Source organism: Bradyrhizobium rifense, from assembly GCF_008123425.1.
Lineage (GTDB): Bacteria > Pseudomonadota > Alphaproteobacteria > Rhizobiales > Xanthobacteraceae > Bradyrhizobium > Bradyrhizobium rifense.
The window spans coordinates 1-55,600 of sequence record NZ_VSSS01000046.1 but is presented as its reverse complement, the minus strand read 5'-3'; the positions used below and the strand labels follow the sequence as shown (position 1 = coordinate 55,600).

The following is a 55,600-nucleotide window of genomic DNA, read 5'->3' as shown; positions in this document are numbered from 1 at the left end:
ATCGGCCTTGATGCTGTCTTGAGCCCTGCCCGACCGCCCCCGCGGCGTTTCGCGCATGGCTGGATCATTTCCCGCAATGCTGCCGCAATGATCGGGCCGCTAAAAGGGCTCAATGCGGTTGAGGTGCCGGACCATGCGGATTTTGCTCGTCGAGGATGAGGCGGAGATGGCCACAGCGCTTTCGTCGGCGCTCAGGCGCTACGACATGGTGGTGGATCACGCCCCCACGCTTGCGGACGCGGAGGAAGCGATTTCCGCCGACGTCCATGCCGCCGTCCTGCTCGACCGCCAGCTTCCCGACGGCGACGGCCTCGCCCTGATCCCCAAGCTTCGCGCGCGCGCCGACGGCGTGCCCATCATCGTCCTGACCGCGCGCGGCGAGCTCGCCGACCGCATCGCCGGGCTCGACAGTGGCGCCGACGATTATCTCGCCAAGCCGTTCGCGGTCGAGGAGCTATTGGCGCGACTGCGTGCCGTGCTGCGGCGGCCCGCGGGCCTGTCTCCGGACGTCATCCGCGCCGGACGCCTCGCCTTCGATGTCGGCCATCGCGAGGCCAGCATCGACGGCCAGCCGTTCGAGCTGCCACGCCGCGAGCTGCTGGTGCTCGAAGCCCTGATCCGCCGGATGGGCCGCACGGTGCTGCGCGCGGCACTCGAAGAGGCCGTCTACAATTTCGACGACGAGATCCAATCGAATGCGCTGGACACGCATGTCTCGCGGCTGCGCCGCAAGCTCGCTGATGCCGATGCCGGCGTGGAGATCCACGGCATTCGCGGCGTCGGTTATCTCCTCAAGAAGCTGCCATGAGCAGGCACGACGATCCCTATTGCCTGCGCTCGCGACTGAGCTGGCGCCTGCTCGCGCTCCAGGCCGCGCTGTTGCTGGCGCTGGTTGCCGTTGTCGTCGGTGCGCTCTGCGCCTCAGGCTTCGTGCTCGCGGAGCGCGACGAGGATCGCGTCATCGATGTCGTGCAGCGCGCGCTCGCGCGTAACGCGGACGGCGAGCCTACCCTGCGGTCGACGCCCGATTTGAAACAATTGCGTGCCGAAACACCGGACCTCTGGTTTCTGGTCCGCGACCGGCAAGGACATTCGCTCGCGGAAGGCGCCGTTCCGGCGGAATTCGCAGCGATCGGCGGCGGCCTCGACCAGATCAGCCAGGCACGGCTCGGCTGGCAGATGTTCGAAGACGATCCCCGCAAGCCGGCGGCGCGGCTGAAGCGCGTCGACACCGATGCCGGCAATGTGCAGATCATCACCGCGACACAAGGCCGACTGACCGGCGCCAAGGCACTGCTCATGACCTCGCTGGCGTTTCTCGGCATCGCCCTGCCCGGCTTGCTCGTGATGGGCACCGCGACCTTCATCGCGACGCCGATGATCGTGCAGCGCGCGTTCAGGGGATTAGATGCCACCGCGAATCAGGCCCGGCGCATCGACATCCATCAGCGCGGTGCGCGGCTGTCGGTGGAGAGAATTCCGCTGGAGGTCGTGCCGCTGGTCACCGCGGTCAACGACGCGCTGGCGCGGCTCGACCAGGGCTATGCCCGTCACAAGCGCTTTGTTGCGGATGCCGCGCACGAACTGCGCACGCCGATCGCGATTCTGAACACGCGACTGGAATCGCTCCCCTCCGGTCCGGACAAGACCCGGCTGCTGGAGGATGCCGCGCGGCTGGCGACGCTTGCAGAGCAATTGCTCGACATCCAGCGGCTCGACCGCTGCGATCATCCCTTCTCGCGCGTCGACCTCGTCGCGATCGCGCAAAGCGCGGCCGCCGACCTCGCCCCGCTCGCGATCGCTGCGGGCTACGAGCTGGCGCTCGATGCGCTCGCGACATCGATCGAAACGATCGGCGACGCCGCCGCGCTGGAGCGCGCGCTGACCAATCTCGTGCAAAATGCGATCCAGCACGGCCCTCGTCGCGGCACAATCGGTATTCGCGTGAGCAAGCCTGCAAGCATCGAAGTCACCGACGAAGGCACAGGCATTCCCGCTGATCAACGCGAGCAGATCTTCGAGCCGTTCTACCGGCTCACACCGCTCGATCGCGGCGCCGGCCTCGGCCTCAACATGGTGCGCGAGATCGTGCTTCTGCATGGCGGGCAGGTCTCGGTCACCGACAACGCGGACGGCGGTACCTGCTTCAGAATGACGCTGCGGCCAAGCCCGCAGATTTGATTCAATCCGCGTTTGCAGCTTACTGCGCAATGCTGTCGCAATCTGCTCCCGCGACAGTGCACCCGCCTCACCTCTGATCCCACGAGGTGCCATCGAGATGCCGGAGTGCGCATGCCCAACGATTTCCTGTCCTTCTTCCTGTCCTGGATGTCTTCGCCGCGTCGGGTCGGCGCCATCGCACCATCGGGCGCCGCGCTCGCCGATCTCATCACGCGCGAGATCACCGAGAAGACCGGCCCGATCCTCGAGCTCGGTCCCGGCACCGGTGCGTTCACCTACAAGCTCCTGAAGCGCGGCGTCAGGCCACAAGATCTCACGCTGATCGAATACGGCTCGGACTTCATGAAGCTCTTGCAAATGCGCTTCCCCGGGGCGCGCGTGCTGTGGATGGATGCTGCACGGCTCGCGACGGAGCGGCTCTATGATGGTGCGCCCGTCGGCGCGGTCGTGAGCGGCCTGCCGTTGCTGAACATGTCGACGCGCAAGGTCGTCTCGATCCTCGGTGGCGCGTTCAGCTATGTCCGACCCGGCGGCGCCTTCTACCAGTTCACCTATGGCATGAGCTGCCCGATCCCGCGGCCGGTGCTCGATCGTCTCGGCCTGCGCGCAACGCTGGTGGATCGCGCCTTCCTGAACGTGCCGCCGGCCGCCGTCTACAAACTGACGCGGCGGCCGCAGATGACGCTCATCGCGGGATCGGTTGCGCCTGGCGCGTCAGTGCCGATCGCTCGCGAGGCAATGCATCGCGAACACGACTTCACCGCCTCGTCTTGAGGAATCAGACCAACCGGCTCTGCACCATCGCCGCCTGGATGAACGAGGCGAACAGCGGGTGCGGCTCGAACGGCCGCGACTTCAGCTCGGGGTGGAACTGGACGCCGATGAACCAGGGGTGATCCTCGTACTCGACGATCTCCGGCAACACGCCGTCGGGCGAGAGGCCGGAGAATTTCAGGCCGTGCTGCTCGAGGCGGTCCTTGTAGGCAGTGTTGACCTCGTAGCGATGGCGGTGGCGTTCCGAAATCTCGGTCGCGCCGCCATAGACCTGCGAGACGCGGCTGCCGCGATTGAGCGCAGCGGGATAAGCGCCAAGCCGCATCGTGCCACCGAGATCACCGGCCTGCGAGCGCTTCTCGAGCTCGTTACCGCGCAGCCATTCCGTCATCAAGCCAACCAAGGGTTCCTTGGTCGGACCGAACTCGGTGGAGTTGGCTCCCTCGATGCCGACGAGATTTCGCGCGGCCTCAATGACAGCCATTTGCATGCCGAAGCAGATGCCGAAATACGGCACGTCGCGCTCGCGCGCGAACTGCGCCGCCTTGATCTTGCCTTCCGCGCCGCGCTGACCGAAGCCGCCCGGCACCAGGATGCCGTTGACGTGCTCGAGGAACGGCGCCGGGTCTTCCTTCTCGAAGATCTCGCTCTCGATCCAGTCGAGATTGACCTTCACTTTGTTGGCGATGCCGCCGTGCGAGAGCGCCTCGATCAGCGACTTATACGCATCCTTCATGCCGGTGTATTTGCCGACGATGGCGATGGTGACATCGCCCTCGGGATTACGGATGCGCTCGTTGATCTGGTGCCAGCTCTTGAGCACAGGCGGGATGCGCGATTCGATGCCGAAGGCGGCGAGCACTTCGTCGTCGAGGCCAGCCGCGTGATAGGCTTCGGGCACGGCATAGATGCTGTCGGCGTCGCGCGCCTCGATCACGGCGCTCTCGCGCACGTTACAGAACAGGCCGAGCTTGCGCCGCTCTTCCTTTGGAATCTCGCGATCGGTGCGGCAGAGCAGGATGTCCGGCTGGATGCCGATCGAACGCAGCTCCTTTACCGAGTGCTGCGTCGGCTTCGTCTTCAGCTCTCCCGCGCTCGGGATGTACGGCAGCAGCGTGAGGTGAATGTAGATGGCGTGATCGCGCGGCAGCTCGTTCTTGAGCTGACGGATCGCCTCGAAGAACGGCAGGCCCTCGATGTCGCCGACGGTGCCGCCGATCTCGACCAGCACGAAGTCGTAATCGTCATTGCCGGAGAGGACGAATTCCTTGATCGCGTTGGTGACGTGCGGCACCACCTGGATGGTCGCGCCGAGATAATCGCCGCGGCGTTCCTTCGAGATGATGTCCTGGTAGATGCGCCCCGTCGTGATGTTGTCCTGCTTCGTCGCAGGCCGCCCGGTGAAGCGCTCGTAGTGACCGAGATCGAGATCGGTCTCCGCGCCGTCATCGGTCACGAACACTTCGCCGTGCTGATACGGCGACATCGTTCCGGGATCGAGGTTGAGATAGGGGTCGAGCTTGCGGAGGCGGACCTTGTAGCCCCGGGCCTGCAGCAGGGCACCGAGTGCCGCTGAAGCCAAACCCTTGCCGAGCGAAGAAACCACGCCGCCGGTGATGAATATGTACCGCGCCATGGGACCTAACCTCTAATCCCTCGAATCCGATTCGCCAAAGCGATTCGTATTCCGCCCCAAAAAATCTGCGAGCCTGTGGGTGAGCCAAAACTAAGAGTGGTGACAGAGCCTTGATGGGGATTGTTGATGCAGGAAGGTAGCCTCCGCCCTGCATGGCCCCCCTGCTTTATTGCGAGCGAGGCACCTGCGGGCCGCTCGGCGCTGCCGGGGCCTGCTGCTGCTCGTCCGCCTTCTTCAGCGTATCCAGAATGCCGCCCGAGGTTGGCGGGGTGATCGGCCCACCGCCGGCCGGCTGGGTCTGCGACGCCGGTGCGCCAATGATCGAGGATGGCGCACGATTGTAGCCGGCGTACCAGGACAGGAACAGGCTGGTCAGGAAGAAGCCGGCAGCCAGGATCGCGGTGGTGCGCGACAAAAGATTCGCAGTGCCGCGGCTCGACATGAAGCCCGCGCCGCCGCCCATACCGAGGCCGCCGCCTTCCGACTTCTGGAGCAGCACAGCACCGATCATGACGGCAACGATCATGAGGTGGATGACGATGACAACAGTCTGCATGGTATCCTTCCGTCACAAGCCGACAGCGCCGAGACGGCGGCCGATCGCGCTTCGCGGGTTTTCCTGAAGTTGCGCGGTGTTACACGATCGGAAACGGCATTTCCACCCCCGATCGGCCACGGCCCGCGCTTTACCTTTAGCTAAGGGCAGCCCTTGGCGATCGCAAGGAAATCGGCCGCTTTCAGGCTGGCGCCGCCGATCAGCGCGCCGTTGACGTTTTTGACCGCCATCAGCTCGGCCGCGTTCGACGGCTTGACCGAGCCGCCATAAAGAAGCCGTATCGCCGCCCCATCCGCCTTGAACCGGGAGGTCAGGAGTTCCCGGATAAAGCCATGAATCTGCTCGACATCCTGGGAGGTGGGGGTCAGGCCGGTGCCGATCGCCCAAACCGGCTCATAGGCCACGACCAGATTGGCGGCCGTGGAGCCCTCCGGGAGCGAGCCGTGGAGCTGGCCGCGGAGGATGTCCAGGGTTTGGCCGGCATCGCGCTGGGCCTGCGTCTCGCCGATGCAGACGATCGCGACCGCTCCTGCCCGCCAGGCAGCTTCCGCCTTGTGCCGGATCAGCGCATCGCCCTCGCCGTGGTCGGCGCGGCGCTCGGAATGGCCGACGATGATGGCGGTCGCACCCGCGTCCACCAGCATTTCGGCCGCGACATCGCCGGTATGGGCGCCGGAGGGCTTGGGATGGCAATCCTGTGCGCCCACGCCGACCGCTTTGCCGCGCGCCTTGTCGGAAAAGGCCGCAATCAGGGTCGCCGGCGGGCAGACCAGCAGATCGGCCTTGCCGGCCACCTCTGCCGCGCCATTGAGCATGGCGTCGAATTCGGCGGCCGCGGCCTTGAGGCCGTTCATTTTCCAGTTGCCGGCGATCAGCGGTCGGATGGCGTCGGTCATGTCATTTTCCAGCAAAATGAGGTTTGTGCATGCGCTAGCAGAGGAGCCGCTACAGTTCCAGAGACCAGGGGCCTTTAACCGCAGCTTCGAAGGGCTGCCTGACCTGAGGTTGCGGGGGGAAAGCCGCCACTTTATGATGGCATATCAATTTGGTGACGCGCTTCTGCGGAATCTGCATTAAGACGCGCTCCCGTTCCCCTCCTTTCAGACAAGTTGGACCAAATGCTTCGAGGAATGCGCAAGGCCTCATCAAACTGGGTCGGCAAGACCATTATGGCCGTCGTGATGGGCGTGTTGATCATCAGCTTCGGCGTTTGGGGTATTGCCGACATCTTCCGCGGCTTCGGGCAGTCCACGGTGGCCAAGGTCGGCCACACCGAGATTTCGCTGAACGAGTTCCGCCAGATCTACACCGACCGCCTCCAGCAGATCGGCCGCCAGTTCGGCCGCCCGCTGACGCCGGAACAGGCGCGCGCGTTCGGCCTTGATCGCCAGGTGCTGCAGCAGGCGATCGCGGAAGCCGCCCTCGATGAAAACGCGCGCCGGCTCGGGCTCGGTCAGTCCGACGACCAGATCCGCGAGCTCATCATGAACGACCCGAACTTCAAGGGCGTCGACGGCAAGTTCGATGCGAACCGCTTCCAGAGCCTGATCCGCAATTTCGGCTACACCGAGCAGCGCTACGTCGCCGAGCAGCGCAAAGTGGCGCTGCGTCGGCAGATCACCGGCACGATCGGTGCAGGCCTTGAGCCGCCGAAAGCCATGCTCGACGTCGCGACGCGCTTCCAGAACGAGCAGCGCGCCATCGAGTTCGTCAGGCTCGACACGGCACAGGCAGGCACCATCGAGGCGCCCTCGCCCGAGGCGCTCGCCGCCTATTTCGAGGACCACAAGGTCCAGTTCCGGGCGCCCGAATTTCGCAAGATCGTCTTCGCTGTGATCTCACCTGAAGAGATCGCCAAGTGGAGCGACGTCTCCGATGACGACGCGAAGAAGCTGTTCGATCAGCGCAAGGACCAGCTCTCCACACCGGAGAAGCGCCAGATCCACCAGATCGTGTTCCCGAACGTTGCCGATGCACAGGCCGCGCGCGAGCGCCTTGCCGGCGGGCTCTCCTTCGAGGACCTCGGCAAGGAGCGCGGACTGAGCGCCACCGACGTCGATCTGGGGCTCGTGACCAAATCCGCACTCGAATCCTCCGTTGGCGATGCCGCCTTTGCGCTTCCTGCAGGCGAGATCAGCCAGCCGATCCAGGGCCGTCTCGGCGTCTCGATCGTCAAGGTCGACAAGATCGAGCCGGGCGCCGAGGCCGATTACGCCAAGTTTGCCGGCGACGTGAAGCGCCAGATTGCGACCGAGCGTGCGCGCGTCAAGGTCGGCGAGCTCCGCGACAAGATGGAAGACGAGCGGGGTGCCGGCACCAGCGTCGCCGATGCCGCGCTGAAGCTCGGGCTCACCGCCGTGACCATCGATGCCGTCGACCGCTCGGGCCGCGCGCCGAACGGGCAGACCGTCGCCAACATCCCGCAGGGCCTCGATGTGGTGTCGCAGGCCTTCAACAGCGACGTCGGCGTCGACAACGACCCGATCTCGTTCAAGGGCGGCTATGTCTGGTACGACGTAATCGCCATCACGCCGTCGCGCGACCGCAACCTCGACGAGGTTCGCGACCAGGTCGAGGCGCGCTGGCGCCAGGACCAGATCGCCACCAAGCTGAAGGCCAAGGCGACCGAGATGGTGCAGAAGCTCGAACAGGGCGGCAAGCTCGCTGACGAGGCGGCTGCGATCAACGCCAAGGTCGAGACCGCCAGCGGGTTCAAGCGCGATGATCAGCCAGCCGGCGTGCCCGCGAACATCGTCGCGGCCGCTTTCCGTACCGCCAAGGACGGCGTCGGACAGGCGCCCGTGACCGGCGGCAGCGAAGTCATCGTCTACCGCGTCACCGACATCGTCGATCCCGCGGCCGACGCCGCCTCCGACGCCGTCAAGAAGCTGAAGGACGGCATCGACCGGTCGCTGACCGACGAGCAGGTTGCCTCCTACGTCAACAAGCTTCAAACCGACATCGGGACCAGCATTAATCAGGCCGCCTTCGCGCAGGTGACCGGCGCGAACCAGTGAGTTGAAAGCACGCGATGGACGACCTGAAATCGATCATTGGAAAAGTGGCGACCGGCGCCAGCCTGTCGCGTGACGAGGCCGCTTCCGCCTTCGACGCCGTGATGTCCGGCGAGGCCACGCCCTCGCAGATGGGCGGCTTGTTGATGGCGCTACGCGTGCGCGGCGAGACCGTGGATGAGATCACCGGCGCGGTCACGGCGATGCGCTCGAAGATGCTCACGGTCGACGCGCCTGCGGACGCCGTCGACATCGTCGGCACCGGCGGCGACGGCTCCGGCTCGGTCAACGTCTCGACCTGCGCGTCGTTCATCGTCTCGGGCACTGGCCTGCCGGTCGCCAAGCATGGCAACCGCGCGCTGTCCTCGCGCTCGGGCGCCGCCGACGTGCTGGCCTCGCTCGGCGTGAAGATCGACCTCAAGCCTGAGCAGGTCGGGCGCTGCGTGCGCGAATGCGGCATCGGCTTCATGTTCGCGCCGGCCCATCATCCCGCGATGAAAAACGTCGGTCCGACCCGGGTTGAGCTCGCCACCCGCACGATCTTCAATCTGCTCGGACCGCTGTCCAACCCGGCCGGCGTGAAGCGGCAGATGGTCGGCGTGTTCTCGCGGCAATGGGTGCAGCCGCTGGCGCAGGTGCTGAAGAATCTCGGCTCCGAATCCGCCTGGGTGGTGCACGGCTCCGACGGACTGGACGAGATCACCCTCACCGGCCCGACCTTCGTCTCCGCGCTCCACAATGGCGAGATCCGGAATTTCGAGGTGACGCCCGAAGACGCCGGTCTGCCGCGCTGCGAGCCCGGTGCACTCAGAGGCGGCGATGCCGACGCCAATGCGATCGCGCTGCAAAGCGTGCTCGACGGCAAGCCGAGCGCCTATCGCGATGTCGCGCTGATGAACGCCGCCGCCGCGCTCATCGTCGCCGGCCGCGCCAAGGACCTCAAGGAGGGCGTCGCGATCGGTGCGAAATCACTCGACAGCGGCGCGGCGAGCGCGCGGCTGAAGCATCTGATCGCGGTCTCGAACAGCTGAGCCTGTCATGTCTGATATCCTGACCAAGATCGAAGCCTACAAGCGCGAGGAGATTGCGGCGGCCAAGCGCGCGCAGCCGCTCGCGGCAGTGGAGGCAAAGGCCAAGGCGCAAGGCGCACCCCGCGGCTTCGTGCGCGCGATCAGGGCCAAGCACGCCGATGGCGAGTATGCGCTGATCGCCGAGGTGAAGAAGGCCTCACCGTCCAAGGGGCTGATCCGCGCCGATTTCGATCCGCCTGATCTCGCCAAGGCCTATGAGGCGGGCGGCGCGGCTTGCCTGTCGGTGCTGACCGACACCCCCTCGTTCCAGGGCCATCTCGACTTCATGGTGGCGGCGCGCGCGGCGACCTCGCTGCCGGTGCTGCGCAAGGACTTTCTGTTCGACACCTATCAGGTTGTCGAGGCGCGCGCCCACGGCGCCGACTGCATTCTCATCATCATGGCCGCGCTCGATGACGCCACGGCCAAGGACCTCGAAGACGCAGCAATTGCCTATGGCATGGACGTGCTGATCGAGATCCACGATCGCGCCGAGCTCGACCGGGCGCTGAAGCTTCGCTCGCCGATGATCGGCGTCAACAACCGCAACTTACGCACCTTCGAGACCACGCTTGCGACCAGCGAGACGCTGGCGCCGCTGATTCCCGACGAGCGGCTGATGGTCGGCGAGAGCGGCATCTTCACGCCTGCCGACCTGGCTCGGCTCGAGCGCGTGGGCATGTCGACCTTCCTGGTCGGCGAGAGCCTGATGCGGCAGGCCGACGTCACCGCGGCGACGCGCACGCTGCTCGCGCGCGAGACCAAGGCCCGCGCCGCGGGCACGCGCTGATATGGCGCGCAAGCCGTCCAGGACTAGGCCGAACACTAGGCCGAAGACCAAGCCGTCGAACAAGGCGAGCCCTGCGCTCACCCATATCAGCGCCTCCGGCGAGGCGCGGATGGTCGACGTCTCGGACAAGGCCGCAACGGAGCGGCTCGCCGTCGCCGAAGGTCGCGTCGTCATGGAAAAGGCGACGCTCGACCTGATCGTCTCCGGTAATGCCAAGAAGGGCGACGTGCTCGGCACCGCGCGCATCGCCGGCATCATGGCGGCGAAACGCACCTCGGAGCTGATCCCGCTTTGTCATCCGCTTGCGCTGTCGAAAGTCACGGTCGACATCGAGCCCGATGCGAAACTGCCGGGATGCGTGGTGCGCGCCAGCGTCAAGGTGACCGGCCCCACAGGCGTCGAGATGGAAGCGCTGACGGCTGTTACAGTCGCGTGCCTCACCATCTACGACATGATCAAGGCGGTGGAGCGCGGCGTCCGTATCGAGGGCATCCAGCTCATCGAGAAGCTCGGCGGCAAGTCGGGCCACTACCGCGTCTGACCACGCTGCTACTTCAGCGACGAGCTGATCGAGCCGAATTTTGCGCTGAGCTTGCTGCCCATGCCGTTGACGACGGTGATGATGGCGAGCGCGATGCCCGCGGCGATCAGGCCGTATTCGATCGCGGTCGCGCCGGATTCGTCGGCCCAGAAATTCTGCAAAGCCTCTTTCATGATCGTGTCTCTCTGCGTCGTTGCGCGCGGTTCATCAGTCCGGTTTGCAAATCGCGCGCCAGTGCGGCAGCGAGGACCGTCAACACGTTAGATGGTTAAGCGCGGGTTACGTCGCCGCGACCGGCAAGAACTGACCGGCATCTCGATCGTCGCCGGCAAATCCTGCACGCCGCTCGTCATGCGCATCGATTGCATTTGTGTGTTGCGGTTTATGTCGCGTTAACCGCGCTTCCTAACGCCGCTTCCACATCGATCTCGTAAACCGACGGATGTTACGGGGGTCGTGGATTGACCCTGACGTGTGTACGGCAACGACGACATGATGACGAGATACGGCAGTCGCCTCCTTGACCAGGCCTTTGTCCGCAGCGGGCCGATCCGCTGGCTGGTGGTGGGCGGCACACTCCTGATCGCTGCGATCGCCATCGGTGCGGTGCTGATGGCGCAGAATTTCCGTGAGCGCGCACTACGCAACTCCGGCCGCGAGCTGGAGAACACCGTGCTGCTGCTCGCTCATCATTTCGATCAGCAATTGCAGGATTTCGCGGTCATCCAGAAGGATTTCGTCGGCCATGTGCGCGCGACCGGAATCACGACCGCGGAGGACTATCGCAAGCGCCTCGCCGGCCAGGACGTGCACCAGATGCTGCGTTCGAAGATCGAGGCGCTGCCCTACATGGGCGGCGTCAACATCATCGACGCCGACGGCAATGTGATCAACTCCTCGACCTCATGGCCGGCCCCGAAGGTCAACGTTGCCGACCGCGCCTATTTCCGCTCTTTCCGATACGATCCGCAGGCACCCGACGTGCTGATCGAACCGGTGCACAGCCGCATCTCCGGCGCCTGGACCATCCTGATCGTGCGCAAGGTCATGGGGCCGCACGGCGAGTTCATGGGTGTTGTCGGACGCGGCATCGAGCCGGCCAATTTCGAGAAGTTCTTCGGGTCCGTCGTGCTCGGCGAAGGCGCGACGATCTCGATGCTGCATCGGGACGGCACCTTGCTTGCCCGCTTCCCGCATTCCAGCGAGATGATGGGACACAATTTCAGGAACGGCACGTTCGAGCGGCAAAAGATTTTCGTGCTCGATCATTTCGCCGGACGCTTCGTTAGCCCGGTCGACGGCGAGGACCGGCTGGTCTCGGCGCGCGCCCTGCCCCACTTCCCGATCCTGATGATGGCGACGACCACGCGCGCGGCGGCGCTTGCCGACTGGCGCGAGCAGATCGGCATCCTGATTTCGGTCGCCGGCGCCTCTGCGCTCGCGATCGCCGGCGTGCTGATCGCGATCGTGCGCAAGCTCCTGGAGCAGCATCGCATGTCCCGGGAGCGGCTGACGCTGGAGAAGCAGCGCCTCGACCGCGCCGTCAACAACATGACCCAGGGCCTGCTGCTGTTCGACGCCTCGCAAAAGCTCGTGATCTGCAACCAGCGCTACATCGAGATGTACGGGTTGTCCGCCGAGATCGTGAAACCCGGCTACAGCTTCCGCGACATCATCCTGCACCGCAAGGCCACGGGTTCGTTCCCGGGCGACGTCGACCAGTACGTCGCGCGCGTGCTGCGCGACATCCACGTGCGCAACTCCATGGTCGTCGACACCGGCGACGGCCGCTCGATCCAGATCGTCAACGAGCCGCTCGGCGACGGCGGATGGGTCGCCACCCATGAGGACATCACCGAACGCCGCCGCATCGAGGAACGCATCACCCATCTCGCGCATTACGACGCGCTGACCGACCTGCCGAACCGCGCCATGTTCCACGAACATCTGCGCGGAGAGCTCCTCGCCAACGTCGACGGCGAAGAGCTCGCGGTGCACTACATCGACATCGACGAATTCAAGGGCGTCAACGACGCGCTCGGCCATCTCATCGGCGACGAGCTGTTGAAGTCGGTGGCGGAGAGCCTTCGCGGCTGCGCCGGCGCCACCGACTTCGTGGCGCGGCTCGGCGGCGACGAGTTCGCGATTGTTCAGACCGCAGTGACCTCGCGGGACCAGGTCAACGAGCTCGTCGCGCGGGTCTTCGCGGCGATCCGCACGCCGTTCGACTGCATGGGCCATCATCTCACCACCGACGCCAGCATCGGCATCGCGCTGGCGCCGGGACACGGCACCGCGTTGGACCAGATCCTGAAGAACGCGGACATGGCGATGTATGCCGCCAAGGCCGCCGGGCGCCGCACCTATCGCTTCTTCGAGCCGGAGATGGACGCCAAGGTGCGCGAGCGGCGCCAGCTGGAGATTGATCTGCGCCACGCCATCGCTCATGGCGGCCTCGAGGTCTATTACCAGCCCTGCCTCAGTCTCAAGGACGACCGCATCACCGGCTGCGAAGCGCTGGTGCGCTGGCGCCACCCCGAGCGCGGCATGGTTTCGCCGGCCGAGTTCATCCCGATCGCCGAGGATACCGGGCTGATCAACGAGATCGGCGAATGGGTGCTGGCGACGGCCTGCCGCGACGCCGCTACCTGGCCCGACGACATCCGCCTCGCCGTCAACGTCTCGCCGGTGCAGTTCAAGAGCGGCACTCTGGCGCTGAAGATCATGGCGGCGCTAGCCACCTCCAATCTGCCGGCGAGCCGGCTCGAGCTCGAGATCACCGAGGCTGTGCTGATCCGCGACGACGAGACCGCGCTTGCGATCCTGCACCAGCTCCGCACCATCGGCGTCCGCATCGCGCTCGACGATTTCGGCACCGGCTACTCCTCGCTGAGCTATCTGCATCGCTTCCCGTTCGACAAGATCAAGATCGACCGCTGCTTCGTCAACGACATCGCAGGTCCCGACGGCTCTGCCAGCATCGTGCAGGCCGTGGTCAATCTCGCCAGCGCCCGCCGCATGGCGACCACGGCCGAAGGGGTCGAGACCGAGGAACAGCAGCGTCTGTTGCGCGCACTCGGCTGCACGGAGATGCAGGGCTACCTGTTCAGTGCCGCAAAGCCGGCCGACAAGGTCATGGAGCTGTTCGCGGTCCATCGCAGCCGTCTCGCTCAGCGCGACGGCAACGAAGCCCGCCGCCGCGAGGCAAGCTAGGGTCTGCTAGTGGCCCGAGCCCGAGGCAAAACACAGTCCTCGCGACAACTAGAGGCGCCACTCATGAATTCGCCCGGGAGTGGCCATCCACTCCCGGGCGATCTCTGAAAGTCGCAAGAACGTTGAGAAGTTAGTTCGGCACCGTGGTCTTCGGCGCCGGCTTCGCGGCTGCCGCGTTCACGGTGACACCGTGCAGGAAGTCGTAGGCCGCGTGCAGCGCCTTGTCGTCCTTCTCCTCTGGCGGGACATACGACTGCGATCCGGTCTGCTCAGTACCGTCGGCGGCCTGCAAATGGCCGCGCATCTGGGACTCCGCAATGGTGTCGACGCGGCCCTTCAGCTCGGCCGGCACGTCCTGGAGGATCTCGATATCGGGCGCGATGCCCTGGGCCTGGATCGAACGGCCCGACGGCGTGTAGTAGCGCGCGGTGGTCAGCGCCAGCGCGCCGTTGCCGGCGCCGAGCGGAATGATGGTCTGCACCGAGCCCTTGCCGAACGAACGGGTGCCGATGATCGTCGCACGCTTGTGATCGTGCAGCGCACCGCCAACGATTTCGGACGCCGAGGCCGAGCCGCCGTTGATCAGCACCACAAGCGGCTTGCCCTTGGTGAGATCGCCGCCATGCGCGGTGAAGCGCTGGGTTTCTTCCGGATTGCGGCCGCGGGTCGAGACCACCTCGCCGCGCTGCAGGAACGCGCTCGACACCGACACGGCCTGGTCGAGCAGGCCGCCCGGATTGTTGCGCAAGTCCATCACATAGCCGGCGAGCTTCTCCTGCGGGATGTCCTTGGAGATCGAGGCGATCGCCTTCTTCAGGCCGTCGGTGGTCTGCTCGTTGAACGAGGTGACGCGGATGTAGCCGATGTCGCCTTCGACGTGGAAGCGGACCGGGCGGACATGAATGATCTCGCGCGTGATCGCGACATCCATCGGCGCATCGGCGCCCTTGCGCATGATGGTGAGCTTGGTCTTGGTGTCGACCGGCCCCTTCATCTTGTTGACGGCCTGCTCGAGCGTCATGCCCTGCACGTTCTCGCCATCGATCTTGCTGACGAGGTCGCCGGACATGAGGCCGGCCTTGGCCGCCGGCGTGTCGTCGATGGGCGAGACGACCTTGACCAGGCCCTCCTCCATCGTGACCTCGATGCCGAGCCCTCCGAATTCGCCGGAGGTGGTCTCTTGCATCTCGGTCCAGGCCTTGTCGTTCATGTAGCGGGAATGCGGATCGAGCGAGGTCACCATGCCCGTAATCGCGCCTTCGATCAGCTTGGAATTGTCGGGCTTCTCGACATAGCTCCCCTTCACCCGCTCGAAGACTTCGCCGAATAGATTGAGCTGGGAATAGGCATCATCCGCGCCCGCTGCCGCCCGTGCCGCCCACAGTCCGCCCTGCGGACCGGATACGAGGAGGGTCAGGCACACTCCGGTGAGCGCGCCGAGGGGGAACAGCAGGGTTTTCCGCATGGAATGGTGGCCTTTTCGCTTGGGATGGGACGCCTCGCAAATGGCGATCCAGCCCGGTTCTCACAATACCATTCAGGTTTCTTCAAGGCCGGGCCGCCACGCCCGCGGGTATACCGCAAAAATCCCTTCGCCCCGGCCTAAACTTTTGGCAACGTTCCGAAACCATCACCCGCCAGGCGGGAATCGATCGGCCGAGCCACGCTTCGCAGCTATGCTATTTTAGGATGGTTTTGGAGGGCCGGACGAGATACCCGATGACATAAGGCTTCAAATTCTCGGGAGGATAATAATGAACGAAGCACTCCGGCCGGAACGGAACGTCGAACTCGGCGCCAGCAACGAGCCGTTCCAGAACCTGCACGAATTCATCCGGAAGGCGCGTTCCAACCTCAACCAGAACGCCTGGGACTACATCGTCGGCGCCGCCGAGACCGAGACCACGATGCGTCGCAACCGCATGGCCCTGGACGAGATCGCTTTCCGCCCGCGTGTGCTGCGCGACGTGCGCAAGGTCTCCGGCTCGGTTGAGCAGTTCGGCCGCAAGATGCGCCTGCCCGTGGTGCTCGCCCCCGTCGGCGCGCTGGAAATCTTCGACCCGCACGGAGCCGCCAGCGTCGCGCGCGCGGCCGGCGCCTTCGGGGCCTCGCATATGTTGAGTTCGGTCTCCGAGCCCGGTCTGGAGAAGACCGCAGAGGCCGCCCCCGATGCGCTGCGCATGTACCAGCTCTATGTCCGCGGCGATGACGCATTCGTCGCCGACGTCGTCAGCCGCGCCGAGAAGGCCAACTATGCCGCCTTCTGCCTGACCGTCGACACCGCCCATTACAGCCGTCGTGAGCGTGACATCGCCAAGCGCTACGTTCGCGAAAGCCGCCTGCGCGCCACTGGCGGCGACTACCAGAAGGGGCTGGAGTGGCGGACCGTGAAGATGGTCAAGGACAAGTTCAAGATGCCGCTGATCCTCAAGGGCATCGCCACCGCCGAGGACGCGCAGATCGCGGTCGATCATGGCGTCGAGTGGATCTACGTCTCCAACCACGGCGGCCGCCAGCTTGATCACGGCCGCGGCGCCATGCATGTGCTGCCCGAGATCGTCGACGCCGTGAAGGGGCGCGCCAAGATCATGGTGGATGGCGGCATCTGCCGCGGCACCGACATCGTCAAGACGATCGCTGCGGGCGCCGACCTCGTCGGCATCGGCCGGCTGCAATGCTGGGCCCTGGCGGCTAACGGCGAGGCCGGCGTGACGCGAATGCTCGAGCTGCTCGAGGACGAGGTGCTGCGCTGCCTCGGCCTCCTGGGCGCCACCTCGTTTGCCGAGGTCAACAAATCCTGCCTGCACCAGGCCACCGCAACCAATGCGCCGAGTGTGTTCAGCGCATTCCCGCTGTTCGACCATGAACCCTACCGATACTGAAGGATAGAATGACATCGCTCTCTCCCGGCAGCGCGGATGCGCTTCTGTTCGATCTCGGACGCGTGGTGCTCGACATCGATTTCTCCAAGGCGGTCGCCTGCTGGGCGGGACATGCAGGCCTCAAGCCCGAAGCCATCGTCACGCGCTATGAGCGTAACAGCGAGGCCTACCGGCTGCATGAGGTCGGCAAGATCAGCGACGAGGACTATTTCCAGTCGCTGCGCTCATCGCTCGGCATCGGCATTTCGGATGCGCAGTTCCTGGAGGGATGGAACGCGATCTTCGCAGGCCAGATGCCCGACATCGCGGAATTGCTGCCGCGCGCCGCGAAGCAGATGCCGCTCTATGCCTTCTCCAACACCAACCGCCCGCATGTCGACCATTTCTCGAAAGAGTATGCCGATCTGCTTGGCCACTTCCGCGAGCTGTATCTCTCCTCCAGCATCGGCCTGCGCAAACCTGACGCGGAAGCCTTCGACCACGTCGTCGCCGCGATCGGTGTGCCGGCCAGCCGGATCGTATTCTTCGATGACCTCGCCGAGAACGTCAAAGGCGCCCGCGCCCGCGGGCTGACGGCGGTGCATGTCACTTCGCCCCGCGACGTCGGCAATGCACTGAAGGCGCTGGGGATCTGACCGCCTCCCACCCCGCCAAATCGGCCAAATCCGGACCTATTTCGTTCGGAACTGAGGAACCAAAACACTTTGTGCATTTTTGTACAGAGTTCCGGGAACGATTGCCCGCTTCCGGACTCTAGAGTCCGTTGGGAATTCTACAGACGGATGTATCATCGTGTTGGGCAAAACCTACCTCACCAAGCAGGCCTCTCTGCTGGTCAAATTCGCTGCGACCACCTCAGATTCCGAGCTTTCAGCCAAGCTGATGAGCAAGGCCGCCGACCTGAAGGCCCAGGCCGATCCGATGCCCGACAGGGATCAGGGCCCTCAAGCGCCTGACGTCAGTCCGGCAAAGTAGCCGGCGACCTGACCGATACTGGCCGCAGTTCTCGTCATCCCCGTGCTAGCCATGGCGATCCTCGTGCCGCTCCATCTCGCCATCCGGATCATGCTGCGGCGGGCTTGACGCTCCCACTCGATCGCCGGCGCCGATGACGCAGGATAAATCATCCTGCGCGCCCCCCTGTTTTGCCTCTGCGCCAGCACTCGGCTAGAACTCTCGCCGCTGATTTGCCTAAACAGGCGTAGCTGGAGTTTTCACTCGTGGCCCTGATGCCGGTTTCTGACGCGCTCGCCGCGGTGCTTGCCGGCGCGGAGCCGCTGTCTGAAGAGATGGTCGCCCTCGATGAGGCCTTTCATCGCGTGCTCGCGCGCGACGTCGCGGCGCGGCGAACGCAGCCGCCGCAGGCGATGTCGGCGATGGATGGTTATGCCGTCCGTGCGGCCGATGCGGCCAGGATTGACACACAGCTCACCGTGATCGGCGAAGTCGCGGCGGGCCGGCCGTTTGCGGGAACTGTCGGCGCCGGCGAAGCCGTGCGGATCTTCACCGGTGGCGTCGTTCCCGACGGCGCCGATGCGGTCGTGATTCAGGAGGACATCGTCGCCGATGGCAAGCGCATCGCGATCAAGGAGGCCGCCGTCACCGGACGGCACATCCGCCCGGCCGGCATCGACTTCTCCGAGGGTGACGTGCTCCTGCGCAAGGGCGCCCGGCTGACCGAGCGCGACCTCGCGCTCGCCGCCGGCATGAACCACCCGCAGCTTGGCGTCCGCCGCCGTCCGAAGGTCGCGATTCTCGCCACCGGCGACGAGCTGGTGATGCCGGGCACCACGCCCGGCCACGGCCAGATCGTCTATTCCAACGGCTACGCCCTGCATGCGCTCGCCCGCAGCGAGGGTGCTGACACCATCGACCTCGGGGTTGCCGCCGACACGCTTGCCGCCACCACCGCCGGCATCCGCCGCGCGCGCGAATCCGGCGCCGACATCCTGATCACGACCGGCGGTGCCTCGGTCGGCGACCACGATCTGGTGCAGCGGGCGCTCCGCGACGAAGGCACCTCGATGGCGTTCTGGAAGATCGCGATGCGGCCGGGCAAGCCGATGATGAACGGGCAGCTCGGCGCGATGCGCGTGATCGGCCTGCCCGGCAATCCCGTGTCATCCTACGTTTGCGGTTTCCTGTTCATGGTGCCGCTGATTCGCGCGTTGTCGGGCCGTTCCGTGGTTCATCACCGCCCCGAGCGCGCCGTGCTCGGCCGCGACGTCGGCGCCAATGACCAGCGCGAGGATTATCTGCGCGCGCGCCTCGATGTGCGTGATGACGGCACGCTGATCGCGCTTCCCGTCAATCACCAGGACTCCTCGCTGCTTGCGAATCTCGCTGCGGCACAGGCACTTCTCGTGCGCGCACCGTTCGCGCCGAAGGCCGAAGCCGGCGCTCCTTGCGAGGTGCTGCGACTGCCCGTTTGAGCGCAGCGTTCGCAACCGTTCTGCGAACTTTGTCGCGTTCACGGTAAATTAAGCAGTTGCGGAACATGTATCGAACATATAGTGTCCGTTCATGATTTGTTTCGAACATGGAGCAGCTTATTGCTGAATTCAGCGTCTCGGAATCGAACGACATCAACCGGGGGATTTTGGTCGAGATGTTAACGCGCAAACAATACGAGCTCCTGCGGTTCATCAGCGAGCGCCTGAAGGAAAGCGGCGTGCCGCCCTCCTTCGACGAGATGAAGGACGCGCTCGATCTGCGCTCGAAATCAGGCATCCATCGCCTGATCACTGCGCTTGAGGAGCGCGGCTTCATCCGCCGCCTGCCCAACCGCGCCCGCGCCATCGAGGTGATCAAGCTGCCTGAGCTGCAGGCCGCCGCCGGCAGCCGCCGCGGCTTCACGCCGAGTGTCATCGAGGGCAATCTCGGCAAGGTGCGCACGACCTCCAGCCCGGCCGCCGACGACGGCGAGCGTCCCGTCGCGGTCCCCGTCATGGGCCGGATCGCGGCCGGTACGCCGATCGAGGCGTTGCAGACCCGCAGCCACACCATCAGCGTCCCGCCCGACATGCTCGGCTCGGGCGAGCACTACGCGCTCGAAGTGCGCGGCGACTCCATGGTGGAGGCCGGCATTCTCGATGGCGACATGGCGCTGATCCAGCGCAACGAGAGCGCCGACACCGGGGACATCGTGGTCGCCCTGATCGACGACGAGGAAGCGACACTCAAGCGTTTCCGCCGCCGCGGCGCCTCGATCGCGCTCGAGCCGGCCAACGCGGCCTATGAAGTCCGCATCCTGCCGCCCAACCGGGTCAAGATCCAGGGCAAGCTGATCGGGCTCTACCGCAAGTACTGAGCGCTCGCGCGCCATCAACGATTGGAGCGGACGATTGTCCGCTCCGGCTGGATAGTCTTTCTGGTTTTGCACAGATTATCCGGCCCCCTCTCCAGCGCTACATCCTCGGCACGCCGCAACGAAGCGCGCACCGCTTCGCAGGCCTTTGAGAGACCGAGGAGATCACCATGCGCAAGATCGTTTTGAGCACCGTCACGATGACGCTGATCGCAGCATCAGCGTCGCAGGCCTTCGCCGCACAGCCGCAGCACCATGCCCGCAAGGCGCCGCAGGCAATGAGCGAGCAATTCCGTAATGCCCGCAACGCCGTCGCGCAGCCGACGCAACCGGCCTGGCAATATTCGGGCTGGTCGGCACCTGCTGGCCGCTGACGACGAAGGTCTCAAAATGCATGGAAGCGAGCTTTGTTCCTCGTGCATTTGAAAAAGATAATGTGATCGCGCTCTTCGGATGCGGGCCGTAGATTTGCCTACAAACAAGCATACGATCGCAAGCTTCCACTCTGATAGAGGCCTGCGCCTCAGAAGAGGCGCGGGTGCTCTATCCCGATTGAGGAGCACCCGATGTGTGACTACAGCCTGCATGCCGTCGCGACGCGTCCCGCAGAAGTCGGCGAGACGATCGTCACGACCACGTTCCGTGGCACCTCGACGCGCGGCTTCGCCTCCGAAGCCGACATGTCCGTCGCGGTCTGCCTGCTTCCGGGAACGGAGCTCGCCTTCGCCGACAACGTCCGCTACGACAATCGCTGGATCTGGACGCGCACCGTCAATTCGCGTGTCGGCAAGTTCGGCAAGGTCGATCCGCACATTCCCGATCGCCACCACGACGCGATCGAATTCCCCGACGGCAAGTACGTGCTGGTGACGCAGCTCGTCGAAGGCCAGCGCGCGACCGTGCTGCAACTGCCCGTGACCCAGCCGCTCGGCGAGCACAAGCCGCAGGTCATCGCCGACAGCCGCTCGACGCCCCCGCGCCTGCCGATCAGCTGAAGCGCAGGCCTCACTCCTGGGCCTGAAGATCGGCCTCCGACGGTGTTGCGTCCCGGACGCGCGGAGCTGCCGACCGCGGCATGAGGGTCTGTTCGAAATCTCCCTCGCCGGCCGCCGCCGGCGACCAGGGGCGGTTTGCGCCCCTCGCCTTCACCGCGTCAATCGCAAAACCGTCGCCACGCTGCGTCAGCGCCAGCGCGCCCTGGCGCGCCAGACGCGGCCGATCGACCACCATCGTAGCGCAATCCGGCGGCGCGGGCTTTGCCGTCACCACCAGTGCCGCGCGGCTGCAATCGTCGGCCAGCGCGTCGATACGCAGCGCCAGGGCAATCATCCGGCCGTCAGCGAGTGGCGCGACGCAGCCGGTGTCGTCGCACGATACGCCGTCACTGAGCGAAGCGCCGACGGCATCGCGCGGGTCGGCGTCCGCGGCCAACCACTCCTTCAGCAGGAAATTGTCTTTGTTGGTCCGCATCAGATGCAGCTGCCCGTCCCTGCCTCGCACCGCGACGCTCTGGCCATCGCCGGCGATGAGGATGTCGGGTTGCCGAACCGACAGACCCCAGATCGTTGCGGCCACGAGCACGAACGCGCCCGACCAGCGCAGCAGGCCACATCAGGATCAGGCCGACGCTGGCCGCGATCAGTGGGGCAATACCGAAGGCCGGGAGGCGGCCGACTGCGCCAGGCAGTGCCGCGACCCAGCGTGTGACCGCGATCATCCAGTCGATGCCAATCCCCATCAGCCACCAGAACACGCCGTCGAGCCCGAATGGGGCCGCGAGCAATCCCAGCAGCCCGGCCGGCATCACGAGCGCCGAGACCACCGGCATCGCGCCGAGATTGGCGAGCACGCCGTAAGGCGTCACGCGGTGGAAATGGAAGGCGGCATAGGGCGTGGTCCCAAGCCCTGCGATCATCGAGGCCATGAACAGCATCGCGATCTCGCGGCCGCCCCACAGCGCGATGCGCGCGGTCGTCGAATGATCGGGCGATGCAAACAAGTTCGGCATGCCGATCTGCACCAGCGCGACGAGCCCGAGCGTTGCTGCAAAGGACATCTGGAAGCTCGGATGCACCAGCGCCTCCGGCGCGACCGCGAGCACGATGAGCGCTGCCACCGCGAGCGTGCGGAACGTGATGGCGCGGCGATCGACCATGACAGCGATCAGCACCACGGCGGTCATGAAGAACGACCGTTGGGTCGCAACCTCCGCACCCGAGAGCAGCAGATAGAACGCGGACGCGACCAGCGCCGCGGCGGCCGACCATTTCTTGATAGGAAAGCCGGCCGCCAGCCCGGGGATCAGCGCCAGCAGCGCACGGACCGCGAAGAAGACGACGCCGGCGACGACGGCCATATGGTAGCCGGAGATCGACAGCACATGGCCGAGGCCGGAGATGAACATCGCGTCGTTGACGGGCGTGGTGATCGCATCGCGGCGGCCGGTCAGAAGCGCCGTCGCGATCGCGCGATTGTCGCCGTCGAGCGTGGCGCGGATGCGCGCGTCGATCGCATCGCGCAGCCCCTGCATGACCGCCGCATAACGCAGCCGCAGGCCGCCGGCATTGGGCGGTGCCACGGCCGTGATCGTTCCCATCACGAAACCGGAGGCGCCGATGCCCTGGAAGAACATGTCGCGCGAGAAATCGTAGCTTCCCGGCCGCAACGGCGCGAGCGGCGGCATCAGCCGCTAATAGATGATATATCTAATTGATATAACAGCATAATTTTTGAATATGCCGGAATATTCCACAAACCAACCCACAAATACATGCGGTTTCCCAATCCTCCTGAGGCCGCCACAATGTGCCCTGGGCCATCTGGCACATTCCGACGATGTGTTGCTCCCAGCCCCACCAGGAGGCAGTCATGGATGGCCTTTTCATCGCCGGCTCGCTGCTTAGGCACCTCATCAAGACGTTTGATCAGAGCGCAAGCGTCCCAGAACGCGTGCGGCGGCTTGAAGGAGGAAGTGCTCGGACGGGGGAAGACTTTCTACGCCGGATCAAGGGCGCAGAAACCGGCATTCGCATCGCCCGGGCTGAAGGAAACCAAGAGAAGCTCCGTGAAGAAACCGACGATCTGAATCACAGCTTGGATGGAGCCATGCAGGCTTTCGCGGAAGCTGCCGGCATACTATCGAGGGCCGACCGTTGCTCAGCGCTCTATTATTACGCAGTGTGCGCAGCCAAAGCGGGCCGTTATGCCGCCGCCGCCCGTGAACTATCGGAGATAAAACCTAAACTCATTGAGATCAGGGAGGAGGCAATCAAGAAGGGCGCGCCTGGAAAGCCAGGTATCGGAAGCTTTATTTTTGCGGCCTTGGTTGGCGGTGTGATGCTCCTTCTCACCAACGTGTTCTTTGCTGCTATCGTTGCGGCGATCATCTGGCTCCTGACGGCTTGGGTAGTCACGAGCGTGGATCAGCGAATCGCGAATGAGCTTGTAGACGTCTGCGAGCTAGGAAGATTGGTCGCACCTGATGACGCTGCAGCAGCATGGGCCGTGCCGCCATGGGCTTTGAGAAATGTGAGCACTCAGGAACAGAGAGTTGGAGTCGCATCTGGGTGAGGGAACGCGGGACCAAAAGCCCCGCGCTCGTTGCGGGTGAGAAGACCCCTCAATGGGCCTTCGCAGCACGGACCGCGTGCACCACGAGGTGCCGCGCCCCCGGCGGAGGATCGACATTCATCCAGCACTTGGGATTACGTTCGTCCTGCTCATGGACGTGCAACCACGAGCGCGGGCGGTAATACCACATCAGGCTCCTCCCCTCGTGAACGGCTGTGCCGTGCCACATGCCCGATCCGGCATGCCTCTCGATGCTCGTGATGTTCATGCTGTCTCCGTCGCGTCGCCGCGTCGTGCGCTGGTGAGCGCTCATATCGCGCCTCCCGCGGACCGGTCGGCGGCCAAATCGCCTACACGCGGGGACACCTTCGCGAGACCGCAAATCAAACCGACCGGATTGCCGTTATGGATCCAGTCGAGATTCTGACCATGCGATCCGAAAAATTCTAGCGCTTGCTGGTACGCAGCCGTGTCCTCGCCTTCATTTTTGAAGGCGGGCCCTGCGACATGTCTGCGGAAATAGGCCAAAGCGCGGTCCGCCCCCGCCTCATCTATTTCCCACCCTTCGCAGATATAGCTGGTCCGCAGCGCATCGACGATTTGCTCAACCCGGGCCAAGATGCCCTGGCTGTCGGCCACAGGCTCGTGGGAAGCCGAGTTCATGGCGATGGCTGGCGCGGCCGCCACTGCTGCGGACGAGACGAAAACGTTCATAAGGAGCCTCCTGCTAAACGTTGGTGATCCAGTCCCGCTCAATGAATCCGCGGACCCGGCGTCCGGTTCGGTGCACTCGCCGGCGGGCTGGGATGCGTCGGGATGGCTGGTTGGAATCAGGGTTGCAGGACAGGCTGGCAACGCGCCGAGGGCGCCCGCTGGTCTTTTGCTGTTCATGGTGCTGCTCTGTAGCTTGGGCTTGTCACGGCCCTCGCAGCGGGTCGGCCGCTGCAGCCGGGGGGTGACAACTCGCCAGAGCGACGAGCCGAGCGCTTTTAAGGGTTGCCCCTCTGGACAGCACGCCCGACCCCGGCCAAAATGGCAGGGTTCGGAGCCGCACCGCCAAGTGCGTCCGTCGACTTTCGTCCCAACTTGGGACGAAAATCATTCAGCCGTCACCCCCGACGCCAATCGGGAGCATCCTGACCATGGATGTGCGGCTATAGCTCTGGTCCGGGTTGTCACGCCCACGGACATCCTAAACCGAATCGCTAATTAATTCATCCCCTGCGGGGCTCTCTTTTGGGGGGCCCGCTGCTCGTTAATACGCCGGTAATGTTCCAGCCTCACTTTTAAGGGAGCGCGCGGCATTGTTCGCTCTGGCGCTTTAAGTCCTATCTGGTACGGTTGGAGCATGCCCATGAGCCCGAAAATCATCAGTTCCGACAACTGGGAAAGCCAGGTCGTGAAAGGCGTGTCGAGGGATCTCGATTCGGCAAAGCTTCTGTTTGGTCTTGCGTCAGACAACGACCTTTCCGTTCAGAACGACTTTTTTTCGGAACTCAATCTGAGTGAGTTCGAGATCGTTTCGATCGGGAGGCGCCCTATAATCCCACGATGACAGATGCTCACCCCGGTGCGCATCTGTCGGAACCCGAGGTAGCTAAACTTTTAAAGCTACTCGAAGGTGTCAACGCGGTTCTTGTCGGTGGCCAAGCGTTGGCAATATGGTCGCGATTGTTTTTGAAGGTCCGGCCCGTAATTGCTGGATTCTACTCGATCTCAAGCGAAGATCTCGACGTGTTCGGCAACGTAAATGCTGCCAAGGCTTTCGCTGAAGGGATTGACGAGTCTGTCGTCCACATTCCGAAGTCATTCGATAACAACACACCGAATGCCGCGGTCGTCACGGGCAAGATCGGTGATCGCTTAATCCGTATAGATTTCATGCGGTCCATACTCGGCGTGGAGGACCGCTCAATCCGTGAAAAGTATGTGACATTGCGCCGCCAACTTCCTGACGGGAAGACAATCAACATTATTGTTCTGCATCCGCTAGATTGTTTGAAAAGTCGAATCTCCAACATCAACGACCTAGGGCGGCGTGATCCACATTCGATCAGCTCCGCGCGCGCGGCGATGTACGTTCTCGAGGCGTTCATCGACGAGTTACTGGCGAAAGGTCAAATCAAAGAAGCTCAGGACATACTGCTTGAGCTAGGTTTTGTCGCTCGAGATCGATGTTTCGGTAAGCCGGTACATGCTGAGTTCGGCATTGATCCGCGCGTCATAATGACCCGCTACATTTATCACCCGCATTTCGATAAACGATGGCTCGAAAACCAATTGAGAAAATCATTGGGTCGGCTTGAACGGAGCGCCGTAGTGGCGGCCAAGCGCATAGAGAGCAAAAAGCAACCCACCTCTACCGACTTACCAAGCCGATTGTCGGATTGACCAATCCGTTGCGGCCGACCTAACCCGACACGCAATCCCCAGCGGCTGGCCCATTGCCCGACTCGCTCCTATCCTCTCGGCATGACCAAGGCAGAAAATCGCGCAGCCGCGAAGGCCTGGCACGAAGAATGGAGACGTCAGCGTGATGCAGAAGCGCGGGCTAAGGCGGTCGAGGCCGAACTTGGCGAGCTGGATCGGCTCCGACGCTATCTCATCCGTGAGAGAACGCTGGGCTAACCCATTCAGAATCTCGATCGCCCGGTCGGTCAGCGGCACCCTCAAGTCCGCATCAGCTTTCATACGAGATGCCGGTATCGTCCAGACCTTCTTTTCGCGGTCGACTTCGGACCATGTCGCGGCGAAGGTGTTGTCGGACCTCACGACGGTTAAGACCGTCCATTCCAACGCCGCCGCGGCTGTCGTCGTTTCCTGCCTCAGCTTCAACATCAAGGCCGGAACGTCTTCATAGGGCATCGCTGGCAGATGCTTAACCTTGACCACCTTCGCAGGATCTGGGAGCGCGTTTTTTATATGCCCCTTCCATCGCGCTGGGTTTTCACCATCTCGGTAGCCGTGGGTTTTCGCCCAATTGAGGATCAGCTCGATACGGAGACGAACGTCGACGGCAGTTTTCGTCTTCATTTCCCAGATCGGCTTGAGCGCCTTCAGTACCAGCGCGGTGTCGATCATAACCACCGGCACATTGCCCATGACCGGCTCGACGTACCTTTTCAGGGATCCCCGCCAAAGCTTGACGTGCTTCTCGCCCTTCCACCCCGCCTTGTGGCTTTCGATGTATTCGGCCGCGCATTGAGCGAACGTAACCCCACGGGCCTCTTCAAGCCGCCTGGCGGCCCGCAAGCCCTTCCTGGCTTCGATGGGATCAATTCCGGCTTTGAGGTCTTCCCGGGCTCTATAGGCCCTTTCCCGAGCCTCCTTGGTTGTGATGAGGCCGTCCCGCTTGTGTGTACTGAGCGCCCCTAGTCCCATTTCCCGAGATATCGGCTTTCCGCGCCGACTGACATGTCCTCGCATGAAGCGGAACAACCAACTCTTGGTCACGCCTCCGCCCATCGCGGCAGCTACCTGCAAATACAGCCCTCCTCCGTCGGAGTAGCGACCGGGTCTGTCGACGGTTTCTATGAATTTCGGACTCAGTAAGTTGAGACGCCGCGCCATATATAACCCACAGCAAAACCCACAAATTACTGCCGGATGTTGCCGGAAGTTGGCGGACGGGTCCAGACGTCAATCTCGCAAAAGGACTGGAAAACAAAAGACATCCTGGACGCCGGCGGACGTCAGCGGACACTGCTTAAGCGGAGGCATCAGCCGCGCCTTCAGCTGCACGAAGCTGCCGATGTCGGGCGCCGTCCCCTTGCGCACGGAGAGGCGGACGCGCTCCAGCTTCAAATCGCTACGCTGCGCCTCCATCGCGGTGACGCGCAGCACGAAACGGTCGGTGCGCTCGCGGATGTCGCGGGTCTCGACGAAGCCCGACAGCGACACCGAATAAAGCGGCTTGACGAGCACCGTGTGCGCGATGCGCGCCGTCTTCCACGTTGCCGTGGCAAAGCCGGCCGCGACCGCCGCGATCATGATCGCCGGCGCAAACCACCGGCTCCAACGCAACAACACCGCACCAAGCGTCAGCGCCACCGCCGTCGTGGCAGCGACCCACAGCACCGGTTCATGATCGGCGGCAAAGTAGAGTGCGATGCCGCAGCTGAAGGCGATGGGCACCCAGGGAAATAGTCGCCCGGCACCCGCTTCGGCCTTGGCCCATTCGCGAAGCCGCCCGACGATCGCGGGCCAAACGCCAAAGCCCGCCGGCGCAAAGCCGCCGGCCGACGCGGTCCGGCCTGTGGGCCAAGTCCCTGCAATCGGCGTCCCGGCGATACCTTGCGAGACACGCTCCGGCCGGCCCGGCTCCGCCATTCTCTGCACTCTGCGATACGCGACAGGCGCAGAGGCTACCGGAACGTGCAGGCCGCAGAAAAGCGGTACGGATCAGGAACGAGTGGCCGCGGCCCTACTTTTCCTCTTCCATCGTCACGGCGACATCCGCCTTGGCCGACAGCCGGACCTTGTTGCCCTCGACACCGGCGACGAGGCCCTTGTCGATGAAGTGATGGTGCCCCTTGTGGCTGCCCTCGCCGCTGTCCTTCTTGGTCAGCTTGATCCGATGGCCCTCGACCTTGTCGACGGTGCCGATGTGGACGCCATCGGCGCCGATGACTTCCATATGCTCTGCGATGTCTTGCATGGGGGAATCCTCAATTGGGGACCCACACAACGCGTAGGGAGCGCATTCGTTGCTTCGCCGGAATGACGATGCCGTGTGCCCCGTCAGATCAACGGCGCGCGCGACGAGGCATGGTGGTTGACGATCTTCCAGTCGTCATCCTCGCGCAGGATGACCCAGCTCATCTTGACCGAGAACTCCGGCCGCTCACCGGCAAGGTCGAACGACACGATCGCGGCCATGTTGATCAGGTCCGGGCTTGCTTGCGCCGCGTTCACCTCGGAAAACACCGCACTCGGCTTGCGCCATCGCGGCAGACCGTTGACGTAATCGGCGATGCCGTCCCTGCCCCGATAGAGTTTTGGATTGGAGCCAAGGAAGAACGCGTTTTTCGCATAGAGCGACGACAGCGCGGCAGCATCCAGCGTCGCGAAGCCGGCGCACCATTTCGCGATGATGGCAGAAACGATGGGGTCGGCCTCGTTGCTCATTGTCGTCCCTCAGCCTTTGGCGACTTCCTTCGCGAACGTATCGCGCAGGCCGATGGTGCGTGAAAACACCGGCTTGCCCGGCGTCGAGTCCTTGTCGCGCACGAAATAGCCCTGGCGCTCGAACTGCATCGGCTCGGTCGAATTGGTCTCGGCGACCGACGCTTCGATCCGCGCATCGGCCAAAATCTCCAGCGACTGCGGATTGAGATCGGCCGCGAAATTCGACGCATCCGGGCTCGGGTTGGCGAACAGCTGGTTGTAGATGCGGATCTCCGCAGGCACCGAATTCGCCGCCGGTAGCCAGTGCATGGTCGCCTTGACCTTGCGGCCATCGGGCGCGTTGCCGCCCTTGGTCGCGGGATCGTAGGTGCAGCGCAGCTCCACCACCTCGCCGGCGTCGTTCCTGATCACGCCGGTGCACTTGACGAAATAGGCATAGCGCAGCCGCACCTCGTTGCCGGGCGACAGTCGGAAGAACTTTTTGGGCGGGTTCTCCATGAAGTCGTCCTGCTCGATATAGAGCTCGCGGCCGAACGTGATCTTGCGCGTGCCGGCTGACGGATCGTCCGGATGGTTGATCGCCTCGAGCTCCTCGGTCTTCCCTTCCGGATAGTTCTCGATCACGACCTTGAGCGGCCGCAGCACGCCCATGCGCCGCTGCGACGTGCGGTTCAGCTCCTCGCGGATGCAGAACTCGAGCATGCCGACATCGACCACGCTGTTGGCCTTGGCCACACCGATGCGCTTGACGAATTCGCGCAAGGCCGCCGGCGGCACGCCGCGGCGGCGCATGCCCGCCATGGTCGGCATGCGCGGATCGTCCCAGCCGGCGACATGGCCGTCGCGGACGAGCTGGGTCAGCACGCGCTTGGACAGCAGCGTGTAGGTCAAATTGAGCCGCGCCATTTCGTACTGGTGCGGCTTGGACGGCACCGGCAGCTTTTCGATGAACCAGTCGTAGAGCGGCCGGTGGTCCTCGAACTCCAGCGTGCAGATCGAGTGCGTGATGCCTTCAATGGCGTCCGACTGGCCATGGGCATAATCGTAGCTCGGATAGATGCTCCACTTGGTCCCGGTGCGCGGATGATGCGCATGCAGAATCCGATACAGCACGGGATCGCGCAGATTGATGTTGCCCGAAGACATGTCGATCTTGGCCCGCAGCACGCGCGTGCCGTTCGGGAATTCGCCGGCCTTCATGCGGCGGAACAGGTCGAGATTCTCCTCCACGCTGCGGTCGCGGAACGGCGAGTTCTTGCCGGGCTCGGTCAGCGTGCCGCGCGCGAGCCGAATCTCTTCCTGGGACTGGTCGTCGACATAGGCCAGGCCATCGCGGATCAACTTCTCCGCCCATTCGTACAGGCGGTCGAAATAGTCCGAGGCGTAGAACAGGTTCTTGCCCCAATCGTAGCCGAGCCAATGCACGTCGGCCTGGATGGAATCGATATATTCCTGCTCTTCCTTGACCGGATTGGTGTCGTCGAAGCGCAAATGGCAGCGTCCCGGAAACTCCTGGGCAATGCCGAAATTGAGGGCGATCGACTTGGCGTGGCCGATATGGAGATAGCCGTTCGGCTCCGGCGGGAACCGGGTCACGATCTCCTTGTACTTGGCCTGATCGAGGTCGGCCTGGATGATGTCACGAATGAAATCGCGCCCAACCTCAGTCGCCACCGGTTCTGTCATTACGAAAATCCTGTAGGGAAATCAGCGGCCCTTCTGCCAAATTTGCTTGGCTGAGCCAAGGGCTTAAGCAAGGCCTTAGCGGTCCGCTGCCGGGCTTTAGTTATGCTCCGGTCCTGTTATATACCACCGCCTCCAATGCATAGGCCCTGCCAAGAATGACCGATTCCGTCGTCACCCGCTTCGCTCCCTCCCCGACCGGCTTCCTCCATATCGGGGGCGCCCGCACGGCGCTGTTCAACTGGCTCTATGCGAAGAAGCACGGCGGCAAGATGCTGCTCCGGATCGAGGACACCGACCGCGAGCGCTCCACCGAGGCTGCGATCGGTGCGATTCTGGACGGGCTGAAATGGCTGGAGCTCGGCTGGGATGGCGACGTCATCTACCAGTTCAGCCGCGCCGCCCGTCACCGCGAGGTCGCCGAGCAGCTGCTTGCCGACGGCAAGGCCTACCGCTGCTACGCCACCGCCGAGGAGCTCACCGCGATGCGCGAGAAGGCGCGGGCGGATGGCCGCACCCGCCTCTATGACGGCCTCTGGCGCGACCGCGATCCCGCGACCGCCCCGTCCGACGTCAAGCCAACCATCCGCCTGCGCGCGCCGCAGACCGGCGAGACCGTGATCGAGGACCAGGTCCAGGGCCGCGTGGTCTGGCAGAACGAGAACCTCGACGACCTCGTCCTGCTGCGCGGCGATGGCAACCCGACCTACATGCTCGCGGTGGTCGTAGACGACCACGACATGGGCGTCACCCACGTCATCCGCGGCGACGACCATCTGATCAACGCCGCCCGCCAGAAGCAAATCTACGACGCGATGGGCTGGACGCTGCCGAGCATGTCCCACATCCCCCTGATCCACGGTCCGGACGGCTCAAAGCTGTCCAAGCGGCACGGCGCGCTCGGCGTCGACGCCTACCGCGCCATGGGCTACCTCCCGGCCGCGCTGCGCAACTACCTCGTCCGGCTCGGCTGGAGCCATGGCGACCAGGAGATCTTCTCGACCGAGGAGATGATCGCAGCCTTCGACCTCGCCAATGTCGGCCGCGCCGCCGCCCGCTTCGACTTCGCCAAGCTGGAGAACCTCAACGGTCATTACATCCGCCACGCCGACGATCAATCACTCGTGAAGATGTTCGAGGACGTGCTCGACCACATTGTGCCCGCCCGCGACGAGATCAAAGCCAAGTTAAACGACACCACGCGCGCCCAGCTGCTCAAGGCCATGCCGGCCCTGAAGGAGCGCGCCAAGACGTTGATCGAGCTGATCGACAGCGCCTATTTCATCTTCGCCGACCGCCCGCTGCAGCTTGATCCGAAGGCAGCAGCCCTGCTGACGCCTGAGAACCGCAAGCTGATCGGCCAGCTGCATTCCGCGCTGGAGAATGTCGAGAGCTGGAGCGGCGCTACCACGGAAGCCGCGCTGCGCGCATTTGCCGAGGAAAATAGTCTCAAGCTCGGCGCGGTCGCCCAACCCTTACGGGTCGCGCTGACCGGCCGCACCACGTCGCCTGGTATATTTGAGGTTTTGGACGTGCTGGGACGCCAGGAAAGTCTGGGCCGGCTCAAGGACCAGGCTCCGACGTAAGTCGAGCATGCGCGGCGCCATCTTGCAGCGCACACAGCAATAATATACCCATCTTGGCCGTACCTTCTGGAATATCCGGCCTGCCCCACCATGTCATCGGGGCCTTCCGGGTCCGGCCCGTTTCACCTTACATCGGGGACCTCTGATGGACGCAAAATCAAGCAACAAGACCGCCACGCTGACGGTCGGAAACAAGAACTACGATCTTCCGATTCACAGCGGCAGCGTCGGACCTGATGTCATCGATATCGGCAAGCTGTACGGCCAGTCCGGCCTGTTCACTTACGATCCCGGCTTCACCTCGACCGCGAGCTGCCAGTCCAAGATCACCTATATCGACGGTGACGCGGGCGTGCTGGAATACCGCGGCTACCCGATCGAACAGCTCGCCGAGAACGGCGACTTCCTCGAGACCTGCTATCTCCTGCTGTTCGGGGAGCTGCCAACCGCCGCGCAGAAGAAGGATTTCGACGACCGCGTCATCCATCACACGATGGTGCACGAGCAGATGGCCCGCTTCTTCCAGGGCTTCCGCCGCGACGCGCATCCGATGGCAGTGATGGTGGCCTCCGTCGGCGCGCTCGCCGCGTTCTATCACGACTCTACCGACATCAACGATCCGAAGCAGCGCATGATCGCTTCCATGCGCATGATCGCCAAGATCCCGACGCTCGCCGCGATGGCCTACAAGTACACGGTCGGCCAGCCCTTCGTGTATCCGAAGAACTCGCTGTCGTTCGCCGAGAACTTCCTCCACATGTGCTTCGCCGTGCCGTGCGAGGAGTACAAGATCAACCCGGTGCTCGCTGACGCGCTGGACAAGATCTTCATCCTGCACGCCGATCACGAGCAGAACGCCTCGACCTCGACGGTGCGTATCGCCGGCTCCTCGGGCGCCAACCCGTTCGCCTGCATCGCCGCCGGCATCGCCTGCCTCTGGGGCCCGGCGCATGGCGGCGCCAACGAAGCCGCGCTCGCGATGCTCGCCGAGATCGGCACCGTGGACAAGATCCCCGAGTTCATCGCCAAGGTGAAGGACAAGAACTCGGAAGTCCGCCTGATGGGCTTCGGTCACCGCGTCTACAAGAACTACGATCCGCGCGCCAAGATCATGCAGAAGATGTGTCACGCCGTGCTCAAGGAGACCGGCCATGGCGACGATCCGATGCTTAAGGTGGCGCTCGAGCTCGAGAAGATCGCGCTCAGCGACCAGTACTTCATCGACCGCAAGCTGTACCCGAACGTCGACTTCTATTCCGGCATCACGCTGAAGGCGATGGGCTTCCCGGTCTCGATGTTCACCGTGCTGTTCGCGGTCGCCCGCACCGTCGGCTGGATCAGCCAGTGGAGCGAGATGATCGAGGACCCGCAGCAGAAGATCGGCCGTCCGCGCCAGCTCTACACCGGCGTCACCAAGCGCGACTACGTGGCGATCAAGGATCGCAAGTAAGTCATAGCCATTACGGCTTTCGAAACGGCGCCATCTCACGATGGCGCCGTTTTTGTTTGTGCGATGACCTTGTAGGGTGCACGCTTCGCTTTGCCCACCCGGATACGGAGAACCTAATGCTGAACGGAAGCTGTCTCTGCGGCGGCGTTGCCTACGAGGTCGATGCGTCTCCGAGCATGATCGTCCACTGCCATTGCCAGACTTGCCGCAAAACCCACGGCTCAGCCTTCTCCACCGTCACCAACGTGCCGCGCGACCGCTTTCGCTGGACCAAAGGCGAGGATTTGCTACGCGGCTTCGAATCCTCGCCCGGCAAGACGCGCTATTTCTGCTCGCAATGCGGATCGCACATCGTCGCCTCGCGCGAAGGCAAGAGCACTATGTTGCTGCGAATGGGATGCCTCGACACAGCCATCGCGGAACGTCCCGAGGTCCACATCTGGCGATCCGATGCCGCCAATTGGTACGACCCGAAGGCCAAATTGCCGGAGTGGCCGGAGGGCACCGCACCAAAAGCCTGATCGGATCGTCCTCTCAACTTGCTGCCACGCACAACAACAAGTCGGCGCAACGTGACTGCGGGCGCTTGACAGTTGAAACACTCCGCGCGCAAATTCTTACACTAAGTAAGAATGACGACAGGGATGGAAATGCCGGAGCAGCCGAGAAGTCGGCGGCAGACGCGTGCTGCCATTTTGACTCATTTGCTCCAATCCGGCGGCTCGTTCCGGCCGCCGCTGGCAAAAGCCGTGCGCCTGTCCGAGGCGAGCCTGTCGCGCATCCTGTTCGACCTGAAGGCCGAAGGCCTGATCGAGGAAGTGCGGCGCCCTGCCCCTTATGTCGGTGGTCCGACGGGTCTGGTGTCGCTCGACCGCACGGTGGCGCTCGCGGGCCTCGAGCTGACCGGCCAGTGGCTCGGCCTCGGCGTTGGCGGCCTGTCCGGGGAGCTGCATTACACCGAGCGGATGCCGCTGCCGAAGAAGCCCACCGTCGACTCCGTCGGCCGCGTGTTTGGCGAAGCGCTGGCCCTGCTGCGCGACTGGACGCGCCGGCGCCGCATCAGGCTCGCGCAGGTCGGCGTCGCCGTTCCGGGCCTCGGGCGGCTGAGCGAGTTCGGCAACCCGATCATTCCCTGCGACGTCGGACGTATCGGCGACACGTTCGGCGAATTGTTCGCGGGGGTGCCGGTCAATTTCACCAATTCGGTGGTGGCGCACGCCACCTTTCACCGTTGCCGCACCGAGAACTATCCGTTCAGCGATGCGCATCTGTTCGTCTTCGTCGGCCAGGGCGTCGCCGGCGCCTGGATGGATGATCCGATCGAGGACGACGCGCTCGACCCGGTGGAGCTGGGCCACATGGTGTTCGGCGCTGACGGCCCGCGCTGCCGCTGCGGACATCACGGCTGCGTCGAAGCCTATACGTCGCTGCCGGCGCTGGCCGAGCTTCTGCGCATCACCGAAGCGGAATTGGTCCGGCTCGGCAGTGAATGGGTGACCACGATCCCCCTCACATCGCGGGTGCGCCAGGAACTGCGCCAGCGCCTCTTCAGGCTTGGCCTCGCCATCGGCAACACATTGAACGTGAAGCCATGCCGCGGCGTTGTCGTCAGCGGCTGGCCGTCGCTGCTCACCGAAGACGATCGAAAGGCTGTCATCGACGGGATCGACTCCTGCCTGCTGGGCGGCCGGAAACTGGCGCAGGTGTCGCTCGCCTTCGTGCCGCCCTCGGTGGGCAACGATCCGCAGGCCGCACTTGCCTTCGCCGCGCTCTGCCTGACCAGAGGCGGCGGCATGCCGGCCGCATCGACGGAGGCCGCCTGACATGACTTAAGCCGCGTGCGGCTCGCCCACGCCAAGAACAGCGCAAAACAGCGCAAAGAACATCAAACCGGGAGGAACTTGCCATGCCGATCACAACAACAAGGCGCCGTCTGCTCGCTGGATCTGCCGCCGCGCTCGCGCTGCCGGCCTTTGCCCGGGCGCAAGGCGCAGTCAAACCGCGCCTGACTGCAATCTCGCAATGGTCCGCAGGAAGCGATGGAGCTGCGATCACCGCGCTCGGCAAGAAGTTCGAGGAGAAGGGTGGCGTCTGGCAGCACTCGCCCGTCCCCGGCTTCACCACCGAGATGATGAACAAGCTGCGCGCCCAGATCATCGCCGGCGATCCGCCGGCCTGCTCCCAGCTCAAGGGCCCCGAGATTGCGGCCTGGTCGAAGATTGCGCCGACCGTCGACCTCGACGCCGTTGTCGCTGCCGCCGGCTACGAAAAGGTCGTCGCGCCGGACCTTGCAAAATTGCACAAGCCAGGCGGCAAGTGGATTGCCCTGCCGTTGCAGATCTACAGCACCAACATGCTGTTTCTCTCTAAACGCGCGATGGATAAAGCCAAGGCCGACAAGCCGCCCGTGACCTGGGCCGACTTCAACGACCTTGCCGAGAAGATGAAGGCCGCCGGGGTCACCTTTCCTGTCGCCAACGGTGGCACCCGCGCCGACGATGGGCAAAAATTCGAGGCCTCGCTCGCGGGCATCAGTCCTACCGCATATCGCGCAGCCGCCATGAATCTCGACAAGAAGGCCCTGGAGGGCCCCGAGATGAAGGCTGCCTTCGTACAGATGCGCAAGATCACCAACTGGATGGACCCCAATGTCGGCGCCCAACCCTATGCCATCAATCTGAAGCGCTTCGTCGATGGCGACATGGGCATGTTGATCATGGGCGGCTGGGCGCAGGGCGTGTTGAAGAACGCCGGTTTCAAGCTCGACGACTTCGTCATCGCGCCGGGCCCCAGCGACAATGGCAATCCGGTGTTCCTGCTGAATGCCGATGCCTTCATCTTCTGGCAGCGCAAGGAGCCCGATCTGCAGGCCGGTCAGGCGTTGATGGCTCAGCTCGTCATGGATCCGGCGATCCAGACCATGTATTCGCAAATCACGGGGTCGATCCCCGTTCGCACCGATGTCGATCTGTCCGGTGAAGGCTGGTCGGATGGTCAACGGCGAACTGCAGCCGCACTCAAGGACGCTGTCGCCAACAATCAGGCCGTGCTGAGCCTTGCGCACAACATGGCGCAGGAGAACGGCCTGACCGCTGCGATGATCGACGTGTTCACCGAATACGCGAAGAACAAGACGATCAAGCCGGAGGAGGCGGTCACCCGCCTCGCCGAGGCGGTCGAGGGATCGCGTTGAGCAACGTCGTCTCGACAGCCGCGCGGCCGGCGACATCCGAGATGGTGCGCCGGCTGCCCGAATATCTGATGATCTGGGTGCCGCTGCTGTTGTCCGCAGCGCACCTCATTTCGTTTTCGATCTGGACCATCTGGATTTCGTTCACGCCATCCACCCTTATTCCGGTCTCGGGCTGGGTGGGTTTGCGCAACTACAATGCGGTCCTGGCGTCGCGGAACTGGCAAATCGCCTTCGACAATCTGCTGCTGTTCGGCATCGCCTTCGTGCTGCTCAGCTTGATCACCGGTCTCGCGCTCGCGATCCTGCTCGATCAGCGCATTCGCGGCGAGAACGTGCTGCGGACCATCTTCCTGTACCCCCTGGCGGTGTCGTTCGTCGTCACCGGCACGGTCTGGAGCTGGCTGCTCAATCCCGGTATCGGGATCGAGAAGCTCATCCATGACCTCGGCTGGAGCTCCTTCCACTTCGACTGGCTGGTCAACCGCGACATGGCGATCTGGACCATCGTCATCGCTGCGATCTGGCAATCCTCGGGCTTCGCCATGGCGCTGTTCCTGGCCGGCCTTCGCTCCGTCGACACCGACATCATCAGGGCCGCCCAGATCGACGGCGCGGGACCGATCCGAACCTATGTGCGCGTCATTCTGCCGACGCTTTGGCCGATCACCATCACCGTCGTCGTGGTCCAGCTGCAGTTCGCGATTTCGGCCTTCGATCTCGTCCGCGCGCTCACCAATGGCGGGCCAGGCATCGCGACCCAGCTCCCGGCCCTCGTCGTCTACGATTTGATGTTCCAGCGCAGCCAGCTCGGCCGCGGAGCAGCGGCGGCAGTGCTGATGTTGCTCATCCTTCTCGCCGTGCTGCTGCCCTATGCGGCGTGGCGCTATGTCCAGCGACGGCAGGCCACCCATGCGTGACCGCAGCTTCGCCCCGAGCCGCATTCTGATCTATCTCGTCGTGACATTGTTCGCGGCCGCTTATCTCGCGCCGCTGGTCGTCGTCGTGCTGAACTCGCTCCGGACCAATGAGGAGATCGCGCAGGGCTCGATGATCGGCTGGCCGCAACATTTGGCCTGGGGCAACTACGCCCTGGCCTGGAGCGGCTTTTGCATCGCCGAGACCTGCGCCGGCATCCGGCCCTACATGCTGAACTCCGCGCTCGTCACGATCCCTGCGACGATTTTCTCCACCCTGCTCGGTGCTGTCGCCGGTTACGCCGTGTCGCTCTGGCGTTTTCGCGGCGACAACTGGATCTACGGCATCGTCACCCTCGGTCTCTTCCTGCCCCAGCAGATGCGCCTGCTGCCCTGGACCATCGTGTTGCGGGACATCGGGCTCATCAACACGCTATGGGGCCTCGTGCTGATTCACACGATCCAAGGGCTCTCCTTCACCGTGCTGTTCTGCCGGAACTACTATATCGCCATTCCGCATGAACTGATCAGGGCGGCACGGATCGACGGCGCCGGGTTCTTCCGGATTTTCTGGCGCATCATTCTGCCGCTCTCGGCCCCCATCCTGATCGTCACGGTGATCTGGCAGTTCACCCATATCTGGAACGAGTTTCTCTATGGTGTGACATTCACGACAGGCCAGCAGCAGCCCGTGACGGCCGCGCTCATCGCGCTGTCGGCCGCGGTCGCAGATATCCCGCAACATGGCGTGCAGAGCGCCGCGGTGATCATCGCAGCGTTGCCCACTTTGCTGATCTATCTCTTCGGCGGCAGGTATTTCGTACGCGGCCTCACTGCCGGGGCGGTCAAATGATGGATGTGTCATGGCAGCTCTGAGCATTCGTGCCCTGTCGAAGCGCTACGCCAACCTGGAGGTGCTGAAGGGCATCGACCTCGACATCGAGAGCGGTGAATTCACCGTGCTGGTCGGGCCGTCCGGCTGCGGCAAATCCACGCTGCTCAACATCGTCGCCGGGCTCGATCGGGCCAGCGACGGCAAGATCGAGATCGGCGGACGCGTCGTCAACGACGTCCCCCCCAAGGACCGCGACATCGCCATGGTGTTCCAGTCCTACGCGCTCTATCCGTCGATGACGGTGCGCCAGAACATCACCTTCGGCATGGAATGCCGACACGTCGCCAAGGCGGAGCAGGAGAAGGCACTGGCGAATGTGGCCAAGCTGCTCCAGATCGAGCCCCTGCTCGGCCGCAAGCCGTCGCAACTGTCCGGCGGCCAGCGCCAGCGCGTGGCGATGGGGCGCGCGCTGGTGCGCGATCCCCTGCTCTTCCTGTTCGACGAGCCGCTCTCCAATCTCGACGCCAAGCTGCGGGTCGAGATGCGGATGGAGATCAAGCGGCTGCACCAGCGTATCGGCGCCACCATCATCTACGTCACCCACGATCAGATCGAGGCGATGACGATGGCAACCCGCATCGCCGTGATGCATCGCGGCGTGGTGCAGCAATTCGCCGACCCCGACACGGTGTATCGCTATCCGGCCAATCTGTTCGTCGCCCGCTTCATGGGCTCGCCGCCGATGAACACGATGCCGGCACGGCTCGAGGCCGACGCCGGCGGGCCTGTGGCGGTGATCGGCGCAGGCCGGCCGGACGAGGTGCGTCTCCGCCTCCAGGACTACGACGCAGCTGCGTCCTATGTCGGCCGCGAGGTGGTGCTTGGAATCCGGCCGGAATGCATCGCCGAAGGCGATCGCGTGTTCTCCGGCGCCACAGGTGCGCCGGTCATTGTCACCGCGCCTGTCGAGCTGGTTGAGCCCACCGGCGCGGAAACCATTGTCCTGCTGCGGCTTGGCGGCGAGCCCGCGCAGGCACGCATCTCGCCGGAGATCCGCCCGACGCCGGGCGGGACCGCCTCCTTCGCCCTCGATACCCGCCGCATTTGCCTGTTCGACCCTGAGACGGAGCGACTGATCGCATGACCAAGACGAGCTATGCCCACCTCGCGGACCGCGTGGTGCTGATCACCGGGGGCGCCAGCGGCATCGGCGCCGCCTTCGTGCGCGCTTTCGCCGCCCAGGGCGCTCGTGTCGCCTTCCTCGACATCGATACCCAGGCGGGCGAAGCGTTAGCGCACGAGGTGGCGAAAACATCCAGCCGCGCGCCGCTGTTCGTGCCCTGTGACCTCCTCGACATCGAGGCCTTGCGCGCCGCACTGGCAAAGGTGCACGGTTCGCTCGGCGATGCCGCCGTCCTCGTCAACAACGCCGCCAATGACCAGCGCCAGATGCTGGCCGACGTGACGCCGGCCGAATTCGACTGGATGATCGGCGTCAATCTCAAGCACGTCTTCTTTGCCGCGCAAGCCGTGGTACCGCAGATGCAGGCGCGTGGCGGCGGCTCGATCATCAACATGTCGTCGGTGGCCTGGATGCGCGGCGCACCGGCGCTGCCGGTCTACGCCGCGGCCAAGGCGGCGATCGTCGGCTTCACCAATTCACTGGGCCGCCGGTACGGCGCCGACCGCATCCGCGTCAACGCGATTGCGCCGGGAATGGTGATCACCGAGCGGCAGCGTCGGCTGTGGTTTCCCAATGAGCAGGCCATCACCGAGCTGCGCACGCGCCAGGCCATTCCCGATGCGGTGACGCCCGACGATATCGCCGACATGGCGCTCTACCTCGCCTCCGACGCGAGCCAGCGCATCACGTGCCAGTTGTTCCGGGTCGACGGCGGCCTGGCCTAGCTGCGCCGCCCCTTGCGCATCGTCGCGAGCACGATGTCGGCGGCGAGCACGCTCGGCAATTTGTTGCCGGTGGACATGATGGTGTCGAGCTGCGCGAAGGCTTCGACCTGTTGCTTGCGCATCGGCGTCTCCGTCAGCACCTCGGACAGTGCTGCGGCGAGCTTCTCCGGCGTGCAGTCCTCCTGCAGAAACTCGGGGATCACGTCCTTGCCGATCACGAGATTGGCGAGGATCACCGAAGAGACCTGGATCGCGCGGCGCAGGATGAAGGCCTCCATCGCGCCGACGCGATAGGCCGTCACCATCGGAATGCCCGAGAGCGCCAGCTCCAGCGTCACCGTGCCGGATTTTGCCAGCGCCGCGCGCGCGATCCGGAATGCGGCGCGCCTCTCGGTTTCACCGACCACGATCTGCGGCTTGACCGACCAGGTCGCAATGCCCCTGCGGACGGTGGCCTCGAGATGCGGCATCGTCGGCAGCATCAATTCGAACGCACGGCCCTCGGCCTGCAATCGCCCGAGCGCGGCGCCGAACAGGCCGAGATGGTGCCGGATCTCGCTGCGGCGGCTGCCCGGCAGCACCAGCAGCACCGGCGGCTCGCTGTCGCGCCGCTTTTGCTCGTCAAGGTTCGGGCGCAGCGACGGCAATTGCTCGATCAGGGGATGGCCGACATAGCTGCATGGCGGCCCTTTCAGCTTACGGTACTCCTCCGGCTCGAACGGCAGCAGACCCAGCACGTGATCGACATAGCCGAGCATCGCGCGCGCGCGGCCGGGCCGCCAGGCCCAGACCGAGGGCGAGACGTAGTCGACGACCGGGATCGCCGGATTCTTCGCGCGGACGCGGCGCGCCACGCGATGGGTGAAATCGGGACTGTCGATGATGACCAGCGCGTCGGGCATGGCCTCGATCACCGCATCCGAGGTCTCGCGGATCAGCCGCAGGATCTTCGGCAGTTGCTGCACCACCGCGGCAAAGCCGACGATCGACAGCTCCTCGATCGGAAACAGCGTCTCGAGCCCCTCGCGCGCCATGGTGCGGCCGCCGACGCCCTCGAACTGCACGCCGTCACCGAGGCGCTGGCGCAGCACCTTCATCAGCGCCGAACCGAGCCGGTCGCCGGACTCCTCCGTCGCGATCAGGAAGATCTTCCGTTTGGGATCGCGGGTCTGCATCACGCAGGCAGACCGACGACGAAGAGATATTTGGCGTCGGCGAGCCCGATCATCGCCTGCGGCTCGGCGGCAATGGTGTTGCCGGCGATGACGGCAACACCGGCAAGGCCGGCCTTGGCGACGCCCTCGATCGTGCGCGCGCCGATCGTCGGCAGATCGAAGCGCAAATCCTGGCCGGTCTTCGGCGCCTTCACCAGCACGCCACGCCCCGTCGCGGCACGGATACGGCCCTCCTCGCGCAGCCGCGCCACGCGCGCGAGCAGCGCATCAGTGCCCTCGATGTCCTCGACCGCCACCACATGACCGTCGATCACCACGGCGGCCTGACCGATGTCGAACGGCCCGAGCGCGGTGAGCACCGCGCGCCCGCGTTCGATGTCGCCCTTGGCATTGTCGGCCGGCCAGGCGCGGGTGATGCAGCCCTCGGGCATCAGCAGGTCGGGCGCGACATCCTTGATGCCGACCATGCGAAAGCCGCCTTGCTCGAGAATGCGCCCGACGCCCGACAACAGATGGTCGTCGCCGCCGCGGAAGGCGCGGATGACGTTACCGAGCAGCCGCAACGTCGTGACGTCGAACCGGATCTCTTTGAGCGAGGGCCGCACCAAGGTGCCGATGAAGATCAGGTCGCGGCAGCCTTCCTCGCGGAACAGCCGCATGGCGCGGCCGAGCTGACCGACCGAGATCCAGCGGTGGCGGAATTTCTCCACCTGCACCGGATCGCAGGCGCCCCGCAACGGAAACAGCACCGGCGTAATGCCGCGCGCGGCGAGCGACTCGGCAACAGCGAACGGCATCGCGCCGCCGCCCGCGACCACGCCGACCGGTGATGAAACCCCTGGAGCCGCCGATGTCATGTCCGCGGCCATCCCGGCGTCACTTCTCGATGGCGGGAAGACAGAGCGGACGCTTGCCCTTGCCGATGAAGCCGAGGATTTCGTCGATCGCAGGATCTTCGCTCTCAAGGGGCCGCGCCGCCTCCAGCCGCTCGGCGAAGGTGCCGGGGCCATGGAAGAGTTTTTGGTAGAACGAACGCACGGTTGCGAGGCGCTGCCTGGTGAACTTGCGCCGCTTCATGCCGATGAGATTGAGGCTCTCCAGCACGGCATATTGGCCGTTGGCGAGCCCGTAAGGAATGATGTCGTCGCGCACGCCCGAGAGGCCGCCGACCATCACATAGGGGCCGATGCGCGTGAACTGGTGCACCGCGGACAACCCGCCGATATAGACGGCATCGCCGATCTCGCAATGGCCACCGAGCGTCGCCGAGGTCGCGAAGATCGCGTTGTTGCCGACCATGCAATCATGGCCGACGTGGCTGTTGTTCATGAAGTAGCCGTCGTTGCCGACGCGCGTCTTCCCGCCGCCCTTGACAGTACCAACGTTCATCGTCGCGCCTTCGCGGATGGTGCAGCCGGAACCGATGTCGAGCGTGGTCGGCTCGCCCTTGTAGCTGAGGTCCTGCGGCGCGCCGCCGAGCACCGCGAACGGCGAGATCACGCAATTGTCCCCGACCGAGGTATGGCCGATGATTGTGACCTGTCCGATCAGCTTGCAATTGGCCCCGATCCGGGCGTTGCGGCCAATAATGCAAAAGGGCCCGATCTCGGTGCCCTCGCCGATCACGGCGCCGTCTTCCACCCGTGCGGTGGGGTCGATCTTACTCATCAAGAAGGTCTGACTATGTGTTGAACTTGCTCGGCTTTCCGGTGGTTAGCGCGACTGCGCCCGATCTGTCCAGTGACGTATGATCTCGGCGTATTTCAGAGACCGGCTGAGGATACCGCGCCGCTGCATCAACGACCTCATCCAACACTTGAACGGGTGGCGCGCCTCAATCAGTCGGTCAGCATCGCCCCGACATCGGCTTCGGCGACGACGGTGCCGTTGACCTTGGCGTCGCCGTGAAACCACCACATAGTCTTGCGGCGGCCGAGCGAGCGCATGTGATACTCGATGGTATCGCCGGGCAGCACCGGCTTGCGGAACTTGCACTTGTCGATGGTGAGGAAATAGACCGCCCGCGGCTTCTCCGTGCCCTCGACCGACTTGATGCCGATCACGCCGGCGGTCTGCGCCATCGCCTCGATCATCATCACGCCCGGATAGACCGGACGTTCCGGAAAATGGCCCTGGAAGGCCGGCTCGTTGAAGGTGACGTTCTTGATGCCGATGCCGCTGTAATCGGCCCGGATATTGATCACCCGGTCGATCAGGAGCATCGGAAAGCGGTGCGGCAGCGTCTGGAGGATCGCATTGATATCCACCAGCTCGAATTTCACAGGTGATTCCGCCGTCATTCCCGTCCCTCGTCCTTCGGATCGGCCTTGCTGTCGCGTACCAGGCGCTCCACCGCGATAATTTCCTTGAACCATTGTTTGGTCGGCTTGGCAAAAAATCCGCCCCAGCGACCGTTCGGCGGGATGTCGTCCTTGACCCCGCTCATCGCGGTGACCTGGGCCCCGTCACCGATCTTGAGGTGATTGTTGATGCCGACCTTTGCTCCCAGCGCCACGTTGTCGCCGATCGTCAGGCTGCCCGCGAGCCCGATCTGGGCCGCTAGCAGGCAGTTCCGGCCGATCGTCACATTGTGGCCGATCTGGACCTGATTGTCGATTTTGGTGCCCTCCCCGATCACGGTGTCCCGCAGGGAGCCGCGATCGATGGTGGTGCCGGCGCCGACCTCCACATTGTTCTGGATCAGCACACGGCCGGTCTGGGGCACCTTCAGATGGCCCTCGGGGCCGAAGAAGATGAAGCCGTAGCCGTCCTGGCCGATCGAGCAGCCGGGGTGGATCAGCACGTTGTTGCCGATCAGTGCGCACTGGATGGCCGTGCGGGCGCCGACATTGCAGTCCCGCCCGATCTTGACGCCCGGACCAAGAACCACGCCGGCGCCGATCACGGTGCCGCTGCCGATCTCGACATCCGGACCAATGACGGTCAGCGGCTCGACGATGACGTCGTCCTCCAGCCGCGCTGACGGGTCGATGATGGCCGATGGCGCAATGCCGTCATTGCCGAACCATGACTGTGGACGAAGCGCATCGCCGTGCCATTCCCGGGCGATCCCGACAAAGGCGCGGAACGGCTGCGCCGCCCGCAGCACGGCCACATGCGCGGGTACCTGGGCCTCGAAGCGCGGGCTCACCAGACAGGCGCCAGCCTTGGTCGCCTTGAGCTCATCGGCGTATTTGAGGTTGTCGAAGAACGCCAGATGCATCGGGCCGGCTTCGTCCAGCGAAGCAAGACCCGTGATGACATGATCGCCCCTGACAGGGTCGACCAGTTGCGCCTTGGTCAGCGCGGCGATGTCGGCCAGCGTTGAGGCCGGCGGTTTTCTGAAGAAGGTCGGCTGCGCCATTCCACCCCGTCGCGGTCCGGCTTCGGCATGAAGCGGCAAGGCCGCATCATGCCTTATCTCATGGATTTATCACGATCTTTTTGGCGACCGGCCCCGGGACTTCCTAGGAGGAATTCCCAAGGGGGCCGGATCATGCCCCGCTGATCGAATTAGAACGAGGTGCCGCCGCCGAACCGGAATTCCTGCGTGCGGTCATTCTTGCCCTTGGTGAGCGGCACTGCGTAGTCGAAGCGCAGCGGACCGAACGGCGAAGCCCAGATCAGACCGACACCGACCGACGAGCGGACCACATTGCCATTGTCATACACCAGGCCGGTACAAGTTCCAGCCGTGGCCGGGCTGGTGGTCGATGGCGTACAGTTCGAGTTCTTGGTCGTGGTCATTTCGTTGGTCAACGACCACGTCGTCGGGCCCTGATAGTCGAAGAGACCGCCGGCGTCGGCGTAGACAGCGCCCTTCAGACCCACTTCCTTCGGAAGGAACCAGAACGGCATCTGCAATTCCAACGAAGCGCCCCAATATTTGGTGCCGCCGAGCGCGTCCTGCGTACCAAAGGGATTCAAATCGCGCGGACCGATGCCGTTCGGCGCAAAGCCGCGGACGAGGTTCGGGCCCATCTGGAAATGATCCAGCATGCGCAGATCGGTGCTGCCGACCTTGTTCAGGATGCCGCCCTGGAGATGGACGAGACCGACAAGGTCCGACACCAGCGATTGGTAGTACTTCGCATCGGCCACGGTCTTCAGGTAGGAGACGTCGCCGCCGACGCCGGCGAAGTCCTGCCGGAAGTCGATGAGCAGGCCGTCGGTCGGGTTCTTGTTGTTGTCCAGCGTGTTGTAGGTCAGCGTGTAGCCAAGCGCCGAGGTCAGCGTCTTGCCGTTCGCCAGTTCCTTGCGCACCGGGAGCGACGCTTCACCATCGCCGTAGCAGCCGAGGCCGTTGGTCGAGGTCAGGTCGATCGGCGGAATCTGCGTGGCGGCGAAGGCCGGGCTCGGGTTGAACGCCGACGAACCGAGGACGTTGTTACAGTTCGCCAGATTGGACGGCAGCTCGATTTCCTGCTGGTAGATCGAGTAGCGCAACTGGAGCGACAGGTCCTCACGCAGGGCGAAGCCGAGGCGCGGCGAGAAGCCCAGCGTCTTGGTCCCGTAGGAGATGTAGTTGTTGGACAGCTGGGTGCGCTGATAGAAATCCAGGCCCAGCGCGACGCGGTAATCGAGCAGATAGGGCTCGACGAACGACAGCGAATAGCCGCGGGCGTACTGGCCGTAGGTGACCGACGCCTTGGCGAACAGGCCGCGGCCGAGCAGGTTGCGCTCGGAGACCGAGACTTCGGCCAGCGCACCGTCGGTCGTGGAGTAACCACCGGAGACCGAGAAGTCGCCGGTCGACTTTTCTTCGAGATCGACGATCAGGACCACGCGGTCGCTGGAAGAGCCCGGCTCCGTCGTGATCTTCACGCTCTTGAAGTAGTCGAGGTTCTTCAGGCGGCGCTCGGCGCGATCGACCAGCGCACGATTGTAGGCATCGCCCTCGGAGAGGTCGAACTCGCGACGGATCACGTAGTCACGGGTACGCGTGTTGCCGCGGATATTGATGCGCTCGATATAGGTGCGCGGACCTTCGTCGATGTTGAACACGACGGAGACGGTATGCGCATCGAAATTGCGATCGCCGCCCGGACGCACCACCGCGAAGGCATAGCCGCGGCGCGAGGCCTCGATCTGCATCTCCTCGACCGACTTCTCGACCGATTCGACGTTGTAGAGCGAGCCGACATTGACGCGCGAGAAGCTGCGCAGCGAGCTCGCGTCGAAGTTCGGGATGCTGGTGCGGAAATCGAGGCTGCCGACGCGGTACTGCTGGCCTTCCTCGATCTTGAAGGTGACGTTGAAGCCCTTCTTCTCCGGATCGTATTCGGTGAGCGCGGCGACGACCTGAACGTCGGCAAAGCCGTTCTTCAGGTAGAAGCGGCGAATCAGGTCGCGGTCGGCTTCGACGCGGTCCGGATCGTAGACGTCACCGCTTGCGAGGAAGCTCAGCAGATTCGATTCGTGCGTCTTGATGACGTCCTTGAGGCGGTAGGACGAGTACGCGTTGTTGCCGATGAACTCGATCGACTTGACCGAGGTCTTGGCGCCTTCGTTGACCGTGAAGATGAGATCGACGCGGTTGTTCGGCTGCTCGATGATCTCCGGGGTGACGGTCACGTCATAGCGGCCGGAGCGGCGATAGATTTCGGCGATTCGCAGCGTGTCCGACTGGACCATGGCGCGGGAGAACGTGCCGCGGGCCTTGGACTGGACTTCGGCGGTGAGCTGCTCGTCCTTGATCTTCTTGTTACCCTCGAACGCAATGCGCCCGATCACCGCGTTTTCCACCACGGAGACGACGATCTGGCCGCCGGGGCCGCGGTTGATCTTCACGTCCTGGAACAGGCCGGTTTCGATCAGCGCCTTGAGGCCGTCATCGATGGCGCCCTGATCGAGGTGACCACCGGGGCCGGCCTTGAAATAGGAGCGGATCGTCTCCACCTCGACACGGCGATTCCCTTCGACGGAAATCGACTGCACGGTCTGAGCGTGCGCAGACGAAGATACAAAAACAGCCCCAACCGGGGCAAACACCGGCGCGCCGAACATGATCAGGGTTGCAAGCAAGCCCCCCCGGAGTCGCAGTCCAAACTTCATTGCGCAACGCGCCCTTATCCACGTACCAGACCCAACCCCAAAGCCGGTCTGGGAGATTCCCCAAGTTCAAGCCGCTTGTAGCCAATTTAACCGACGCCGCAAACGGCCGAGCGCGCCGTAATTTCAATTTCATTCCAAGACGTTGCTCATCAGCAACGCCACAAAAAAGCCCCTATCAGGAAGCCGCCATCCGAAGGATGTCGTTGTAGGTCGCGAACACCATCAGCATCAGCACCAGACCGAGCCCGATTCGGAACCCCATTTCCTGGGTCCGCTCGGACAGCGGACGGCCACGGACGACCTCGGCCGCGTAGAACATAAGGTGGCCGCCGTCGAGCAGCGGGATCGGGAACAGGTTCAGAAGCCCGATCGAGACCGACAGCACGGCGCACAGATTGATCACAAACTGGAACCCGGCGCTGGCCGCCTGCCCCGACATCTTGGCGATGCCGAGGACGCCGCTGACCTCGTTCGGATTGCCCTGGCCGATGAACAGAGAGCCCAGGAACTTGAAGGTGCTGGTGATGATGAACCAGACCTGCTCGACCCCGATCTTGAGCGCCTCGCCGACACCGACCGGCGCGGTCGAGGCCTCACCGGCCTGGGACTTGTGCTCGACGCCGAGCACGCCGACGTGGTGGCTGTTGCCGAACGGATCCTTGCGCTCGAGCAGCGCCGGTGTCGCGGTCAGCGACACGATCGCGCCATCCCGCTTCACCTGGAAAGCCAGTGCCGAACCGGCGCTCGTCGCGACGATCCGCTGCATGTCGGCAAAGCTCTCGATCGGCTTGCCGTCGATCTGCACGACGATGTCGCCGATCTTGAAGCCGGCGGTGGCCGCAGCGCCGTCGGCGACGACGCCGTCCACGCGCGCGATCGTGCTCGGCTTGCCGTAATACAGGGCCATGCCTGCGAAAATAAGGGCGCCGAGGATGAAATTGGCAATCGGGCCGGCCGCGACGATCGCGGCGCGCGGGCCGACCTTCTTGTGGTGGAAGCTGCCGGCGCGCTCCTCCGCCGTCATGGCCGCGAGCGTTTCCGCCGACGGGGTCGAAGCTTCGCTCTCGTCGCCGAAGAACTTGACGTAGCCGCCGAGCGGGATCGCCGAGATTTTCCAGCGCGTGCCGTGGCGGTCGTTGAAACCAACCAGCTCAGGTCCGAAACCGAGCGAGAAGGTCAAGACACGAACGCCGGCCCAGCGCGCGACCAGGAAATGGCCGAGCTCGTGGAAGAACACGACGATGGTCAGGACGAACAGGAAAGGAACCGCGTAACCGAGGAGCCCATGGCTCAACATATTGAAACTATGGACGAAAAAGTCGATCATCGAATTCCCTCACCCAGCGCCGCTAGGCCCTGGCCCCGAACTACCTAGGATGCCTTTAAGGCAATTTGAGGCAATAGGGCGGCAGCTTTATTTCGCGAAACATGGTCAACGGATATTGCATCATCCGCTGAGGTCATGGGGCCCTGGTTCCCGCCCCGGATCCAGTCCTCCAGCGTCGCCTCGACCAGGCGGGCAATGGCGCCGAACCGGATCTTGCCGGCGATGAAAGCCGCGACCGCGACCTCGTTGGCGGCGTTGTAGACGGTGGTGGCCCCCTTGCCGTGCCGGAGCGAATCGAACGCCAGGCGAAGCCCGGGGAACCGCTCGAAATCCGGCGCCTCGAAGGTCAGCTGGCCGATCTTGGCCAGATCGAGTCTGGCCGCCGGTCCCTTGATCCGCTCGGGCCAGCCGAGGCAATGGGCGATCGGCGTGCGCATGTCCGGCGAGCCGAGCTGGGCCATCACTGAGCGATCCGAGAACTCGACCATGCCGTGAATGATCGACTGCGGATGCACCAGCACGTCGATCTCATCAGGCTTCAGTGCGAACAGATAGGACGCCTCGATGACCTCGAGCCCCTTGTTCATCATCGAGGCGGAATCGATCGTGATCTTCTGACCCATGCTCCAGTTCGGATGCTTTAGGGCCTGTTCGAGGGTCGCCTGCTCGATGTCGGCCGGCTTCCAGGTGCGGAACGGGCCGCCCGACGCGGTGATGATGACGCGAACCAGCTCGTCGCGATTGCCCGATGCCAGCGCCTGGAACAGCGCGTTGTGCTCGGAATCGGCCGGCAAGATACAGGCGCCCGCTTTCGCCGCGCGCTGCATGAAGAAATCGCCGGCGCAAACCAGGCATTCCTTGTTGGCGAGCGCGACATGCGCGCCGCGATCGACCGCAGCCAGGGCCGGCTTCAGTCCGGCCGCGCCGCTCACCGCCGCCATCACCCAATCGGCCGGACGCGCGCCCGCCTCGATCACCGCGCTTTCGCCGGCGCCGCATTCGGTGCTCGTGCCCGCAAGTGCGGACTTGAGCTCGGCAAGCTTGGAGGCGTCTGCGATCGCGACGAAGCGCGCGGAAAACTCCTTCGCAAGCTTCGCCAGCGCTGCGACATTGCTGTTCGCGGTCAGGGCCTCGACGCGATAGCGTTCGGGCGAAGCGCGCAGCAGATCCATCGTGCTGTCGCCGATCGAGCCGGTGGCACCGAGCACCGTGACGCTGCGGATGGCGGCCGCAGCCGGCTTGTTATTACGCAAAGGGACTGCGCTCATATCCTCACCAAACCATAAGACCGCTTCCGGCGCTATGCACACCATGGCGGAGGAAGCCGATAATCCATGCCACCAGGATGGCGGCGACAAAGCCGTCCAGGCGGTCCAGAAGTCCGCCATGGCCGGGAATTAAGTGACTGGAATCCTTGACGCCGAAGCGTCTTTTCACCGCGGATTCGAACAGATCGCCCGCCTGCGAGACCACCGAAAGGATGGCGCTGACGAGCAGCAGCGGAACCGCTTTTCCGATGCCGAATGCGGCAAACCCGGCGGCAACCGCAAGGCTCGCGGCGAAACCGCCGAACGCGCCGGCCCAGGTCTTCTTCGGGCTGACGCGCGGCCACAGCTTCGGTCCGCCGATGCCGCGGCCGGCGAAATAACCGCCGATATCGGTCGCCCACACCACGAGCAGCACGAACATCAGCGCGGCGAAGCCGTGCGCGAGATCCTTCCGCACCAGGATCGAGGCGAGCAGCGCCGCCGCTGCATAGGCGAATCCGGTCGCGGCCCAGACGAACTTGCCCCGCGCAATCAGCGTCACGATCGCACCGCCGACACAGCCGGTGACGACGGCGGTCTTCAGTGCGCCGAAGGCAACGCAGGCCCCCATCATGGCGATGACGATCGTCCCTGCCCCGGTCAGCGCAGCGGACCCCGCCCCCACCACCATCAGCCATTCCGCGAACAGCCCGATCGACACCAGGGTGACGAGCAGCGCCCACAGCCAGCCACCGGCGTAAGCGACCGCAATGGTCAGCGGCGCCAATACCAGCGCTGCGAGGACTCGCATCAGGAAATTGCTCGGGGCGGGCTTCGCGCCCGCTACGTCGGCGCCGGGTTCGCTCACGAGGCGGTTTTCGCGACCAGGCCGCCGAAACGGCGCTCGCGCCTGGCGAATTCGGCGATCGCGCCTTCGAGCGCCGCCTTGTCGAAATCGGGCCAGTGCAACGGCACGAACACAAGCTCGCTATAGGCGGCCTGCCACATCAGGAAATTGGACAGGCGCTGCTCGCCGCTGGTGCGGATGATGAGATCGGGGTCGGGAATGTCGGGCGCGTCGAGATGGGCGCCGAGAGCATCGGCGTCGATCGAGGCAGGATCGCGCCTGCCGTCCGCGACTTCGCGCGCGAGCTTTTGCGCCGCTTTCGCGATCTCCTGCCGCGAGCCGTAGTTGAAGGCGACGACGAGCGTGAGGCGCGTGTTGTCGCGCGTCAATTCCTCGGCCTCGTTCAGCAGCGCGCAGATGTCGCCCTCGAGCCCGTCGCGCTCGCCGATGATGCGAACCTTGACGCCGTCGCGATGCAGGCTCGCGAGATCGTTGCGGATGAAGCGCTTGAGCAGACCGAAGAGATCGCCGATCTCGCTCGCCGGGCGCGACCAGTTCTCCGAAGAGAACGAGAAGATGGTGAGATAGCGGATGCCGAGCTCGTGCGAGGCACGCACCACGCGGCGCAGTGCCTCGACGCCGCGGCGATGCCCCTCCGCGCGCGGCAGACCGCGCGCGGCCGCCCAACGCCCGTTGCCATCCATGATGATGGCGACATGCGCAGGCGCGTCGGACCGGTCTGGTCCTTCCGTTGCGGGCGCGGCGGCGTTGGACATGGAGGCGGCCTCAAAGCATGATCCGGAAGAATGCGAAGCGGTGTTCCGACGGGATCATGCGCGAACAATACCCCAAAGCGCGATGATGATCGCTCATCGCGCCCTAGACGGTGAGGATTTCTTTTTCCTTGGCGGCCAGCAGCTGGTCGATCTCGGTGATGATGCCGTCGGTCACCTTCTGCACCTCGTCGGCGTGACGCTTCTGATCGTCCTCCGACATCTCGTGATTCTTCTCGAGCTTCTTCAGAACATCGAGACCGTCGCGACGGACGTGGCGCGCCGCCACCTTGGCGGCTTCGGCGTATTTGTGCGCGACCTTGACCAGCTCCTTGCGGCGCTCCTCGTTCAGCTCGGGAATGCGCAGGCGCAGCACCTGGCCTTCGGTCGCCGGCGACAGGCCGAGATTGGAATCGACGATCGCTTTCTCGACCGGCTTCACCATCGACTTGTCCCAGACCTGCACCGAGATCATGCGCGGCTCCGGCACGCTGACGGTGGCGAGCTGATTGAGTGGCATGTGACTGCCATAAGCCTCGACCTGCACCGGATCGAGCATCGAAGCCGACGCGCGGCCGGTACGCAGGCCGCCAAGCTCATGCTTGAGCGACTGGACCGCACCCTGCATGCGGCGCTTCACTTCGTTGAGATCGAAATTACCCGTGGCCATCACGTTTCTCCTTCAATATCCCGGCGACCTCACCGCGCCCTTCCCTCGGGGGCGCCAAATGAGCCGTCAGCCGGCGACGATTGTCCCGTGGCCGGCGCCGCGTAGAATCGCGCCGATCGAACCGGGCTCCGCGATCGAAAATACGATGATAGGCAGCGACGTCTCGCGGGCAAGTGCGAAGGCGGTCGCATCCATCACCTTGTAGCCGCCCTCGATGGCCTGCGAATGCGTCAGCCGGTCGAATCGCGTGGCGGACGGGTCCTTCTTCGGATCGGCCGAGTAGACGCCGTCGACGTTGGTCGCCTTCAGCACCGCCTGGGCGCCGATCTCGGCGGCGCGCAGCACCGCCGTCGTGTCAGTGGTGAAGAACGGATTGCCGGTTCCGCCGCCAAGCAACAGGATCCGGCCCTCGGCGAGATATTTGTGCGCCGCGGTGCGGGTGAACAGCTCGGAAATCTCGGGCATGACGAACGCCGAGAGAGCCCTCGCCGGCGTGCCCTTGCGCTCGATCGTCGCTTCGAGCGCGAGGCAGTTCATCATGGTGGCAAGCATGCCCATGGTGTCGCCGGTCGGGCGCGACACGCCGCGGGAGGACACCTCGACGCCGCGAAAGATATTGCCGCCGCCGATCACGACCGCAACCTCGGTGCCAAGCTGACGGGCGGCGATCAGATCGTCCGCAACCCGGTCCATTGTCGCTTGATCGATGCCAAAGCCTTGCTGTCCCGCGAGGTATTCGCCGGACAGCTTAATCACGACGCGACGATAGACCGGATCAGTCATGAGCACTTTCCTCGTCCGGGCGCCGCTTCCGGCGGCACGCCGGAAGGAACGTTCCGGCGCTTACTTCTTGCCGCTAGCCGCCGCGACCTCAGCCGCGAAGTCCGATTCCTGCTTCTCGATTCCCTCGCCGAGAGCATAGCGCACGAAGCCCGCGATTTTCACGGCGCCGCCGACCTTACCTTCGGCTTCCTTCACCGCCTGCGCCACCGACTTGCCGGTGTCGTGGATGAAAGCCTGCTCGAGCAGGCAGACTTCCTTGTAGTAGGTCTTCAGACCGGACTCGACGATCTTCTCGATCACGTTCTCCGGCTTGCCCTGCTGGCGATATTTGTCGGCGAGGACGTCCTTCTCGCGCTTGACGACGGCCGGATCGAGACCGGACGGCTCGAGCGCGAGCGGGTTGGTGGCGGCGACATGCATCGCGATCTGGCGGCCGAGCGCTGCGAGCTCGTCGGCCTTGCCGGGCGATTCCAGCGCCACGATCACGCCCATCTTGCCGGCGCCGTCGATGACCGCACCGTGGACGTAGCTCGACACCACGCCCTGGCTCACTTCGAGCGAAGCGGCACGACGCAGCGTCATGTTCTCGCCGATGGTGGCGATCGCGTCGTTGATCGCGGCTTCCACCGTGACGTCACCGATCTTGGCGGCCTTGATCTTCTCGACGTCAGCGCCAGCGTCGAAAGCGACCTGGGCGACCATCTTGACCAGGCCCTGGAACTGGCCGTTACGCGCGACGAAGTCGGTCTCGGAATTGACTTCGACCACGACGCCCATGTTGCCCTTCGTGAGCGCGCCGATGAGGCCCTCGGCCGCGACGCGGCCCGACTTCTTGGCGGCCTTGGACAGGCCCTTCTTGCGCAGCCAGTCCTGCGCCGCTTCCATGTTGCCGTCGTTCTCGGTCAGCGCGGCCTTGCAGTCCATCATGCCTGCGCCGGTGGACTCGCGCAGATCCTTGACCATCGCAGCAGTGATCGTTGCCATCGTTGAAAATCCTTCTTGCCTGCCGGTTCGCCGCGGCGCGGCTCCAATCGCCCCGCCGCGGTCCATCTCAGGAATTCGCGTCAACTGAATGAAATGGTGGCCGGATCCTATCCGGCCAACCGATCGCTCTTTTTGACTATTCCGCTTCCGCGGTCAGCGCCTTGGCCTTGGCCACCCAGGCATCCGCCCGGCTCGGCAGACCGACTTCTTCGCCGATCTTGTGCGCGGTGTCGTGGTCGAGCTCGGCGAGCTGCCAGAAGTGGAAGATGCCGAGGTCGTTGAACTTCTTCTCGATCGCACCCGACACGCCCGGGAGCTTCTTGAGGTCGTCGGCGGTGCCGCGCGGACCGGCAAGGCCCTGGAACCCGCTCGCTGCCGCCGGAAGCTCTTCAGCGACCGGCCGGCTCGACGCACCGATATCGATGCCCGAATCACCCTGGGCCCGCGAGATGCCGTCGATCGCCGCACGTGCGATCAGATCGCAATAGAGCGCGATGGCGCGGCCCGCGTCGTCATTGCCCGGCACCACATAGGTGATGCCCTTCGGGTCCGAATTGGTGTCGACGATCGCAGCCACCGGGATGTTGAGCCGCTGGGCTTCCTGGATCGCGATGTCTTCCTTGTTGGTGTCGATCACGAAGATCAGGTCGGGCAGACCGCCCATATCCTTGATGCCGCCGAGCGAGCGATCGAGCTTGTCGCGCTCGCGCTGAAGCGTCAGACGCTCCTTCTTGGTGTAGGAGCTGGCATCGCCGCCGGACAGCACGTCGTCGAGATGGCGCAGGCGCTTGATCGAGCCGGAGATCGTCTTCCAGTTGGTCAGCGTGCCGCCGAGCCAGCGCGAATTGACGAAATACTGAGCGCAGCGCTTGGCAGCGTCCGCGACGCCGTCCTGAGCCTGGCGCTTGGTGCCGACGAATAGGATGCGGCCGCCCTTGGCGACGGTGTCGCTCACCGCCTGCAAGGCGTTGTGCAGCAACGGCACGGTCTGGGCGAGGTCGACGATGTGGATGTTGTTGCGAGCGCCGAAAATAAACGGCGCCATTTTCGGATTCCAGCGGTGAGACTGGTGACCAAAGTGCACGCCGGCTTCGAGGAGCTGACGCATAGTGAAATCGGGTAGTGCCATCGTTCTAATTCTCCGGTTGGTTCCTCCGGAAGCGTGTGAGCAAGTCGGAGCGTTGTCGCCCCGGCTGCCACCGGACGGCCTTGTGAGCCATGCTTCCGTGTGAGATGCGGCGCTGTATAGCGCCATTTCGGCCAGAAGCAAGGAAATAAGGGCCTTTCGGGGCTTTTACCGCCCGCGAAAGGCCCATTCCGTCAATTCCCACCTGACCGCTAGCACTTTGGCTGGTTGGGCGGGCATTTTTTCGGGGCCGGAGCCGCAGGACGCGGCGGCGGGGGGGCTGGACGCGGCGGGGCTGCGGCCACCCGGGGCGGTGGTGGCGGCGCCGGGCGGGCCACCGGCGGCGGCGCGGGCCGGGGAGCCGCGGCGACAGGCGGGCGTGGT

General features: G+C 64.3%; 52 protein-coding genes and 2 pseudogenes. 27 read left to right on the top strand and 27 right to left on the bottom strand.

Annotated features, from left to right (window positions below):
- Positions 1–133: 133 nt before the first annotated feature.
- The 3 genes from FXB40_RS29020 to FXB40_RS29010 all read left to right on the top strand — a co-directional run bounded on the left by FXB40_RS29020 (position 134) and on the right by FXB40_RS29010 (position 2,955).
- Positions 134–808: a response regulator transcription factor gene (locus tag FXB40_RS29020; RefSeq protein WP_148775538.1), complete on the top strand. Its 675-nt coding sequence runs from the start codon at positions 134–136 to the stop codon at positions 806–808.
- Complete coding sequence (locus FXB40_RS29015) at positions 805–2,181, top strand: sensor histidine kinase (RefSeq protein WP_148775537.1); 1,377 nt, start codon at positions 805–807, stop codon at positions 2,179–2,181. Before FXB40_RS29020 ends, FXB40_RS29015 begins: the two co-directional genes overlap by 4 nt.
- 111 nt (positions 2,182–2,292) lie before the next feature.
- A complete protein-coding gene (locus tag FXB40_RS29010) occupies positions 2,293–2,955 on the top strand; it encodes a class I SAM-dependent methyltransferase (RefSeq protein WP_187437216.1) in 663 nt (220 codons plus the stop codon).
- A 4-nt stretch (positions 2,956–2,959) separates the two neighbouring features.
- Here FXB40_RS29010 and pyrG read toward each other — a convergent pair whose 3' ends face one another.
- The 3 genes from pyrG to tpiA all read right to left on the bottom strand — a co-directional run bounded on the left by pyrG (position 2,960) and on the right by tpiA (position 6,043).
- Positions 2,960–4,591, bottom strand: a complete 1,632-nt coding sequence (gene pyrG / locus FXB40_RS29005) for a CTP synthase (RefSeq protein ID WP_148775535.1) — start codon at positions 4,589–4,591, stop codon at positions 2,960–2,962.
- Between the two features lie 166 nt (positions 4,592–4,757).
- Positions 4,758–5,147: a preprotein translocase subunit SecG gene (gene secG / locus FXB40_RS29000; protein WP_148775534.1), complete on the bottom strand. Its 390-nt coding sequence runs from the start codon at positions 5,145–5,147 to the stop codon at positions 4,758–4,760.
- 140 nt (positions 5,148–5,287) lie between these two features.
- Positions 5,288–6,043 carry a triose-phosphate isomerase gene (gene tpiA / locus FXB40_RS28995; RefSeq protein ID WP_148775533.1) on the bottom strand — a complete coding sequence of 252 codons (756 nt, stop codon included), beginning with the start codon at positions 6,041–6,043 and terminating at the stop codon, positions 5,288–5,290.
- A 222-nt stretch (positions 6,044–6,265) separates the two neighbouring features.
- Between tpiA and FXB40_RS28990 the strand changes: the two genes are divergently transcribed.
- Genes FXB40_RS28990 through moaC form a run of 4 tightly spaced genes read left to right on the top strand, consistent with a single transcriptional unit; the run spans position 6,266 to position 10,562 of the window.
- Positions 6,266–8,164, top strand: a complete 1,899-nt coding sequence (locus tag FXB40_RS28990; RefSeq protein WP_148775532.1) for a SurA N-terminal domain-containing protein — start codon at positions 6,266–6,268, stop codon at positions 8,162–8,164.
- Positions 8,165–8,178: 14 nt separating this feature from the next.
- Positions 8,179–9,192, top strand: coding sequence for an anthranilate phosphoribosyltransferase (gene trpD, locus FXB40_RS28985; RefSeq protein ID WP_148775531.1), 1,014 nt, complete (start codon positions 8,179–8,181; stop codon positions 9,190–9,192).
- Positions 9,193–9,199: 7 nt separating this feature from the next.
- The gene (gene trpC, locus FXB40_RS28980) at positions 9,200–10,021 is read left to right on the top strand and encodes an indole-3-glycerol phosphate synthase TrpC (RefSeq protein ID WP_148775530.1); all 822 of its coding nucleotides are present in this window, start codon (positions 9,200–9,202) and stop codon (positions 10,019–10,021) included.
- Between the two features lies 1 nt (position 10,022).
- The gene (gene moaC, locus FXB40_RS28975; protein WP_148775529.1) at positions 10,023–10,562 is read left to right on the top strand and encodes a cyclic pyranopterin monophosphate synthase MoaC; all 540 of its coding nucleotides are present in this window, start codon (positions 10,023–10,025) and stop codon (positions 10,560–10,562) included.
- 8 nt (positions 10,563–10,570) lie between these two features.
- On the opposite strand, the gene FXB40_RS28970 is transcribed toward moaC, so the two are convergent.
- The gene (locus tag FXB40_RS28970; protein ID WP_148775528.1) at positions 10,571–10,735 is read right to left on the bottom strand and encodes a Flp family type IVb pilin; all 165 of its coding nucleotides are present in this window, start codon (positions 10,733–10,735) and stop codon (positions 10,571–10,573) included.
- 319 nt (positions 10,736–11,054) lie between these two features.
- Between FXB40_RS28970 and FXB40_RS28965 the strand changes: the two genes are divergently transcribed.
- Entirely contained in the window at positions 11,055–13,775 is a 2,721-nt protein-coding gene (locus FXB40_RS28965; protein ID WP_148775527.1) for a bifunctional diguanylate cyclase/phosphodiesterase, read from the top strand.
- Between the two features lie 130 nt (positions 13,776–13,905).
- Here the strand turns inward: FXB40_RS28965 and FXB40_RS28960 are convergent, their stop codons facing one another.
- Positions 13,906–15,240, bottom strand: coding sequence for a S41 family peptidase (locus FXB40_RS28960; RefSeq protein ID WP_148775526.1), 1,335 nt, complete (start codon positions 15,238–15,240; stop codon positions 13,906–13,908).
- Positions 15,241–15,529: 289 nt separating this feature from the next.
- Here FXB40_RS28960 and FXB40_RS28955 point away from each other — a divergent pair, with 289 nt between their 5' ends.
- The 7 genes from FXB40_RS28955 (at position 15,530) to FXB40_RS48200 (ending at position 20,959) form a co-directional block, all read left to right on the top strand.
- A complete protein-coding gene (locus FXB40_RS28955) occupies positions 15,530–16,657 on the top strand; it encodes an alpha-hydroxy acid oxidase (protein WP_148775525.1) in 1,128 nt (375 codons plus the stop codon).
- 8 nt (positions 16,658–16,665) lie between these two features.
- Positions 16,666–17,292, top strand: coding sequence for an HAD family hydrolase (locus FXB40_RS28950; RefSeq protein ID WP_148775524.1), 627 nt, complete (start codon positions 16,666–16,668; stop codon positions 17,290–17,292).
- A gap of 157 nt (positions 17,293–17,449) precedes the next feature.
- Positions 17,450–17,632, top strand: coding sequence for a hypothetical protein (locus FXB40_RS28945; protein WP_148775523.1), 183 nt, complete (start codon positions 17,450–17,452; stop codon positions 17,630–17,632).
- Positions 17,633–17,877: 245 nt separating this feature from the next.
- A complete protein-coding gene (locus FXB40_RS28940; RefSeq protein ID WP_148775522.1) occupies positions 17,878–19,089 on the top strand; it encodes a molybdopterin molybdotransferase MoeA in 1,212 nt (403 codons plus the stop codon).
- A gap of 176 nt (positions 19,090–19,265) precedes the next feature.
- On the top strand, positions 19,266–19,967 hold the full coding sequence (gene lexA / locus FXB40_RS28935) for a transcriptional repressor LexA (protein WP_148775551.1): 702 nt from the start codon (positions 19,266–19,268) through the stop codon (positions 19,965–19,967).
- Positions 19,968–20,134: 167 nt separating this feature from the next.
- Positions 20,135–20,338 (top strand): hypothetical protein, encoded by a 204-nt coding sequence (locus FXB40_RS28930; protein ID WP_148775521.1) that lies wholly within the window; start codon positions 20,135–20,137, stop codon positions 20,336–20,338.
- Between the two features lie 192 nt (positions 20,339–20,530).
- Entirely contained in the window at positions 20,531–20,959 is a 429-nt protein-coding gene (locus FXB40_RS48200; RefSeq protein ID WP_187437215.1) for a hypothetical protein, read from the top strand.
- A gap of 10 nt (positions 20,960–20,969) precedes the next feature.
- On the opposite strand, the pseudogene FXB40_RS28920 reads toward FXB40_RS48200, so the two are convergent.
- Positions 20,970–22,653: pseudogene (locus FXB40_RS28920) on the bottom strand (ComEC/Rec2 family competence protein); the annotation flags it as partial.
- Positions 22,654–22,832: 179 nt separating this feature from the next.
- Here FXB40_RS28920 and FXB40_RS28915 point away from each other — a divergent pair.
- Positions 22,833–23,534, top strand: coding sequence for a hypothetical protein (locus FXB40_RS28915; RefSeq protein WP_148775520.1), 702 nt, complete (start codon positions 22,833–22,835; stop codon positions 23,532–23,534).
- A gap of 49 nt (positions 23,535–23,583) precedes the next feature.
- Here FXB40_RS28915 and FXB40_RS28910 read toward each other — a convergent pair whose 3' ends face one another.
- Complete coding sequence (locus FXB40_RS28910; RefSeq protein ID WP_148775519.1) at positions 23,584–23,847, bottom strand: hypothetical protein; 264 nt, start codon at positions 23,845–23,847, stop codon at positions 23,584–23,586.
- Positions 23,844–24,248, bottom strand: coding sequence for a hypothetical protein (locus tag FXB40_RS28905; protein ID WP_148775518.1), 405 nt, complete (start codon positions 24,246–24,248; stop codon positions 23,844–23,846). The genes FXB40_RS28910 and FXB40_RS28905 overlap by 4 nt, the downstream gene beginning before the upstream one ends.
- Before the next feature lie 640 nt (positions 24,249–24,888).
- Between FXB40_RS28905 and FXB40_RS28900 the strand changes: the two genes are divergently transcribed.
- Both FXB40_RS28900 and FXB40_RS28895 read left to right on the top strand, forming a co-directional pair.
- Positions 24,889–25,089 (top strand): hypothetical protein, encoded by a 201-nt coding sequence (locus FXB40_RS28900; RefSeq protein WP_148775517.1) that lies wholly within the window; start codon positions 24,889–24,891, stop codon positions 25,087–25,089.
- Positions 25,086–25,925 carry a hypothetical protein gene (locus tag FXB40_RS28895; RefSeq protein ID WP_148775516.1) on the top strand — a complete coding sequence of 280 codons (840 nt, stop codon included), beginning with the start codon at positions 25,086–25,088 and terminating at the stop codon, positions 25,923–25,925. Before FXB40_RS28900 ends, FXB40_RS28895 begins: the two co-directional genes overlap by 4 nt.
- Here the strand turns inward: FXB40_RS28895 and FXB40_RS28890 are convergent.
- The 5 genes and pseudogenes from FXB40_RS28890 to FXB40_RS28870 all read right to left on the bottom strand — a co-directional run bounded on the left by FXB40_RS28890 (position 25,902) and on the right by FXB40_RS28870 (position 30,347).
- Positions 25,902–27,104, bottom strand: a complete 1,203-nt coding sequence (locus FXB40_RS28890) for a tyrosine-type recombinase/integrase (RefSeq protein ID WP_148775515.1) — start codon at positions 27,102–27,104, stop codon at positions 25,902–25,904. The genes FXB40_RS28895 and FXB40_RS28890 overlap by 24 nt on opposite strands.
- A gap of 138 nt (positions 27,105–27,242) precedes the next feature.
- A pseudogene (locus tag FXB40_RS28885) lies at positions 27,243–27,863 on the bottom strand (DUF4131 domain-containing protein); the annotation flags it as partial.
- Between the two features lie 94 nt (positions 27,864–27,957).
- Positions 27,958–28,191, bottom strand: coding sequence for a DUF2171 domain-containing protein (locus FXB40_RS28880; RefSeq protein WP_148775514.1), 234 nt, complete (start codon positions 28,189–28,191; stop codon positions 27,958–27,960).
- An 83-nt stretch (positions 28,192–28,274) separates the two neighbouring features.
- Entirely contained in the window at positions 28,275–28,661 is a 387-nt protein-coding gene (locus FXB40_RS28875) for a YybH family protein (RefSeq protein ID WP_148775513.1), read from the bottom strand.
- A 9-nt stretch (positions 28,662–28,670) separates the two neighbouring features.
- Complete coding sequence (locus FXB40_RS28870; RefSeq protein ID WP_148775512.1) at positions 28,671–30,347, bottom strand: glutamine--tRNA ligase/YqeY domain fusion protein; 1,677 nt, start codon at positions 30,345–30,347, stop codon at positions 28,671–28,673.
- Between the two features lie 155 nt (positions 30,348–30,502).
- On the opposite strand from FXB40_RS28870, the gene gltX reads away from it, so the two are divergent.
- The 9 genes from gltX to FXB40_RS28825 all read left to right on the top strand — a co-directional run bounded on the left by gltX (position 30,503) and on the right by FXB40_RS28825 (position 40,230).
- On the top strand, positions 30,503–31,930 hold the full coding sequence (gene gltX / locus FXB40_RS28865) for a glutamate--tRNA ligase (RefSeq protein ID WP_148775511.1): 1,428 nt from the start codon (positions 30,503–30,505) through the stop codon (positions 31,928–31,930).
- 145 nt (positions 31,931–32,075) lie between these two features.
- Complete coding sequence (gltA, locus tag FXB40_RS28860; protein WP_148775510.1) at positions 32,076–33,380, top strand: citrate synthase; 1,305 nt, start codon at positions 32,076–32,078, stop codon at positions 33,378–33,380.
- A gap of 116 nt (positions 33,381–33,496) precedes the next feature.
- Positions 33,497–33,901, top strand: a complete 405-nt coding sequence (locus tag FXB40_RS28855; protein WP_148775509.1) for a GFA family protein — start codon at positions 33,497–33,499, stop codon at positions 33,899–33,901.
- 123 nt (positions 33,902–34,024) lie between these two features.
- Positions 34,025–35,203: an ROK family transcriptional regulator gene (locus FXB40_RS28850; protein ID WP_187437213.1), complete on the top strand. Its 1,179-nt coding sequence runs from the start codon at positions 34,025–34,027 to the stop codon at positions 35,201–35,203.
- A gap of 83 nt (positions 35,204–35,286) precedes the next feature.
- Positions 35,287–36,573 carry an ABC transporter substrate-binding protein gene (locus tag FXB40_RS28845; protein ID WP_148775507.1) on the top strand — a complete coding sequence of 429 codons (1,287 nt, stop codon included), beginning with the start codon at positions 35,287–35,289 and terminating at the stop codon, positions 36,571–36,573.
- A gap of 41 nt (positions 36,574–36,614) precedes the next feature.
- Positions 36,615–37,490 carry a carbohydrate ABC transporter permease gene (locus tag FXB40_RS28840; RefSeq protein WP_148775550.1) on the top strand — a complete coding sequence of 292 codons (876 nt, stop codon included), beginning with the start codon at positions 36,615–36,617 and terminating at the stop codon, positions 37,488–37,490.
- Entirely contained in the window at positions 37,483–38,340 is an 858-nt protein-coding gene (locus FXB40_RS28835) for a carbohydrate ABC transporter permease (protein WP_187437212.1), read from the top strand. The genes FXB40_RS28840 and FXB40_RS28835 overlap by 8 nt, the downstream gene beginning before the upstream one ends.
- Positions 38,341–38,350: 10 nt before the next feature.
- Positions 38,351–39,466: an ABC transporter ATP-binding protein gene (locus FXB40_RS28830; protein ID WP_148775505.1), complete on the top strand. Its 1,116-nt coding sequence runs from the start codon at positions 38,351–38,353 to the stop codon at positions 39,464–39,466.
- Positions 39,463–40,230, top strand: a complete 768-nt coding sequence (locus FXB40_RS28825; protein ID WP_148775504.1) for an SDR family NAD(P)-dependent oxidoreductase — start codon at positions 39,463–39,465, stop codon at positions 40,228–40,230. The genes FXB40_RS28830 and FXB40_RS28825 overlap by 4 nt, the downstream gene beginning before the upstream one ends.
- Here the strand turns inward: FXB40_RS28825 and lpxB are convergent.
- The 14 genes from lpxB to FXB40_RS28755 form a co-directional block, all read right to left on the bottom strand.
- Positions 40,227–41,408 (bottom strand): lipid-A-disaccharide synthase, encoded by a 1,182-nt coding sequence (gene lpxB / locus FXB40_RS28820; protein ID WP_148775503.1) that lies wholly within the window; start codon positions 41,406–41,408, stop codon positions 40,227–40,229. The two genes, FXB40_RS28825 and lpxB, sit on opposite strands and share 4 nt — an antisense overlap.
- The gene (locus tag FXB40_RS28815) at positions 41,405–42,262 is read right to left on the bottom strand and encodes an LpxI family protein (RefSeq protein ID WP_187437211.1); all 858 of its coding nucleotides are present in this window, start codon (positions 42,260–42,262) and stop codon (positions 41,405–41,407) included. The genes lpxB and FXB40_RS28815 overlap by 4 nt, the downstream gene beginning before the upstream one ends.
- A gap of 19 nt (positions 42,263–42,281) precedes the next feature.
- The gene (gene lpxA / locus FXB40_RS28810) at positions 42,282–43,073 is read right to left on the bottom strand and encodes an acyl-ACP--UDP-N-acetylglucosamine O-acyltransferase (RefSeq protein ID WP_148775501.1); all 792 of its coding nucleotides are present in this window, start codon (positions 43,071–43,073) and stop codon (positions 42,282–42,284) included.
- A 170-nt stretch (positions 43,074–43,243) separates the two neighbouring features.
- A complete protein-coding gene (gene fabZ, locus FXB40_RS28805; RefSeq protein ID WP_128966488.1) occupies positions 43,244–43,705 on the bottom strand; it encodes a 3-hydroxyacyl-ACP dehydratase FabZ in 462 nt (153 codons plus the stop codon).
- Positions 43,702–44,769, bottom strand: coding sequence for a UDP-3-O-(3-hydroxymyristoyl)glucosamine N-acyltransferase (gene lpxD / locus FXB40_RS28800; RefSeq protein WP_148775500.1), 1,068 nt, complete (start codon positions 44,767–44,769; stop codon positions 43,702–43,704). The genes fabZ and lpxD overlap by 4 nt, the downstream gene beginning before the upstream one ends.
- A 149-nt stretch (positions 44,770–44,918) precedes the next feature.
- The gene (bamA, locus tag FXB40_RS28795; protein ID WP_148775499.1) at positions 44,919–47,459 is read right to left on the bottom strand and encodes an outer membrane protein assembly factor BamA; all 2,541 of its coding nucleotides are present in this window, start codon (positions 47,457–47,459) and stop codon (positions 44,919–44,921) included.
- 175 nt (positions 47,460–47,634) lie between these two features.
- Positions 47,635–48,786 (bottom strand): RIP metalloprotease RseP, encoded by a 1,152-nt coding sequence (gene rseP / locus FXB40_RS28790; RefSeq protein WP_148775498.1) that lies wholly within the window; start codon positions 48,784–48,786, stop codon positions 47,635–47,637.
- A 44-nt stretch (positions 48,787–48,830) separates the two neighbouring features.
- Complete coding sequence (dxr, locus tag FXB40_RS28785; RefSeq protein WP_148775497.1) at positions 48,831–50,054, bottom strand: 1-deoxy-D-xylulose-5-phosphate reductoisomerase; 1,224 nt, start codon at positions 50,052–50,054, stop codon at positions 48,831–48,833.
- A 4-nt stretch (positions 50,055–50,058) separates the two neighbouring features.
- Entirely contained in the window at positions 50,059–50,844 is a 786-nt protein-coding gene (locus tag FXB40_RS28780; RefSeq protein WP_187437217.1) for a phosphatidate cytidylyltransferase, read from the bottom strand.
- Between the two features lie 53 nt (positions 50,845–50,897).
- Complete coding sequence (locus FXB40_RS28775; protein ID WP_148775495.1) at positions 50,898–51,656, bottom strand: isoprenyl transferase; 759 nt, start codon at positions 51,654–51,656, stop codon at positions 50,898–50,900.
- Between the two features lie 103 nt (positions 51,657–51,759).
- Positions 51,760–52,323 carry a ribosome recycling factor gene (frr, locus tag FXB40_RS28770; RefSeq protein ID WP_148775494.1) on the bottom strand — a complete coding sequence of 188 codons (564 nt, stop codon included), beginning with the start codon at positions 52,321–52,323 and terminating at the stop codon, positions 51,760–51,762.
- Positions 52,324–52,389: 66 nt separating this feature from the next.
- Positions 52,390–53,106 carry a UMP kinase gene (pyrH, locus tag FXB40_RS28765; RefSeq protein WP_148775493.1) on the bottom strand — a complete coding sequence of 239 codons (717 nt, stop codon included), beginning with the start codon at positions 53,104–53,106 and terminating at the stop codon, positions 52,390–52,392.
- A gap of 60 nt (positions 53,107–53,166) precedes the next feature.
- Complete coding sequence (gene tsf, locus FXB40_RS28760) at positions 53,167–54,090, bottom strand: translation elongation factor Ts (RefSeq protein WP_148775492.1); 924 nt, start codon at positions 54,088–54,090, stop codon at positions 53,167–53,169.
- A gap of 136 nt (positions 54,091–54,226) precedes the next feature.
- Positions 54,227–55,219: a 30S ribosomal protein S2 gene (locus FXB40_RS28755; RefSeq protein WP_148775491.1), complete on the bottom strand. Its 993-nt coding sequence runs from the start codon at positions 55,217–55,219 to the stop codon at positions 54,227–54,229.
- Positions 55,220–55,600: the final 381 nt, after the last annotated feature.

What these genes read in the sequence shown, in the direction of transcription:
- FXB40_RS29020 (WP_148775538.1), top strand. Translation starts at nt 134, where the DNA reads ATGCGGATTTTGCTCGTCGAGGATGAGGCGGAGATGGCCACAGCGCTT.
- FXB40_RS29015 (WP_148775537.1), top strand. Translation starts at nt 805, where the DNA reads ATGAGCAGGCACGACGATCCCTATTGCCTGCGCTCGCGACTGAGCTGG.
- FXB40_RS29010 (WP_187437216.1), top strand. Translation starts at nt 2,293, where the DNA reads ATGCCCAACGATTTCCTGTCCTTCTTCCTGTCCTGGATGTCTTCGCCG.
- pyrG (WP_148775535.1), bottom strand. Translation starts at nt 4,591, where the DNA reads ATGGCGCGGTACATATTCATCACCGGCGGCGTGGTTTCTTCGCTCGGC.
- secG (WP_148775534.1), bottom strand. Translation starts at nt 5,147, where the DNA reads ATGCAGACTGTTGTCATCGTCATCCACCTCATGATCGTTGCCGTCATG.
- tpiA (WP_148775533.1), bottom strand. Translation starts at nt 6,043, where the DNA reads ATGACCGACGCCATCCGACCGCTGATCGCCGGCAACTGGAAAATGAAC.
- FXB40_RS28990 (WP_148775532.1), top strand. Translation starts at nt 6,266, where the DNA reads ATGCTTCGAGGAATGCGCAAGGCCTCATCAAACTGGGTCGGCAAGACC.
- trpD (WP_148775531.1), top strand. Translation starts at nt 8,179, where the DNA reads ATGGACGACCTGAAATCGATCATTGGAAAAGTGGCGACCGGCGCCAGC.
- trpC (WP_148775530.1), top strand. Translation starts at nt 9,200, where the DNA reads ATGTCTGATATCCTGACCAAGATCGAAGCCTACAAGCGCGAGGAGATT.
- moaC (WP_148775529.1), top strand. Translation starts at nt 10,023, where the DNA reads ATGGCGCGCAAGCCGTCCAGGACTAGGCCGAACACTAGGCCGAAGACC.
- FXB40_RS28970 (WP_148775528.1), bottom strand. Translation starts at nt 10,735, where the DNA reads ATGAAAGAGGCTTTGCAGAATTTCTGGGCCGACGAATCCGGCGCGACC.
- FXB40_RS28965 (WP_148775527.1), top strand. Translation starts at nt 11,055, where the DNA reads ATGATGACGAGATACGGCAGTCGCCTCCTTGACCAGGCCTTTGTCCGC.
- FXB40_RS28960 (WP_148775526.1), bottom strand. Translation starts at nt 15,240, where the DNA reads ATGCGGAAAACCCTGCTGTTCCCCCTCGGCGCGCTCACCGGAGTGTGC.
- FXB40_RS28955 (WP_148775525.1), top strand. Translation starts at nt 15,530, where the DNA reads ATGAACGAAGCACTCCGGCCGGAACGGAACGTCGAACTCGGCGCCAGC.
- FXB40_RS28950 (WP_148775524.1), top strand. Translation starts at nt 16,666, where the DNA reads ATGACATCGCTCTCTCCCGGCAGCGCGGATGCGCTTCTGTTCGATCTC.
- lexA (WP_148775551.1), top strand. Translation starts at nt 19,266, where the DNA reads ATGTTAACGCGCAAACAATACGAGCTCCTGCGGTTCATCAGCGAGCGC.
- FXB40_RS28930 (WP_148775521.1), top strand. Translation starts at nt 20,135, where the DNA reads ATGCGCAAGATCGTTTTGAGCACCGTCACGATGACGCTGATCGCAGCA.
- FXB40_RS48200 (WP_187437215.1), top strand. Translation starts at nt 20,531, where the DNA reads ATGTGTGACTACAGCCTGCATGCCGTCGCGACGCGTCCCGCAGAAGTC.
- FXB40_RS28915 (WP_148775520.1), top strand. Translation starts at nt 22,833, where the DNA reads ATGGATGGCCTTTTCATCGCCGGCTCGCTGCTTAGGCACCTCATCAAG.
- FXB40_RS28910 (WP_148775519.1), bottom strand. Translation starts at nt 23,847, where the DNA reads ATGAGCGCTCACCAGCGCACGACGCGGCGACGCGACGGAGACAGCATG.
- FXB40_RS28905 (WP_148775518.1), bottom strand. Translation starts at nt 24,248, where the DNA reads ATGAACGTTTTCGTCTCGTCCGCAGCAGTGGCGGCCGCGCCAGCCATC.
- FXB40_RS28900 (WP_148775517.1), top strand. Translation starts at nt 24,889, where the DNA reads ATGAGCCCGAAAATCATCAGTTCCGACAACTGGGAAAGCCAGGTCGTG.
- FXB40_RS28895 (WP_148775516.1), top strand. Translation starts at nt 25,086, where the DNA reads ATGACAGATGCTCACCCCGGTGCGCATCTGTCGGAACCCGAGGTAGCT.
- FXB40_RS28890 (WP_148775515.1), bottom strand. Translation starts at nt 27,104, where the DNA reads ATGGCGCGGCGTCTCAACTTACTGAGTCCGAAATTCATAGAAACCGTC.
- FXB40_RS28880 (WP_148775514.1), bottom strand. Translation starts at nt 28,191, where the DNA reads ATGCAAGACATCGCAGAGCATATGGAAGTCATCGGCGCCGATGGCGTC.
- FXB40_RS28875 (WP_148775513.1), bottom strand. Translation starts at nt 28,661, where the DNA reads ATGAGCAACGAGGCCGACCCCATCGTTTCTGCCATCATCGCGAAATGG.
- FXB40_RS28870 (WP_148775512.1), bottom strand. Translation starts at nt 30,347, where the DNA reads ATGACAGAACCGGTGGCGACTGAGGTTGGGCGCGATTTCATTCGTGAC.
- gltX (WP_148775511.1), top strand. Translation starts at nt 30,503, where the DNA reads ATGACCGATTCCGTCGTCACCCGCTTCGCTCCCTCCCCGACCGGCTTC.
- gltA (WP_148775510.1), top strand. Translation starts at nt 32,076, where the DNA reads ATGGACGCAAAATCAAGCAACAAGACCGCCACGCTGACGGTCGGAAAC.
- FXB40_RS28855 (WP_148775509.1), top strand. Translation starts at nt 33,497, where the DNA reads ATGCTGAACGGAAGCTGTCTCTGCGGCGGCGTTGCCTACGAGGTCGAT.
- FXB40_RS28850 (WP_187437213.1), top strand. Translation starts at nt 34,025, where the DNA reads ATGGAAATGCCGGAGCAGCCGAGAAGTCGGCGGCAGACGCGTGCTGCC.
- FXB40_RS28845 (WP_148775507.1), top strand. Translation starts at nt 35,287, where the DNA reads ATGCCGATCACAACAACAAGGCGCCGTCTGCTCGCTGGATCTGCCGCC.
- FXB40_RS28840 (WP_148775550.1), top strand. Translation starts at nt 36,615, where the DNA reads ATGGTGCGCCGGCTGCCCGAATATCTGATGATCTGGGTGCCGCTGCTG.
- FXB40_RS28835 (WP_187437212.1), top strand. Translation starts at nt 37,483, where the DNA reads ATGCGTGACCGCAGCTTCGCCCCGAGCCGCATTCTGATCTATCTCGTC.
- FXB40_RS28830 (WP_148775505.1), top strand. Translation starts at nt 38,351, where the DNA reads ATGGCAGCTCTGAGCATTCGTGCCCTGTCGAAGCGCTACGCCAACCTG.
- FXB40_RS28825 (WP_148775504.1), top strand. Translation starts at nt 39,463, where the DNA reads ATGACCAAGACGAGCTATGCCCACCTCGCGGACCGCGTGGTGCTGATC.
- FXB40_RS28815 (WP_187437211.1), bottom strand. Translation starts at nt 42,262, where the DNA reads ATGACATCGGCGGCTCCAGGGGTTTCATCACCGGTCGGCGTGGTCGCG.
- lpxA (WP_148775501.1), bottom strand. Translation starts at nt 43,073, where the DNA reads ATGAGTAAGATCGACCCCACCGCACGGGTGGAAGACGGCGCCGTGATC.
- fabZ (WP_128966488.1), bottom strand. Translation starts at nt 43,705, where the DNA reads ATGACGGCGGAATCACCTGTGAAATTCGAGCTGGTGGATATCAATGCG.
- lpxD (WP_148775500.1), bottom strand. Translation starts at nt 44,769, where the DNA reads ATGGCGCAGCCGACCTTCTTCAGAAAACCGCCGGCCTCAACGCTGGCC.
- bamA (WP_148775499.1), bottom strand. Translation starts at nt 47,459, where the DNA reads ATGAAGTTTGGACTGCGACTCCGGGGGGGCTTGCTTGCAACCCTGATC.
- rseP (WP_148775498.1), bottom strand. Translation starts at nt 48,786, where the DNA reads ATGATCGACTTTTTCGTCCATAGTTTCAATATGTTGAGCCATGGGCTC.
- dxr (WP_148775497.1), bottom strand. Translation starts at nt 50,054, where the DNA reads ATGAGCGCAGTCCCTTTGCGTAATAACAAGCCGGCTGCGGCCGCCATC.
- FXB40_RS28780 (WP_187437217.1), bottom strand. Translation starts at nt 50,844, where the DNA reads ATGCGAGTCCTCGCAGCGCTGGTATTGGCGCCGCTGACCATTGCGGTC.
- FXB40_RS28775 (WP_148775495.1), bottom strand. Translation starts at nt 51,656, where the DNA reads ATGTCCAACGCCGCCGCGCCCGCAACGGAAGGACCAGACCGGTCCGAC.
- frr (WP_148775494.1), bottom strand. Translation starts at nt 52,323, where the DNA reads ATGGCCACGGGTAATTTCGATCTCAACGAAGTGAAGCGCCGCATGCAG.
- pyrH (WP_148775493.1), bottom strand. Translation starts at nt 53,106, where the DNA reads ATGACTGATCCGGTCTATCGTCGCGTCGTGATTAAGCTGTCCGGCGAA.
- tsf (WP_148775492.1), bottom strand. Translation starts at nt 54,090, where the DNA reads ATGGCAACGATCACTGCTGCGATGGTCAAGGATCTGCGCGAGTCCACC.
- FXB40_RS28755 (WP_148775491.1), bottom strand. Translation starts at nt 55,219, where the DNA reads ATGGCACTACCCGATTTCACTATGCGTCAGCTCCTCGAAGCCGGCGTG.